This is a genomic window from Streptomyces sp. NPDC007917, assembly GCF_042959105.1.
Lineage (GTDB): Bacteria > Actinomycetota > Actinomycetes > Streptomycetales > Streptomycetaceae > Streptomyces.
This window is the reverse complement of sequence record NZ_JBIBKK010000002.1, coordinates 513428-571098: the sequence shown is the minus strand read 5'-3', so window position 1 is coordinate 571098 and position 57671 is coordinate 513428. Positions and strand designations below refer to the sequence as shown.

Here is a 57671-nt window from a genome sequence, read left to right as displayed (position 1 = left end):
GCCGCCGGCCAGCATCCGGCGCCTGCTGAGCAGCGGGGTGCGCACCTCGTCGTGCAGGCTGCGCCGCGCCGCGGTCACCTGCAGCTCGACCGCGCCGAGCCAGCCCGCGGTGGTGGCCGGACGCAGCCGGTCCTGCAGCTGGGCGACGGTCGGACGCCGGGCGGGGTCCTTGTCGAGGCAGGCGGCGACGATGCCGAGCAGGGCCTGCGGGACGCCGTCCAGCTCCGGTTCCTCGTGGGCGGCGCGGTAGAGCAGCGCGTGCGCCGCGCCGGTGCCGAAGGGCGGGGCGCCGGTGGCGGCGAAGGCGAGCACGGCGCCGAGCGCGAACACGTCGCCGGCGGGGGTGAGCTCGGCCCCCGTCGACTGTTCGGGCGACATGAAGCCGGGCGACCCGATGATCTGGCCTTCCGCGGTGAGCACGGTCCCGTCGACGGCCCTGCTGATGCCGAAGTCGATGACTCTGGGCCCGTCGGCGGTGAGCAGGATGTTGGACGGCTTGAGGTCGCGGTGGATGAGTCCCGCGCGGTGGATGGCGGCCAGCGCCTCGGCCAGGCCCGCGCCGAGCACGCGCAAGGTGGCCTCGGGCATGGGCCCGTGGGCCCTGATGGCGTCGGTGAGCGAGGGGCCGGGGATGTACGCGGTGGCGAGCCACGGCTGCGGTCCCTCGGGGTCGGCGTCGACGACGGGCGCGGTGAAGGCGCCGCCGACCGCGCGGGCGGCGTCCACCTCGGCCTTGAAGCGCCGCCGGAAGCCGGGATCGGCGGCCAGTTCGGGGCGTACCACCTTGACGGCGACGGCACGGCCGCTGCGCGACGCGGCCAGGTGGACGCGGCCCATGCCGCCCGCGCCGAGTTCCCGGATCACCCGGTACGGTCCGATGTGTGTGGTGGCGTCGCCCTGCGTGGTCATGGGGTGGGGCTCCGGAAGGCGTAGAGGGTGGTGTCGGACGCGGCGTAGACGGTCGTGCCGGAGGCCTGCACCGACCAGGACGTGTCGCTCTTGGCCTCGGCCCCGGAGGCCTGGTGCGCCCACAGCGGTTTGCCGTCCGAGGCGCGCAGGACGATGAAGCCCGGGGTGACGGCGCCGAACAGGGAGAGCGCCACCAGGGACCCGGTGACGGAGGGGCCCGGGTCGAGTGCGCCCGTGGGATTGAGGGTCAGCGGACTCGGGGTGTGCCACAGCTGGCCGCCGTCGCGCAGGCCGAGGGCGAAGACGGTGCCCTGGCCGTCCGCGACGTAGGCCCGGTCGCCGCGGACTGTGGTGGGGCTCAGATTCGTCGTCTCGTTGACGGCGGTCCACAGGTCGCCACCGTCGGCAGTGCTCAACGCGCGCACCTTGACGTGGGTGACCAGCAGCGCGTTGCCGTCGGTGGCCAGTTTCGGGTAGGCGCCGGGCTTGATGACGTCCCGGACCGTCCAGCGGACCTCGCCGGAACGCAGGTCGATTCTGTGGACGTTGCCGTTGTCCTGCAAAAAGCAGTGGCGCCCGTCGGCGATGGCCTGGAAGTCGGAGCCGTTCACCGTGCGGGACCAGAGCACCGACCCCTCGGCGAGGTCCACGGCGCACACGCTGTAGCCCTGATGGCCGCTGGTGCTGACGACGGCGACGGAGCCGGCGACGACAAGGACGTCCTGGACCTGGTCGGCGTACGACTGCGTGTCCTTCTGCTCGGTGACCGTGTGGGTGAACTTCAGGTCACCCTTGGCGTCCACACCGAGCAGATAGCCGCGCTCACCCGCCCAGGCTGTGCCGAACAGTGTCGAGCCCCGGACCGTGAGCCAGTCGGGCCCGCTGGAGGCGTCGGACGGTATGCGGGCCCTGGCCGTCCAGCGTTCCTTTCCGGTCGTGGTGTCGTAGGCGATGGCGGTCTGCTTGTCCCAGTGCACCAACGTGTTGCCGAGAAGGCGTAGTTGGCCGTTCTCCACCCGCCGCAGCGGGCTCGACCACCGCGGCTTCGGTCCCGCGGGCACCTTGGCCCGGGGCCGGACCGTGGTGCCCGCGCCACCGCCGCGGCCTGGGGTGCGGCCGGGCTCCGACCGCCGCCCGGCCACGACCGCGGCGCCCGCGGCCACCGCGGCGGCGCCACCGGCCACGGTGATCCGCACGAAGCGGCGGCGGCTCGGCCCGCTCGGGTCCGCCGTGATCAGCGGGGTCATGGGCATGGGGGGTGCGGCCACCAGCACGGCGGCGTGCGCCTCGCGTGTGGCGAGGTCGTCCCGCAGGCCCGGGGTGAGCAGCGCGGAAGGTTCGGCGGGGCCGAGCGCGGTCAGCACCGCGCCGGTGGGCGGCCTGCGGGTGGGGTCCTTGTCCAGGCAGGCCGCGACCAGCGGACGCAAGCCGTCGGGTACGCCGTCCAGCAGTGGCGGGGCGTGGACGGCCCGGTAGAGGATCTCGGCCGTGTTTCCGGCGCCGAAGGGGCCGCGGCCGGTGGCCGCGAAGACCAGGACGCAGCCGAGGGAGAAGACATCGGCCGCCGGTCCCGCCTCGCGGCTCGACACGATCTGCTCGGGGGCCATGAACCCCGGCGTCCCGATCACGGCGCCCGTCCGGGTGACCTGCGTCGCGTCCGCCGCCCGGCTGATGCCGAAGTCGATGACACGGGGCCCGTCCTCTGCCACGAGTACATTGCCGGGCCCCAGGTCGCGGTGGACGATTCCGGCGGCGTGGATCGCGAGCAGCGCCTCGGCGAGGCCGGTGCCCAGGGCCCGCAGGGCCGGCTCGGTCAACACGCCGAAGCGGTGCACGACATCATGCAGGGACGGCGCGGGGATGTACGCGGTGGCCAGCCAGGGCTGCGGGGCGTCGGCGTCCGCGTCGAGCACCGGAGGGGTGTAGAACCCGCTGACCCTCCGGGCGGCGCCGGCCTCGCGCCGGAAACGCCCGCGGAAGTCCGGCGTCTCGGCGTACTCGGGCCGGATGACCTTCAGGGCGACCAGGCGTGACCCAGGTGACCTGGCCAGGAAGACCCGGCCCATGCCGCCTTCGCCCAGGAGCTGGAAGACCTCGTAGGGGCCGATCCGGCCGGGGCTCGGCGGCTGCGGGACCGTCGTGTGCGACGGGAGGACTGCCGTGTGCGACGGGAAGACTTTCGTGTGCGGCCGCGGAACCGTGGGGTCGCCGCCGCCGTGCGCCGGTGTGTGCACCGTGATCGTGGACGCGGGTCAGCCCAGCGAACCGAGTACGTCGCGCGCGGCGGCGACGACGGCATCCTCGGCCTGCCGCTGGTTCCTGCCGGAGTCCTTGGTGTCGTAGGTGAGGCTCACCGTGAACTCGGCATTGCCCTCACGGACGATCACCTGGGCCTCCGCCAGGTCGAAGGGGTCCTTGTCCACACCGTGCACGACGTAGGCGTCCTCGCCGAGCCCGCTGAGCGACCGGGAGTCGGTGATCGTGCGCACCTTCTTCAAGGCCTCGAGGGCGCTCTTCTTGTGCACGTCGAACATGCCACTCGCCGACGGGCCGACCGTGAGGTTCACGTCCAGGCTCAGCTGGCCGCCGCCCGAGCCGAACGGCGTGTCCCAGCTCGGCATCCTGGTGATCATGGCTGCCATCGTGGCGTCGTCGAACTGCGACGGCTTGCACTCGGTCCCCGCGGCGATGCGCGCGATGGTGGACGCCTTGATCAGCCGGCACCCTTCGGGCACCTTGGTGAACGATTTCCCCGCCGCCGTCGGCGCCTTCGGCTCGGCGGCGCCGCCCGGAGCACCGGACCGCTTCCCCTCCGCGGCGCTCTCGCCGTCACCCCCCGACATGGCGATGACCAAACCGACGATCGCGGCCACGGCGAGGGCCGCACCGCCGCCGATCAGCCAGGGCCGCGTACCGCCGCCGCGCGGCCGCCCCGAGCCCGGGCCACTGCTGAGCGGCGACGTCGCTGGGACCGGCTGCGACCAGGCCGAAGGCGTGCCCGGCGACTGGGGCGGGACCGGAGGCGGTGCCTGGCCCGGCGGAGGCGGCAACTGCCCCGGGGCCTGCGCCGCAGGACCCCACCCCGGTCCTCCCTGAGGGAGCGTCTGGGCGGGGCCGGTCTCGCCGGAACCCTGCTGGGGGTCCGACTGCGGGGCATTGCTCACGGGGTAGCTCGCTTTCCGTTCTCGCCATCGGGGCCGGCAGGGCCCGTCCCGTCGACCGGGCCGGATCCAAGGCGCACCGGGGCCCGGCACAACTTGCAAAACCCTTTCGCGAGGCGATGCAATGCCGATGAAATCTCGCTGAAGCAAGGGACTTGGGGGCAGCGCGACCATGGGGAACTTCGAGGTCGGCACGGTTCCGGCGAATTCGGGAGCGGATCGGGCAGAAGCGACGGGACGGCTGCGGATCGACCTGCTCGGCCCGGTCCAAGCCCGCCGGGGCGGGGCACCGCTCGGCATCGGCCCCCTGCGGCGGCAGGCGGTGCTGGCCGCGCTGATCCTGCGTACGGAGACACTGGTCACCCACCAGCAACTGCTCGATGACGTATGGGGAACCGAGCCCCCGGGGACGGGCCGCCGGGTCCTGCCGAGCTACGTCTACCCGCTGCGCAAGGCACTGGACGTGCCCGGGGCCCGGCCTGCCGAGTCGTTGATCCGCGGCGAGCACGGCGGCTACCGCTTCGTGCCGGGCGGCGCGCGGACGGACATCGCCCAGCTGGCCGAACAGGCCGCCGGCGCCCGGCGCGCGAAGGCCGCGGGCGAACTCGCCACCGCCCTCGACCACTGCACCCGGGCCCTGCGGCTGTTCCGCGGCGAGCCGCTGCCCGGCCTGCCGGGACCGTTCGCGGACACCGAGCGGCAGCGTCTTGCCCAGCAGCGGCGCGCGCTCCACGAACAGCGGGTGGAGTGCCTGGTGCTCCTCGGCCGCTACCCGGAGGCCCTGGACGACCTCATGGCCGCGCCCGCGGCGGAGCCGTACGACGAGCCGCTCGCCGCCCTGCGGATGCGCGCGCTGTACGGCAGCGGCCGGCAGGCCGAGGCGCTCACCGCTTACCAGGAGACACGGGACCGGCTCCTGGCCGAACTGGGAGTGGAGCCCGGTGAGGAACTGCGCCGGGTACACCAGGGCGTCCTGCGCCGGGACGACCTGCTGCTGCTCGGCCGGGCGGCGCGGAAGCGCGCGTCCGCGTCCGAGCAACCCCCGGCGCGGCGCAACGAACTCCCCGGCGACACCGCCTGCCTCGTCGGCCGGGAGGCGGAACTCGCCCTGCTCACCGCGCCCGTGTCCGACGCGGCGGTGTCGGTGGCGGCCGTGGACGGCACGGCGGGCGTCGGCAAGACCGCGCTGGTGGTCCGCGCCGCCTGGACGCTCCGCGACCAGTACCCGGACGGCTGCCTGTTCGTGGACCTGCACGCGCACAGCGCCGCACACGAGAGCCTCCGCCCGCAGCGGGCACTGCACCGGCTGCTGCGCGCCGTCAAGGGCGCCGACGGCGATCTTCCGGACGACCTGGACGAGCTGGTCACGGCCTGGCGCGCGGCCACCAGCTCCCTGCGACTGCTGCTGGTCGTGGACGACGCCCGCAACGCGGAGCAGGTGCGCACCCTGCTGCCCGCCGGTCCGGGCAGCAGGGTGCTGGTGGCCAGCCGGCAGCGCCTGTCCGGACTCGACGCCGACCTGCGGCTCACCGCGGAGCCCCTCAGTACGGGCGAGGCGGTCACGCTGCTCACTCACCTCCTGGGTGAGGCGCGCGCCGAGCGGGAACCAGGGGCCGCGCATGAACTCGCCCGGCGCTGCGGCGGTCTGCCCCTGGCGCTGCGGATCACGGGGGCCCGGCTGCAGAACCGCCCGTCCTGGACGCTGGCCCACCTGGTGGACCGGATGTCGGACGACGCGCGCCGACTCGGCGAGCTGCGGGCCGATGACCGCAGCGTGGAGGCCGCCTTCCGGATGTCGTACGACCAGCTCGCGCCCGAACTGCGCCGCACCTTCCGCGCGTTGGGCCTGTCGCCGACCGCCGGATTCGACCCGCTCACCCCTGCCGTCATGCTGGGCCGTTCCCGTGAGGACACCGAGGATCTCCTGGAACGCCTGGTCGACGCGAGTCTGCTGCAGCAGCCGCAGCCCGGCCGCTACCGGCTGCACGACCTCGTACGGGATCACACACGCCGCCTCGCCGCCGCGGCACCCGAAGAGGCCGCCGCGGACCGTGCCGCCGTGCTGCACCTCTACACAGCCGCCGGCCGGATCGCCAGCGACTGGGGTCCCGAGGGCTTTCCGACCGGCCCGGACGTCTCCGGCTCGCCCTTCCCCGGCTGGCTGGACGCCGCCGCATGGCTGGACGCCGCGGGTGGTGAACTGGTCGACGTGGTGGCCTATGCCGCCGCCGGGGAACACGACCTGGCCTGCTGGATCGCCGAGAGCATGCTCGACCACCTGGTCCGCCAGGGCCGCTTCCACGAGTGCCGGGCGGCCCTGCAGATCGCGCTGCGCTGCGCGGACGTAGCCGCCGACCAGCGGATGCCCTCCTCGCTGCGGAACTGCATGGCCATCGCCGACATCTATCAGGGACGCTTCCGAGCGGGACACGCCTGGAGCGCCGACGCGCTGCGCCTCGCCCGCCGCCAGGGCGACCTGCGCGAGCAGGCCCGGGCGATCGCCGGTCTTGGCGCCACGGAGCGGGCGATGGGACGCACCGCTGAGGCGGTCGCCCACCTCAGCGAGGTGGTGGAGCTCGCGGCCCGACTCGACGACGACTGGCTGGCCGGGATGTCGACCTGCAACCTCGGCGCCATCTACGACCAACAGGGGCGGCACGAGGAGGCGCTCGCGTACTACGCCACCTCCCTTGCCTTCGCCGAGAAGATCGGCCGGCCCAGGATGATCAGCAAGACCCTGGGCTTCGCCGCCGAGGCCCACCTGGCGCTCGGGCGGCACGTGGAGGCCAGGAGCCTGCTGAGACGGGCGGCCGACCTGGCCCGGGAGGTCGCGGACCTGCAACTGCTCGCGGTGAGCCTGTCCCTGCTGGGTGCCGCGGAACACGGTCAGGGAGACCTGCGCCTGGCCGTCGCCCTCCACCACGAGGCCCTGTCCACGCTCACCGAGCACACCAGTACACCGCTGGAGGCGGAGGTCCGCCGCCGCCTCGGGAACACCTATGCGGCGGCGGGCCGTAGTGCCGAGGCACGGCAGCAGTTCCACATCGCCGACGCCCTGACCACCGCGTCACGCACCGATCGTTGACGGTGGCGAGCGGGGCCGTTACCGTGCCGCGTGATGGGAGCGCTCCCAAAGCCGCGACACAGGACAAGGCCGCGACACAGGACAGGGAGAACCCCCGGACCGAGGTGAGGGGCACCGAGACGGCGCAGAGCAACGCCGAACGCCAACGTTCAGGAGGAGGAACGATGACGTCACATCGGAGGGACTCCATGGTCACAGGGCCGCAACTCCCGAGCCGGAGGTCCGTTGTAGCGGCGATGAGTGCCCTGCCGGTCCTCGCGGCGACGCCGGCCGTGGGGGCGTCCGGGGCGCCATCCGCGGCGTCGGCTGCCGGTGTGACCGTCGACCCGTCGATGGAACGGCAGACGATCCGAGGCTTCGGCGGTATGAACCACACGCTCTGGATCAGCGACCTGACGCCTGCCCAGAGGGACACGGCATTCGGCAACGGCGAGGGGCAGCTGGGGTTTTCCGTGCTGAGGATTCCCGTCCACGAGAGCCAGGCGAACTGGAGCCGCGAGGTGGCGACGGCGAGGCGTGCGATCGAGCACGGGGCGACCGTCATCGCTTCGCCGTGGAATCCCCCCGCTCAGATGGTCGAGACCTTCGTCCACGGCAGTCAGACCAACGCGAAGCGGCTCCGATACGACATGTACGGCGCTTATGCGCAGCACCTGAACGACTTCTGCAAGTTCATGAGGGACAACGGGGTGAACCTGTACGCCATATCGGTGCAGAACGAGCCCGATTACGCCCATGACTGGACGTGGTGGACTTCCGGCGAGATGGTCAGGTTCCTGCGGGAGAACGCCGGCTCGATCAGCACCAAGGTCATCGCGCCGGAGTCCTTCCAGTATGTGAAGAGCTTCTCGGACCCGATCCTCAACGACCCAGGGGCACTCGCCAACCTGGACATTGTCGGGGCTCACCTCTACGGCACGCCGTACCAGAACTTTCCCTACCCCCTCTTCAAGGCAAAGGGCAGTGGCAAAGAACTCTGGATGACCGAGGTCTACTACCCCAACAGCAGCGATTCAGCGGACCTCTGGCCCCAAGCGCTCGACGTGGCGGAACACATCCACCATGCCCTGGTGGACGCCGAGTTCCAGGCATATGTGTGGTGGTACATCCGGCGTAGCTACGGTCCCATGAGGGAAGACGGGAAAATCAGCAAGCGCGGCGCCGCCATGGCACATTTCTCGAAGTTCGTCCGCCCGGGACATGTGCGGATCGACGCCACCTCGAATCCCCAGCCGAATGTCTACACTTCGGCGTACAAGGGAAGTGGCTCCAAGGTTGTCATCGTCGCCATCAACAAGGGCACCTCGGCGGTGAGTCAGTCGTTCACTCTGAAGAACAACACCTCGTCCGGAGTGTCGTCCTGGTTGACGGACGCAAGCAGGAGCCTCGCGGCCCAGGGCAGGATCAGCGTGTCGAACGGCTCCTTCACAGGCCGGCTTCCCGCTCGTAGCGCGACGACCTTCATGACCGAGTAAGGCCAACAGAACCGAGCAGGGGCCATTGCGGGCATGCTGACGGTCAATACGTCCTACGCTGACCACCATGCCGACCCGGGTGCCGATCAGCGACGAACTGCGTTCCGCCGTGGGCTGCCCCACGGAGGCCACGCTCCTGGACAGCAGCCCGCGCTCCCGGGTGTGGCGAGTCAAGCTGCGTGGTGGTGGCCGCGTGATCGTCAAACAGATCACCGACGGCGGCGGAACCGGGCCCGACGGGGATGCTCGCCATGCCCGGGAGGTCGCCGCGTTGCGGCTCGCCGCGCGGGCGACCCGGCCCGCCGTCGCGCCCGCGCTGCTCGGAACGGACCCGGCGTCCCGCGTGATGGTCCTGGAACACCTGGACGATCTCGGCGTGGCCGACGACTGGATGCCGGGCTACGCCGAGTCCCTCGCCCGACTGCACGCGCTCACCGGGCCGGCCGATACGGGCACGCTCCCCGCCTGGTCCGGACCGACGGCCGCCGACGCCGAGTCCTTCCTCACCCTCGCCAAGACGCTTGACGTCCCCGTCCCACCCGCAGTGTCAAACGAACTCGCCGGCCTGATCGACCGGCTCGACCCCGCGCCCCACCATGCGCTGCTGCACGGCGACCCCTGCCCCGGCAACGACCTGCGCACCGCCACCGGTGTCCGCTTCGTCGACTTCGAGCAGGCATCGCTGGGCAACGGCCTGGTCGAACTCGCCTACCTCCGCATCGGGTTCCCGACCTGCTGGTGTGCCATGTCGGTCACGGCCGCGCCACTCGCGGAAGCCGAGGACATCTACCGTGCCACCTGGCGGAGTCTCACCGGCACGGAGGTCCCCGGCGATCTCGCCGACGCCTGCGCCGGCTGGCTGATCCGTGGCGACGCACTCGTCGAACGCGCCCACCGCGGATCGGTCGACCACCTCGCACGCGTGCCGGCGGAGGACTTCGAGTGGGGCTACGTCTCCGCCCGGGAGCGCCTCGTCCACCGGCTCGACGTGGTCGCCGGCCTGACCCGCGACCACGACCATCTGCACGCACTCGGCCACCTCAGCGCGGCCCTGGCCGCACGCCTGCTGGAACGCTGGCCCACCCTGCGCCCACTGCCCGCGCAGGACACCCGACCTCGGTACTGACAGCCTGTGTGATCTCCGAGTGCCTTCGCGGATGGGGCGGTGTCTGCTGTCGCCGGGTCCTGTGTCATCGGGGGACACGGTCTACGATCAACGCTGCCTAGTGAGAACCACTTACCGCCGGGGGACTTGGGGCTGTGGACGACCGCGATCTGATACTCGCTGACCGCTACCGCCTGGTGCGCCCGCTGGGGCGCGGCGGGATGGGGGAGGTGTGGGAGGCGCGGGACGCCAGTCTACGGCGGCCGGTCGCGGTCAAGGTGATCTCGGTCCTCGCGGGTGGCGGCAGTCGGGCCGACGAGGCGCGCGCCCGGTTCCTGCGGGAGGCGCGGATCACCGCCGCGCTTCAGCATCCCCATATCGTGACCGTCCACGACCTCGGTGAGGCAACCACCGGCCAGGGCACGACGCCGTTCCTCGTGATGGAACTGCTCCGGGGCGAGGGCCTGGACGCCGTGGTCCGGCGCGGGCCTGCCGGCGAGGAGGATGTGGCGCGATGGGGGGCGCAGGTGTGCGACGCGCTGGGCGAGGCGCATGCGGCCGGCATCCTCCACCGCGACATCAAGCCCGCGAATCTGTTCGTCATGGCCTCGGGCAACCTGAAGGTGCTCGACTTCGGGATCGCCCGCGCCGCCGACGCCTCGGCCACCGGTGACCGGCTGACCCACACCGGGTTCATGGTGGGCACGGCCGCGTACATGGCACCGGAGCAGGCACGCGGGCGCCCCGAGCAGCGCAGCGACCTGTACTCCCTCGGGTGCGTACTGTTCGAACTGCTCACCGGGCGGCTGCCGTTCGATGCCCCGGACACCCTCGGGTATGTCACGGCGCACCTTCACGATCCGCCCCCCGCGCCGAGCAGCTTCGTGCCCGGCGTCTCCGCTCCGTGGGACCGCCTGGTCGGTCGGCTGCTGGCCAAGGACCCGCGCGAGCGATACGCATCGGCCGCCGTGCTCGCCGATGAGCTGCGGCGCTTCGGTGGTGCGCGGCAGGCCGTACCCGCGGTTCGCTACACCCCCACCGTCGCCGACCGGGAGGGGCACGGGGCCGGCTCACCGCCTCCGGCCGCCGCCGTGTCCGGCGATCTCGCGGCGGCATCCACCGTTCAGGCGCCTGCCGGGCCGTCCGGCGGAACAGGCATGAGCCGGCGCACCCTGCTCCTGGGGGGCGCGGGCGTCGCCGCGGTCGCGGTCGCCGGAGGGGCGGCGGCGATGTACCTGACCGGCGAGCCCAAGCGGGACCCGGTCGCCTGGTCGCAGAAGATCCCAGACATCGACCTGATCAACTCCGACGGTCCGGACGTCGTCCTGGCCGACGGCCGGTGTCATGTGGCCGCCGGTCACTACGACAAGGACACCGCCGCGCTCCACACCTTCGACCTTGCCACCGGTAAGCGTCTGTGGAAGGCGTCCCTCAACGTGGCCTGGTCCCGGGAAACACGCTTCGCGGTCGTCGGCGGGACGGTACTCGCCCTGACCCAGGACCCCGCTGAGAAAGGCGGACTGGTGCACGCCTTCGACGCTGCCACCGGCGAGCGCCGGTGGCAGCGGTCGGTCTCCTACGGCGCCATGAGGCTGGATGTGCACCGGCCCAGCGGCCTGCTGATCACCGCAGAGGACGGTTACGTGACCGGAGTCGATCCACGCACCGGCGCCTCGCGATGGGGGATCGACGCATCCTCCCCCTACCAATCCACAGCGATCCTGGCCGGCGACCTGATCCTCTGCAGCGGCGGAACCGCAGTACTCGGCAAGACGGGCAAGAAGCTGTGGACACGCTCCGGCTTCCAGCCGCAGGGAGACCTGGTGCAGCCCCTCGGTGAGGGCCTGCTCTGCTACGAGGACGGCAAGACAGACCCCGTCGACCTCGTCTGCCGCAAGGCGGACACGGGTGAGGTGATGTGGCGGAGCCCGTTCCAGAACACCAAGCCGGACACCCTCGTCTCCGGGGCCTTCCAGCCGCTCGACGAGCTGGTGTCGGACACCACGGTCTTCCTTCCGCTGGCCGCGGGGTCCCGCCGGAAACCGACCGCGTTGAACGCACTCACCGGCGAGCAGACCTGGACCTACGGCAGTACGTACCAAGAGGTTGGCCTGAAGGAACAGGGGACGACGAGCGTGGCAGGCGGGTTCGTCCTGCCCACGGGATCGGGACCGGTGTGCCTGGCCGCCGACGACGGCACAAAACGGTGGCAGGCCGATACTCAGCGAGTGCAGACCACCGGCACATACGCCCTGCTCTCCGAGACAGGGCAGGCACGAGTGTTCCAGCAGTGGACCAGCGTGAGGATCGTCGAAGTGGAGCACGGCCGCACGCTCTGGACAGGCCAGTTCGACAGCACGGCCACGAGCGAGCCTGCCGCGAGCGGCGACTCGATCGTGTTCCTCGACGGCGGCGGCACACTGTGGGCAGTGCGCGTGTGACCTTTTGGGCCCGGCGGGAAAGCGGCCACCGCCGCTGGCTGACCTGTGAGTTCGGGCCGGGGGCCACGCATCGCGCATCCGGGGCCGCGGCGTGATCGCCGTGCGCCCTGTGTCATGGCGCGGCGTCGCACGAGCTGTCGCCGGACCGGGCGATGCCGCCGGCGCGGTGCGGCCCTGGCGCGTTGAGCCCGTAGTGGTCGCCGATCATCCGCAGTGTGAAGCACGCGACGGCCGCCCCCAGCGCGGCGGGCACACCGTAGACACCGGTGCGTTCGCACGCGACGGTGATCCCGGCCCCCAGCAGCGCGGGGATCGCGTACAGGTCCGCGTACAGCACCGTCGGCAAGCGCAACACCAGCACGTCGCGCAACGTGCCGCCGCCGACGCCGGTCACCACGCCGAGCAGCACCGCCTGCGGCGCGCCGATGTGATACTCCAGCGCGGTGGTCGCGCCGGTGACCGCGAACAGACTGAGGCCGGCCGCGTCGAACACCGTGATCAGCGTCCGATAGCGCTCCAGGTGGCGCCACAGCAGGAACGTGACCATGCCGCCGGCCACCGCGACCGCCAGGTACCGCCAGTCGCTGAACGTCGCCGGGGGCAGCGCGCCGGCGAGCACGTCCCGGAGCACACCGCCGCCCAGGGCGGTCACCATGGCGAGCGCGAGCACGCCGACGATGTCCAGACGTGCCACTCGCGTCGCCGTGAGCGCGCCGTTCAACGCGAACGCGAAGGTGCCCAGCAGGTCGAGTACCAGGTGCAACACTCCATAGCCATGCATCGTCGACCCTTCACACATCCCGCCGTCGCTCGCCTTGACGCCCTCGGCACTGTCTCACCAGGTCACAGTGCGCGCACCGCGTTGACCCGAACGGCCTACACGCGATGCGCGCCCCGTCGCTCCGCTGGCACCCTGGACCCCGGTGGGACCAATGGCGAGCGAGTGACATCTGATGGGGGGTGCAAGCGGAGGGTAAGGCGGTGACAACACGTGACTGCGACACGGATCGAGGCGCGGTGGTGCTGATCGCCGGACGGAGCTGGGACGGACTCGCGGACCGGCCCTCCGGGCACACCGAGGTGGCGGTGCGCGACGGTCGGATCGCCGAGGTCGGGCCGACTGTCGACCGAGCCGGCGCCGAGGTGGTCGAACTCGGCGATCGCATGCTGCTGCCGGGACTGATCGACTGCCACATCCACACCACCGTCGATCCCAGCCGGCTCCTGCGGGCCTTCGTGTCCGACGGGTCCGCGGCGATTGCGCTGCGCGCCTTGCCGGTATTGCGTGACCTGCTCCACCGTGGCTTCACCACGGTCCGCGACCTGGCCACCTTCGCCGCCGAGCCGGTCACGCTGTACCTGCGCAACGCCATCGCCTGTGGTCACATCGTGGGTCCACGGATGATCGTCGCGCCGTACCTGATCTCCGCGCGGGGCGCGCACGGCGACGCCTCGACGTTGCTCGCGTCACACTTCAACCGTGAGATCGGCGCGCTGGCAGACGGCGCGGACGAGATCATGCGCAGGGTGCGCGAGAACATCCGTGCCGGCGCCGACTGGATCAAGTTCGGAGCCACCGGCGGCTTCGCCACTCCCGCCGACGATCCCACACAGACCACCTACACGCAGGAGGAGATGAACGCGCTGGTCGCCACGGCCCGCGACCTGGGCATCCCCTGCACGCCGCATGCCTACGGCGACGAGGGCGTCTCACGTGCCGTCACCGCCGGAGTTCGCTCGATCGAGCACGGCAACCTCGCTTCGGCATCGACACTGACCCAGATGGCAGAGCGAGGCGTGTTCCTCGTGCCGACCCAGTTCATGATCCTCGACGCGCTCGACCACCTCGACGACGACAGCTACTGGGAGGGCAAGGAGCCGGCGGAACGCGTGAAGTTCACCCGCTACGCCGACCAGCTCCATCGGTCGGCGCGCCACGTGGCCGCGAGCAACGTGCGCATCGCGTTCGGCACCGACGCCGGCATGTTTCCCCACGGCGAAAACTGGCGCGAGTTTCCGGCGATGGTCAAGACCGGTATCGCCACCGTGCGGGCGCTTCGCGCTGCCACCAGCGTCGCCGCCGACCTGCTCGACCGGCCCGACCTCGGACGCCTCCAGCCCGGCGCGACCGCCGACCTGGTCGCACTGCCCGCCGACCCCTTCGACGACATCACGGCCGTTGCGGGCATCGACTTCGTCATGCGGGGCGGCGCCGTGCACCGCACTCCCATCCGGTGACAGCAGACCTCTGACCACGCGGGGCATCGCGGGCAGGTGTCCTCGGCCGTCAGGGCCGTCAGGGCCGTCAGGAAGGCGGCCAGCTTCGCAGGGCCATGTCGGCCACCTGCTGCAGGTCGTCACGCGTAGCGCCGCTGGCGGCTTGGACGGCGATGCCGTTGGCCACGGTCATGAGGTAGCGGGCCAGCAGTCCGGGATCGGTGCCGGGGGGCAGGTCTCCATTGTCGACGGCTTCCTGGAACCGGTCGCGGAGAAGGGAAATGCCCTCATTGCGCCAGACGATGAGGGCATCGCGGGCGCCGCGTCCCGGGTCGCCGGCGGCGAGGGATCCTTGGACGCCCAGGCACCCGGTGGGGCAGCCGGGGCGCGTGGTGGCCCGAACGGAGCCGCCCAGGAACGCGGTGGCCACCTGCCGGGCGGTCGGCTCCCGCAAGGCCCGGGCCGCGTACGAGGCAGGGCCTTCCGTGTAACGCTCGAGGGCTTTGCGGAACAGGTCCTCTTTGTTGCCGAAGGCCGCGTACATGCTGGTGCGGGTGATGCCCATGGCCTTGGTCAAGTCGGTGAGGCTGGCGCCTTCGTAGCCCTGTGCCCAGAAGACCCGCATGGCGCGCTCCAGGGCCTCGTCGGTGTCGAAACCCCTCGGTCGGCCGATTGGCGCCTTCTGCCGCGTCTCCATGCCATCGATCATACCTCTTCCGCACCGGTCGGTACAGATGTGCTACGTTCGCTTTCGGTACCAATCGGTACTGAAATCTGAGGAGGTCATCAACATGGGACAGCTTGAAGGCAAGACCGCCGTCATCACCGGGGGCAGTACCGGGATCGGCCTGGCAACCGCCATCCGGCTGGCAGCCGAGGGCGCGCACGTGTTCATCACCGGCCGGCGCAAGGCCGCGCTGGACAAGGCCGTGGAGACCATCGGCCCGGCGAGAGCCACCGCGGTGGTGGGTGACATCTCCAACCTGAACGACCTGGATCGCCTGTACGACGCGGTCCGCGCCCGGGGCCGGGGCCTGGACGTGGTCTTCGCGAACGCGGCGAGCGCCTCGTTCGCGACACTGGAGCAGATCACCGAGCAGCACTTCGACCAGACCTTCGGTGTCAACGTGCGCGGCACGCTGTTCACCGTGCAGAAGGCGCTGCCTCTGCTCAACGACGGCGCATCGGTGATCCTGAACTCCTCGGTCCGCGCCGGTGACGGTGTCGCGGCGTTCGGCACGTATGCGGCCTCCAAGGCGGCAATCCGGTCCTTCGCCCGGACGTGGGCCAACGAGCTCAAGGACCGGAACGTCCGGGTCAACGCGATCTCCCCAGGCACCATTGACACTCCTGGACTCGACGCTGTCGTCAGTACGGGGGACACGCCCGTCACCAAGGCACAGTTCGCCGCGGCCAGCCCACTCGGCCGGATCGGGCACCCGGACGAGGTCGCCAACGTGGTGGCTTTCCTCGCCTCCGAGCAAAGCAGCTTCATCGTCGGAGCCAACCTGTACGTCGACGGCGGCGAGACCCAGGTCTGACCCGCGCGGGCGACGTCCGTCGCGCGATCACCAGCGGCGCCAACAAGGCCGCCGTAGGCGGTGACGAACTGCATCCACACGGACGCGGCTTCCTCGAACGACAGGCGCTGGGGGTGGGCGACGACCGCGCCGGCGGGCGCGAGGACCTCGGGTCCACCGGTCTCATGGAAACGGACAGCGCGGTTCATATCTCACTCCTTTGATGCACGGGGTCGAGAGAGGGCCTGTCTCCGGAGGCGGGCGCACGCCGTGCCCTCCGGACGGCCCGCTCGCCCTGCGGTGGGGCGGACGGCGGCAGGCCTTGGGACGGGAGTGTCGGTGCGGGGGCCGGGGGTGTGTCAGGCCGCGTCGTGACTGACGGTGACGACGATCTTGCCGACCTGGCCGTTGGCTTCCAGGTAGCGGTGGGCCTCGGCGATCTCGGTGAGATCGAACGTGCGGTCCACGACCGGGGCGAAGGAGCCCGAGGCGAGGCCCGCGTTGACGACCAGGAAACCGCCCGGGGCGATGCCCTGGGCGAGGGTCTCGACGCCGGGGCCCGCGATCGGGTCGAAGGCCAGGCGCACGCCCTCGCCGCCCGTGATCTCCTTGGTCCGGGCGGGCGGGTCCTCCTCGTCGGTGACGATGACGTCGGCCGCGCCGGCGTCCAGGGGGCGCTGCTTCTTGCCCGGGCCGCGGGTGGTGGCGATCGGGATCCCGCCGACGTGGCCGGGGATCTGGATCGCGGCCAGGCCGACGCTGCTGGAGGCCGCGGTGATCAGGACGTAGTCGGGGAAGACGGGTTGGTAGAAGTACGCGCCGTCCCGGTACATGATCTCGGCCCGGTTCAGGCCGATCGCGTCGACACGCGTACGCACCTCGCCCGCGCCCGGAGCGCGGTCCTCGACCTCACGGAGGGAGAGGCCCCTCAGGCCTCCGGCGCCTCCGTGGCGGAGGAGGCCGCGATGACCGCCGAGAGCAGTCCGGGGAACCGCTCCTCCATCTCATCGCTGCGCAGCGTGTTCATCTTCGCCGTGCCCACGTAGTACTGGCGAATCACACCCGCCTCGCGCAGGACGTTGAAGTGATGTGTGAGCGTCGACAGCGACACCGGCGCATCGAACGTGCCGCAGCTCAGATCCTCATCCGCCCGAACCAACTGCGACACCACCAGCCGGCGCACGGGGTCCACCAGCGCCTCCAGAACCTGCTGGAGGGAAACCTGGGCCAGGTCGGGGTGGTCCACGGTCCGGGCGGCAGCGCGAGGACGAGCCACAGTGACTCCTTGAAAACAGCGTCGGTGCAGTTACCCCATAGTACGACTGTCATCGAAGCAAGCATTCATCGCAGATACGCGAAGGACGCTTCGACTCGCCACGTCGTACTCCATGAGGTCGTACTCCATGAGGGTGGCTACCGGCTCTCGCCCGTCCGCGCCGACTCGCACGGACCGGCGCCCCCACCGGGCCCGACGCCGTTTCACACACCTGCCTGCGCTTCGCGCACCAGGTTCAGAAAGGCGGTGAGATTGGGGACGGCGGAGATGCTCGCGGTGGCCCAGGTGCCGCGCCGCCCTCGCTCGGTCACCTTCACGAGGCCGCGTTCCAAGGTGACTTGTTCGACCTGGGCCCAGGGGAGCCGTTTGTGCTTGCGGCCGGTCCCTGTGGTGAGCGCACTCGGCTCCAGGACGTAGGCGCCGAAGGCCACAGCCTGGCCTTGGCGCAGGGTCGCGTACATTCCGGGGAGTTGCGCTGCGGCGATCTTCGGGTCGACGAGTTGGCGGAAATCGTCGACGATATTGCGTTCCGTCCGGGTGGAGTGGCCCTGGAATCGGTGATTGCGGCCATCGTTGAGGCTGACCCAACAGGTGGTGGTTGTGCCGCGGTAGCTCTGGTTGACGTATCGCTTGACCATGTCCTGGATGAAGCTGGCCACCTCGTCGTAGCGGAAGTGGAAGGGGGCCGGGTCGTCGGCGAGGCCGACGACGCTGCCGTGCTCGTAGACGGTGATCACCAGCTGTTTGTTCCGCCAGGCCTGGAGCCGGGAACCGCCGCTCATGGCGTGCACAAGCCCGCCCATGGCGCGGTTCGATGCGATGCCCGAGAAGGAGGCGGGCACTGGTATGCCGTCGCTCCGCTGCACGTCGTCTCCCACCTGAAGCCGCTCGACGCGGCTCCGCTCCCGTGTTTGGGCAGGCCGACATCAGCCCGCACCGTACACCAGACCGTGTGTCCCCTTCCCGCTCGTCGAGTTCCCCAGTCTTCCAGGTGGGCGTGGCGGCTCACGGACCACATCGGCGTGGGCGGTGGTCTGGTGACTGGTTCGGTAACGGCCCGGGGTCGTTCCGATGATGTTGGTGAACGCTGAGATGAAGCTGCTGGGGTTGGCCCATCCGCAGGCGTAGGCGGTCTGGGTGGTGTCGTGGCCGTCGGCGAGGAGCACGAGCGCGTGGTGGATGCGGAGCTGCGTGCGCCACTCGTAGAAGGTCATGCCGAGTTCGTTGCGGAACAGTCGGCTGAGGGTGCGCGTGCTGGCTCCGATCGTCTTCCCGAGTTCGGCCAGCGTGGCGTTGTCCGCCGGCGTCTCGTACAGCATCCGGGCGATGGCTCGCAGCCGGTCGTCCCGTGGCTCCGGCAGGTGCAGTGGCTGTTCGTGTGCTTCGCGGAGTTCATCGACGAGGACGCGAAGGAGGCGAGATCGGGCGGAGCGGCTGTAGCCAGGTGCGGCGTCGCCGTAGTTGCGGGGGCCGGTCAGGGCGAGCAGGACCTCGCGGACGAGGCCGGAGGCCAGGAACACGGCGGGATGGTCCGGTACGAGCCGGGCGAGGGACGGCGCGAGGAAGACGATCCGCATGTCGGTGTCGCCGTGGGCGCGGTGATGGTGCGTGAACCCGGCGGGGGTCCAGGCGACCCGGTTGGCGGGAACGATCGACGTGCCGCGCTTGGAGTGAACGGTCAAGACGCCGCTGGCCGCGTAGACCAGGTGTCCCCGTGCGTGCGACCGCACTGCGCTTGTTCCGCCGGATGGCCAGAGGTGGCGCCCGCCGGACGGCCACACATGTGACGTCACACCGGCGTTCAGGGAAGGTTGGCGGCGAACGGGCATCAGTTGGCATCCTATCGTTAGCCGGCCATGCCCTGATCCGGTGACACTGCCTCCATGCGGAGTGGTCCTCAGCCGCGCGAAGCGCCCGACCGCACCACATGGCATCGAGGCGGCGTGCCTCGATGCCGCGGCTCGAGAGAAGGAGAAACGCATGGCGACGTTCGTCCTGGTGCCCGGCGGTTGGCACGGCTCCTGGTCGTTTGAGGCGGTGGTTCCGCTGTTGGAGCGCGCCGGTCATGCCGTTCACGCCCTGACCCTGACCGGTCTGCGGCCGGACGACGACAACGCGACGGTCGCGACCGCCAACCTCGACACGCACGCCGACGACGTGTTGCGGCTCCTCGATCGCGCCCACATCACCAGCGCGACGCTGGTCGGCCACAGCTACGGCGGGATGGTGATCGCCGCCGCCGCCGATCGCGCTGACGGCCGGGTCTCGCGACTGGTGCATCTCGACGCCTACGTACCGCTCGATGGCGAGTCGTGCTGGTCGTCGACGACCGAGCGCTACCGGGAAGCGTTCGTTGCCGGCGCTGCGGCCACTGGCTATGCCGTCCGACCGCCGGCCGGGGGTGATCCCCGCCGCCGTCCCCATCCCCTCGCCTCGTTCCTGCAAACGATCCGGCTCACAGGCACGCTCGCCCAGGTTCCCCGTCGCGAGTTCATCTACTGCTCGGGATGGGAGGACCGGACGCCGTTCGCCGACCTCCGCACCCGGCTCCGAGCCGATCCCGAATGGCAGGTCCACGACCTCCCAACCGGCCACGACGCAATGCATGAGGCTCCGGAGGCGGTCGCCGCACTACTGCTCGGCGAACGCGTCGCGGACGCGTCGACGCACAGACGACAGGCCTGCCATTGACGGCCGCACAAGCGCGGTTCCGGAACATGCCCTGGTCATCCGTGTGGACGACTCCGGCGCGTGCGGGTGGCCACGGGATGCCATGGTGACGGTATGGCCAGGGAGGACGTGGCGATGCCGCATGAATTGAAGCCGCTTCTCCGCGCAGGGGATCGCCTCGTGGAACCCCGGCCGTCGGCCATCACCGTCGAAGCAGGGGGCAGCCGTGCCCGTTCGATGCCACCGGTTGCGTGCGGCAGCCCGTGAGGCGGCGCCCGCTGTGCTGGGGTTCGCCATCGTGCGGGCCGTCGGGGTGGCGGTGCTCCTGTACTGGGGCCACCGGCGTGGAGATCCAGCACTGGGAAGGTTGGCGACGATATGGGACGCCGAGCGGTACGGGAATATCGCGGCGAACGGATACGACCGCGGCCTGGCCGTACTCGCGACCAGTGCGCAGGTGGGGAACGCTTACTCCGACCTGGCGTTCTTCCCGCTGTATCCGGCCCTGATCCGGCTCGTGCACGCCCTGACGTGGCTGCCCGTCCCGTATGCCGCTCTTCTGGTCTCCTGGCTGGCGTCCCTGACCGCGGCCTGGGGGATTTTCGCCGTCGCCGCCTGGCGCTACGGCAAGCACATCGGAGTGCCGGCCGCGGTGCTCTGGGGAGCGCTGCCGCATGCCGTGGTGGAGAGCATGGCCTACACGGAGGCACTGTTCACAGCCTTGGCCGCCTGGTCGCTGTACGCGGCGCTGACCCAGCGCTGGGTATGGGCCGGCGTCCTGTGCGCGCTGGCGGGGCTGACCCGGCCCAGTGCGGTGGCTCTGGTGGTCGCGATCGACGGGGCGGCAGCCGTCGCCTTGGTGCGAATCCGCAGATGTCCGGCCCGGCGGCCGGGGATGGCATGGTGGCGGCCCTGTGCGGGGGCGGTGATCGCCCCGCTGGGCTGGCTGGGGTTCGTCACATGGGTGGGCACCCAGCTCGGCCGCTGGGACGGTTACTTCGACGTCCAGAAACTGTGGGGTGCCCGATTCGACTGGGGGGTCACCACAGTCCGCCAGCAGCTGGTCCGGGTCTTCCTTCACACCACATCTGTGCCGTTCGCCTCGGTGGTCGTGGCGCTCGTGCTGTGCGCCGCCATAGCCCTCGCGGCCGTGGCGGTGACGCACGGCCAGCCGCTGCCGCTCGTCGTGTACAGCGTGGGCCTGCTGGTGATCGCTGTCGGGGACTCGGCGTTCTTCGGCGTCCGGGCCCGATTCCTCCTGCCCGCCTTCCCCCTGCTGCTGCCGCTTGCGATCGGGCTGGCACGCGTGCGCTCCGGCTGCGTGCGTGTCCTCCTGCTGGGCTCGACGACCACCCTGTCCGCGTTCTACGGCGCTTACCTGGTCTTCGCCGTCGGTCACGCACCGTAGCAGGGAGCCACCCAGCGGCGAGATCACCGCGCGGGCGGCCAGGCGCCGGTCGCCGACAGCAGTGGCGGCCGCCTCGTCGGCGGCGCGCTCCATCGCAGCTCGCTGTGAACCCGCTCAACGCGCACCTCGCTGCTGGCCGCCTTCGGCGTACTGGGCGTCAGCGCGGTGATGTTCGCCGAGACGGGACTGCTGATCGGCTGCTTCCTGCCGGGCGACTCCCTGTTGTTCACGGCGGGCCTGCTGTGCACGGGCACGGGGGAGTATGGCGTACGGCTGTCCCTGGGGCCCCTGCCGGCCGCCGTGGCGTTTGGTGCGCTGGCGGGTGCGCAGTGCGGTTATCTGATCGGGCGCCGGGCCGGCGGTGCCCTGCTCGCTCGCGGCGGCGACCGCCGTGGCGCTGCTGTTCGTCTCACGCCGCCTGGGAGCGGTCGCGGCCGTGGCCGCGCTCGCCATGGCGGCCTCCCGGGTCTGGGTCGGCGTGCACTATCCGCACGACGTCGCGGTCGGCGTGCTCGTGGGCGGGCTCGTGGCCTTCGCTGCGATGATCCTTGCGCGGCGGTGGGCGCAGACGCTTGCCCGTCGCCTGAGCGCCACTGTGCTGCGTCCGCTCCTGGCCGCCCCGTGAACCGCAGGGGCGCCGCAGGGCCAGAAAGAAACCCCGCATTGCTACGAACGGTGCCCGGCCGCTTACAAGACGCGACATCATGACTCCTGTGGAACGGGGAGAATACGGCCGAGGGCCGAAGCGCGTGGGCATGTGGTACCTGTTACTGCTGGTGCTGGGGGCCGTTGGGGCGGTGACGCTGGCCCGGTACTTCGCGTTGGGCACAGCCGCGACAACGGCCGCGTTGCTGCCCACCCTGGCGCCCGCTTACCTGGCCTGGAAGGCCTTTCAGCACGACCGGGCCGACGCGACCGCGCTCGATCTCGAGACGGCTGCCGACCAGCTGGCACAAGCAGTGGCCAAGCAGTGGGACGATGAGGCCGCCGTCCGCCGGATGAACGACCCGTACCCGCTGCCGGTCGCTTGGCGCCCCGCCGACGCGGACCTGGTGGAGCCCTGGGCCCTGCTGGCCGAACTGGCCCGCGCCTGGCCCGGCGGCCCACCGGATGACCCGGCCCACTGGCCCGCGGACGCCGCGGGTCTGGCGGGCGCTGACAGGCAGATCGGCGAGGTGTTCACGCGGCGGGTGCCCACCCGCCGCCTGGTGGTCCTCGGCGAGCCCGGCTCCGGCAAGACCATGCTGCTCATCCGCCTGCTCCAGGACCTGATCGAACAGCGGACAGGCGGCGGGCCCGTGCCGGTGCTGTTCTCCCTCGCCTCCTGGAACCCCGTCCACCAGCCCCTCCAGGACTGGCTGGCCGAGCAACTGCGGCGCAGCTACCCAGGTCTCCGCGCCCCCGCGACCGCTGCCGGGACGGCGGCTGGGGGCAGCCAGGTCGATCTGGCCCGGGCACTGCTGGACGCCCGGCGGATCCTGCCGATCCTGGACGGCTTCGATGAACTGCCGCCCGCCTTGCACCAGATGTCACTCGACGCCCTCAACCGGGCCCTGTCCGCCCGCCAGCCCGTGGTGGTGGCCAGCCGCGCCGCCCCCTACCGAGACGCCCTCACCCGCCCTGACAGCATGGTGCGGCTCAACGGTGCCACCGGCATTCACCTGCTCCCACTGGCCCCTGAGCAGGCGGCCGCCTATCTGCGCCGCGACGCCGGCGGCCCGCACACCCCGTCCGCCGCCCGGTGGAACACCGTGACCACGCACCTGGGCACCGAGACACCCGTCGGACAGGCCCTGAGCACCCCCCTCGGCCTGTTCCTCGCCCGCACCATCTACAACCCCCGCCCCCACACCCGGCCAGGATCCGGCGCTGTGCCTCACCCGGACGAACTGTGCGACACCGCCGCCTTCCCCACCCGCGCCGCCCTCGACACCCACTTGTTCAACGCCTTCATCCCCGCCGCCTACACCCACCACCACCCCTACCCGCCCCGCTGGTCCGCGCCCCAGGCCCACCGCACCCTGGTACTCCTGGCCCGGCACCTGCAGGCCCACCACGACGGCAACCCCGACCTGGCATGGTGGGAACTCCACCATGCCCTCCCTCCTCACACCCCCCGCCGCACAGTCGGGCTCGTATTCGGGCTGGCGGCCGGGCTCGCGGTCGGGCTCGCCGTCAGGCCTGCGGTGGGGCTCGCGGCCGGACTCGCGGTCGGACTCGCAGCCCGGAGCATGTACCCGGGGGCGCCGAGCACCCGGCTGCGCTGGTCATCCAGCCCCCTCGCGCGCAGGCTCGCGGCCGGCCTCGCCGTCGGGCCGGCGGCCGGATGCGCGGTCGGCCTCGCGGCCGGGCGCACGGCCGGACTCGTGTTCGGGATCGCGGGCGGACTGGTGCTCGGGCTGGAGGCCCGGAGCATGTACCCCGGGGCGCCGAGCACACAGCTGCGCTGGTCATCCGACCTCCTCGCGCGCAGGCTCGCGTTCGGGTTGACGGTCGGGCTCGTGGCCGCCCTGGTGGCCGGGCCCGCAGTGGGGTTCGCGTTCGGACTCGCGGGCGCACTCGCGGGCGCACTCAAGGGAGACAAGCCCGACCTGGCCACCATGGTCGGTCCGACCACGCTGCTCACGCAGGATCGCCGCACCTTTCTCACCATCGGGCTCCTTTCCGGGCTCGTGGTCGGGCTCATGGTCGAGCTCGTGGTCAAGCTCGCGGTCGGTCTCGCGGGCGGACTGGCGTTCGGGCTCGCGTTCGGGCTCGCGGCCGGGCTGGCGGAGACAGCGGCGTGGGTGTACTTCGCGGTGACCGCGGTCCATCTGGCGGTGCGGCGCCGAGCCCCCTGGAATCTCATGGCGTTCCTCCGCGATGCGCACGAGCAGCGTGGTGTTCTGCGGCAGGTAGGGGCGGTGTACCAGTTCCGCCACCTCGACCTGCAACGCCACCTCGCTCAGCAGCCCTGGCCGCCCGCCACCTGACCCGCGGTCTGGGCCGGCTTGACCTTGACGCTGGGTCAACCCTCCATCCTTCTCGCAGGAGCTTCCTCGGAGTCGACCGGAACAGCTCCGCGAAGGAGGCAGATGACCATGATGACCCAACCGATCGCCGGTCCGGCGATTCGTGTGCAGGGCCTCGAGAAGTCGTACGGGACGCTCAAGGTGCTGCGCGGCGTGGACTTCGACGTGGCGCGGGGCAGCATCTTCGCCCTGCTCGGCTCGAACGGGTCGGGCAAGACCACGACCGTGAGGATCCTCGCCACGCTCCTGAAGGCCGACGCGGGCACAGCCGGTGTCAACGGCTTCGACGTCGCTGCGCAACCGGCGAACGTGCGGGAGTCCTTCAGCCTCACCGGGCAGTTCGCGGCCGTCGACGAGATCCTCAGCGGTCGGGAGAACCTCGTACTCGTCGCCAGGCTGCGCCACCTCAAGGACCCGGGCGCGATCGCGGACGACCTGCTGAGGCGTTTCTCGCTGATTGACGCGGGCGCGCGGAAGGTGTCCACGTATTCGGGCGGGATGCGCCGCAGGCTGGACATCGCGATGAGCCTCATCGGGAATCCGCCGGTGATCTTCCTGGACGAGCCGACGACCGGTCTCGACCCCGAGGGGCGCATCGAGGTGTGGCAGACGGTCAAGCAGCTCGCCGGGCACGGCACGACGGTGCTGCTCACCACGCAGTACCTCGACGAAGCCGAACAGCTCGCCGACCGGATCGCGATCCTCCACCAGGGTCGGATCATCGCGAACGGCACCCTCGCCGAGCTCAAGCAGCTCCTCCCGCCCGCCACGGTCGAGTACGTCGAGAAGCAGCCGACGCTGGAGGAGATCTTCCTCGCGATCATCGGCGGCGACGACAAGAGCGGCGACGACAAGAGCCACGCCACCGGCACGAACAACTAGGGAACAAGGATGACCACGTACTTCTTCGGCGACACCGCCGTGCTCACGGGACGGACCCTGCGCCACGTCACACGCAGCGTGGACACCGTCATGACGACCGTCATCACGCCGATCGCCATGATGCTGATGTTCGTCTACGTGTTCGGCGGCGCGATCGACACCGGGTCGGGTTCGTACGTGAACTACATGCTGCCCGGCATCCTGCTCATCACGATCGCGTCGGGCATCTCCTACACCGCGTACCGGCTCTTCACCGACATGAAGAGCGGGATCTTCGAGCGGTTCCAGTCCATGCCGATCGCACGGTCGGGCGTGCTGTGGGCACATGTCATCACCTCTGTGGTCGCCAACCTGATCTCGCTCGTGATCGTCGTGGGTGTCGCTGTGCTCATGGGTTTCCGCTCGGGGGCAGGAGTGCTGGAATGGCTCGCCGTCGCCGGCATCCTGCTCCTGTTCACCCTGGCGCTGACCTGGATCGCCGTGATCCCCGGACTCTCCGCGGCGTCGGTCGAGGGCGCGGGCGCGTTCGCCTACCCGCTCATCTTCCTGCCGTTCGTCAGCTCGGCGTTCGTGCCCACGCAGACCATGCCCGGCCCGGTGCGCGCCTTCGCCGAGAACCAGCCGGTGACGTCCATCGTCAACACGATCCGCCACCTGTTCGCCCAACAGCCGGTCGGCGACGACATCTGGACCGCCCTCGCCTGGTGCGTCGGCATCCTCGTCGTGGCGTACGTCTGCGCGATGGCCGCCTACCGCCGGAAGATCGCCTGAGGCAGGCTGAGACCCATGCTCACCATCAGCCAGCTAGCGGCGTACGCCGGGGTGACGGTGCGGGCGGTACGCCACTACCACAAGATCGGGCTGCTGCCGGAGCCCGAACGCGACCAGTCCGGATACCGGACCTACGGCGCTGCCGCGGTGGTGCGACTGATCCAGATCCATACCCTGGCCGATGCCGGCGTGCCACTGGCCCGGGTGCAGGAACTCCTCGACGCCGGCCCGGAGGAGTTCGCCGACGGCGTCCAGGAGATCGACAAGGAACTGCGCGCCAGGATCCGGCGGTTGCAAGGCACCCGCAAACGGCTCGCCCGGCTCGCCGCCGGAGAGCACCTGGCGCTCCCGCAGAGCGTCGCGGACTACCTCGACCGGCTGCGCGGTCTCGGCGTCAAGGAGCGGTACATCGAGATGGAGCGGGATGCCTGGATCATGATCGCCTCCCAGGTGCCGCACCTGATCGACTCCGTGATCGCCGCGAAGCACGAGCAGCTGGACGACCCCGACATGGTGAAGCTCTACAGCCTGATCAACGAGACACTCGACCGGCCGGCCGACGATCCGCGGATCATTGAGATCGCCGACATCCTGGAGCGCCTGAGGATTCGCGCGGTGGAGGCCGGCGAGGTGGGTGCCGACGGCTTCGACGACCAGTTCGTCGACCTGCTGGACTCAAACATGGTCGAGTCCTCGCCGGGCGCCGTGCGGCTCCTGGCGATCCTGGAGGAGCGGGGCTGGAAGGGCTGGACCCGCATCGAGCGAGTGCCTGCCGACAGATTCAAAGGCACTTGACGCACGGATGGCGCTCGTTCTGAACGGCATCAGTTGCAGGTGGCCGTGATCCGTGGCTCCAGCACCGAAAAGCGATCCAGAACCAAGATTCGCGGAGTGTCGCAGCGGGCAGGTCTCGGGGGCGCGGCATCGCGGCAGCGGCGGGTGACATGACGTCGGTCCCGGCGGGAGGGGGAGGTGCATCGCAGTGGTCTGCGACGGTGTGCGGGCGCTCTGTCGGTCACGGCAGAGCGCCGCGGGTCGACCGGGCGCGGTGGGCGTGTGACCGGCCGGTCGGCGCCCGCGGTGCTGCCCCCGGCGCTGCGCGTGTGGCTCGGGCGGATCGCGGCCCTCGCCGCTCTGGTGGTGGTCGTGTTCGGGGTGCTGTACGCCGGCCACAGCGAGCCCGGCGGGGTGGACAGGTGGATCATCCAGCCGACGGCGGACAGTGTGCGGCCGCCGTGGCGGCGCGTCGCTCTGGCCCTGGACTTCCTGGGACAGCCCGCCGGAGCCGCGATGCTGGTCGTGGCCGCGGTGGCGGGCTGCCTGCTGCTACGGCGTCCTCGCGCGGCGGTGTTCATGGCCGCAGGCCCCTCCCTGGCCGTGGGGACGACGACGCTGCTCAAGCACCTGGTGGGACGCACCATCCACGGCGACGGCAACCTGTCCTACCCGAGCGGGCACACCGCCTTCCTCACCGCGCTCGCCCTCGTGGTGGCGCTGCTCGCGGCCGGCCGGCTCGGCCTCGGCAGGGCGGCCGGCGCGTCACTCGTGCTCGCCGCGGCGCTGGTCGCCGGCGCCGCCATGGGCTGGGCGCAGGTCGCCCTGAGCGCGCACTACCCGACCGACGTCCTCGGCGGCTGGTGCACCGCGCTGGCGGTGATACCGGCGACCGCGTGGCTGGTCGACCGGCTGGCTGACCGGCTGGCCGACCGGATGGCCGACGCCGGTCGGCGGGAGCAGCGCTGACGTCACGTCACGCCCGTCCCTGCACGTCACGTCACGCCAAGCGGCGGAACACGGGCTTCACCGGTCGTCCCGCCAGCCACGGGGTGGGGTCGGCGGCCTCCAATGCCTTCCGGTACACCGCACATGCCTGGGCCACCACGTCGACGGTGTGATCGATGTCGGCGTCGCCGAGCGCGCTGCTCACCACGAACGACGGGGCCAGCACCCCGCCCGCGAGGAGCCGGCGCAGGAACAGGGTGCGGTACCGCTGCGACGGCTGCCGGTTCTCGTCGAGGGTGGCGAAGACCAGGTTGCTGGCCCGGCCCCGGACGACGATGTGGTCGCCGACGCCCATGGCGGCCGCGGCGTCGCGGACACCGGCGGCCAACCGCTCGCCGAGGGCGTGCAGCCGCGCGGTGACGCCCTCTTCGGCGTAGGCGGTGAGCACGGCCATCGCGGCTGCCAGGGAGTGCGTTTCCGCACCGTGCGTGGTGGACAGCAGGAACACCCGGTCGCCGGAGTGACGCAGCCCGCCCAGCTCCATCAGATCGCGGCGCCCGGCCAGCGCGGAGACGGCGAATCCGTTGCCCAGCGCCTTGCCGAACGTGGAGAGGTCGGGGACGACGCCGTACAGGCCCTGGGCGCCCGCCTCGGACCAGCGGAAGCCGGTGATCATCTCATCGAAGATCAGTACGCAGCCGTGCCGGTCGGCCAGCTCGCGCAGCCCGGCGAGGTACCCGGGCGGCGGCTCGGTGTGGGTGGCGGGTTCGAGGATCAGACAGGCGACCTCGTTCTGATACCGGGTGAGCAGCTCCTCCGTGGCGGCCAGGTCCCCGTAAGGGAACGCCACGGTCAGCTCGTTGGTCGCCGCCGGAACCCCGGCGGACATCGGCGTGGTGCCGATGAACCAGTCGTCGACGGAGAAGAACGGATGGTCGGCGCAGATGGCCACCCGCGGGCGCCCGGTGGCGGCGCGGGCGAGGCGCACCGCGGCGGTGGTGGCGTCCGAGCCGTTCTTGGCGAACTTCACCATCTCGGCGGTCGGCACCGTGGCCAGGAAGCGTTCCGCGGCTTCGACCTCCACGATGGACGGCCGGACGAAGTTGCTGCCGCGGTCGATTTCCCGCCGCACCGCCTCGTTCACGCGGGGGTGGGCGTGGCCGAGGCTGACCGACCGCAGGCCGGAGCCGTACTCGATGTAGCGGTTGCCGTCGATGTCCCACACGTGGGCACCGCGGCCGTGGCTGATGACCGGGGCCAGGTTCTCGGGGTACTGGTCGTCGCCCTTGGCGTAGGTGTGCGTGCCGCCGGGGATCAGGGCGTGCAGCCGCTCGTTCGCCATCCGTGACCGGGGGAGGAGGAGTCCTCCGGCGTCTTCAGCCTCTTCGGGGTTCACGCCGCCCTCAACTCTCCTTTCGCCGCAGGACCTCGGCGAGGCTCGGCGCCTCCTGGTCCCGCTGGGACATCGATGTGACCGGCAACGGCCAGGGTATGGCGAGCTCCGGGTCGTCGAAGGCAATTGTCACGTCCTCGGCCGGATCGTGCGGGCGGTCGATCCGGTACGAGACGTCGGCGGTCTCGGTCAGGGCCTGGAAGCCGTGCGCGCACCCCGCCGGGATGTACACGGTCATCTGCGTCTCGTCGGACAGCTCGAAGAAGGCCCGGCCCAGGTAGGTCGGCGAGTCCGTCCGCAGGTCCACGACGACGTCGAAGATCCTCCCGTACGAGCACCGCACCAGCTTGGCCTCGCCGGCGCCGGAGCGCAGATGCATGCCGCGCAGCACGCCCCCGACCGAGCGGGACAGGCTGTCCTGGACGAAGGCGTCCGGATCGAGGCCCACCGAGCGGACCACGTCTGCGTCGAACGTGCGGCAGAAGAAGCCGCGCTCGTCGGCGTGCGGCGTCGGCTCGAACAGGTACGCGCCGGCGATCGCCGGGACTTCGGTCGCTTTCATTCCGGCCGCGTTCATGGAGCCTCCCGCAGGGCGTGGGCGTGGTCGGCCGCCGGGAACAGGGCCGTGGTCAGGGCGGTGAACTGGTGCTCAAGGCGCCGGGCGGCGGCCAGGTTCCGCTCGGTGAGGGTCCGCCGCAGCTCGGCCGACCGCTTCTCCAGCGCCCGGAACTGCTCGAGCAGCCGGTCGGCGTCGACCTCGCGCGCCGGGTGGCAGTACGCGGCAAGGCCCATCTGGGCCATGAGCGCGTCGCTCTTCGCCGCATAGCTGAGGGCGAGCACCGGCGTGCCGGTCTTCAGGGCGCAGATCAGGTTGTGGTATCGGACCGCCACCACGGTGTCGGCAGCCGCCATCTCCTTCATCAGGTCCGCCAGTGAGGCCGGCTCGGCAGCGGTGACCAGCGGCGAGTCCACCGCGTCGAGGATCGCGGCGACCACCGACGCATCGCAGTCGTCGCCGGTGAGCAACCGGACCGGCCTGCCCTCCTCGACCAGCGTGCGGACGAACCGGATCGTCCCGTCGAGGTAGCGCCGGTATATCTCCTCGGCCCGGGCGCGGTCGTCATTGCCGCCGTGGAAGTCCATGACGCCGACGCAGACCGGGCCCGGCGGGCCCGAGTCCGCGGATGCGCCCGCCTGCGGCGTCGGTAGGGAGAAGGCGAGGTCCGGGTAGACCTCGTCGCGCGCGGTGTCCACGCCCATCGCCCGCATCGCGTCGCGGGACTGGGCGTCCCGGTACGACCGGTACGCGGCCAGCCGCGCCGACCAGCGCACCAGGGCCCGGGTCGGCCGGTTGCCGATCTCGGCGGCGCCGACGCTGACCAGCGCGATCCGGGTGCGCAGCAGCCGGCCACTCGCGCAGAGCAGGAACAGCGAGTACGGGAAGCCCCACGGCCGCAGCGGCAGCGTGGCCTCCAGGACGCCCATGCCCGGCACGATCACCACGTCGTGCCGGCGCACCCAGGAGGCGGTGCGGAAGACGTCGACGAGTTTGCCCAGACCCTTCGCCACGATCGCGCCCGCACGTGACGCGGTCCGGTACTCCGCGCGGTTCCAGTGCAGCCGTGTGGCGGGGATCCCGAACCGGGCCTCCACGGCCTCGGGTCCGCCGCACAGCGCGTCCACGACCGCTTCCGGGTGCTGAGCGCGTAGGTACCCGAGTACGGCCTCGAGCGAGCCGTCGTTGCCGAGGTTGCCGGAGCCGAGCAGGCCGAACACCCCGACGCGCACCGGGGCCTTGTCTGCTGCCGTCATGCCTGCCTCCCTTCACGACCTTCACGACCTTCACGACTCTCACGGCCGGCGACGAGGGCGTCGACGGAGACGGTGAGCTTGGCCGGGTCGACCGGGGCGCGGTCCTCGACCCGCTCGCCGGCGCCCGGCCGGGCCCGGCTGGCCATCCACGCGGCCAGGTGGCGGTAGCACGCGCGCCGGTCCGCCGAGGACAACGGCGCCCGCCGGATCGCGGCGACGAAGCCCCAGACGTACTCGGCGAGCAGCCGGGGTGTCGGGTGCAGCGGGCCCGCCCGGCGCGGGTCCAGGTTGACGCACCGGGAGCGCTTGCTGGGGTTCGCCCGCTCGGCGCGGGTGGGGTGGTCGCGGCGGAAGTACAGCAGCTCCGGCACCTGGTGGAAGGGCCCGTGCAGGCCGATCTCGGCGACGAACGTGCGGTCCGCGTGGTGGTAGCTGTCCATCGGTTTCACCCGGCGCAGTACGTCGGCGCGTATCACCCCGTAGAAGTCGTCGCCGCCGGGCTCGAACAGCATGCTGCGGAAGCGCTCCGGCGGGTGCGGCGAGGCGGTGGCGAGCCCGTACTCGTACGGGACCTTCACCTGGCCGTCGCCGTCGATGACCGCCTGGTCGGCGTGCGCGAGGATCACGTCCGGCCGCTCGTCCAGCGCCTCCACGCAAGCCCGCAGCAGGTCCCGGCCGTAAAGGTCGTCGTGCGAGGCCCATTTGAACAGCTCGCCGCGGCACTCGGCGAACACATGGTTGTGGTTCGGTGTGGCGCCGATGTTCCTCGGCAGCCGGATGTACCGGATCCGCGAGTCCTTCTCGGCGTACCGGCGGCAGATGTCCCGGGTCCCGTCGGTCGAGGCGTTGTCGGAGATGACCAGCTCGAAGTCCTCGTAGGTCTGGCCGAGCAGGGCGTCGAGCGACTCGGCCAGGTACTCCTCGCCGTTGTACACGGGCAGGCCGATGCTCAGCCGGGGTCGGTCGGTCATGGCGTCCTCACTTCGGGGATGGGTTCGTGGTGGTGCTCGCGCGGGGCGGACCGCAGGTGCAGCCACCACACGGCCGAGGCGCTCCACGTCGCGGCGGCGACGCCCCAGGCCGAGCCGGCCGTGCCGGCCACGGCCGCCCCGCCGAGCCCACCGCCGACGTAGAAGGTGGAGGCGATCAGCTGGCAGCGCAGGCTGCGCCGGGCCGCGGCGAGCGCGCGCAGCCCGGCCGCCGCGCCGGTGCCGAGGCCGGCGCCCGCGACGCTGAGCGTGACCGGCACGATGAGCTGCGAGGCGGAGTGCCAGACGCCGCCCAGCACCAGCTCGCCGAGCCGGTCCGGCATCAGCAGCAGCGCCGCGCCCCAGAGCAGCGCGGCGACGGCCTGCCCGCCGCCCAGCAGGAGGCAGAACGCGCCGAGGCGGTGCGGGGCCCGTCGCAGCACCCGTGCCGCCTCCGGGACGGTGACCAGCGACAGCCCCATCAGCACCGCGAGAAACGGGCCGAGCAGGAGCTCGGCGCCCCGGACCGCACCCACCGAGCCGACCCCGACGATCGCGCCGAGCCCGTACGCCCGCAGCTGGCTCGCGCCGCTGAGGGCGACGTTCTCGACCAGGTACCGGTAGCCGAGGTCGCGCTGCTCGCGAAGCCACCCCCGCGCGTGGGACATCCGGGGCCGGATGCCGGACTGGAGGCAGCCGTACCCCGCGGCCACCGCGGCGGACCCGCCCCAGGCGAGCACAAAAGCGGCCACGCTGCCCACGCGGGCCGCCACGACCATGGCCGGGACGAGCGCGACGCACCACACGAGGTCGTTGACGAACGCCTTGTGCCCGGTGCCGGCGGCGAAGAACGCGAACCGCCAGCCGTCCTGCAGCAGCAGCCCCGGCAGCATGACGCCCAGGCACACGAACGCGGGCCCCACGCGGCCGCCGAGAGCGAGGCCGACCACCAGGCACGCCGCGCCGAGGGCGGCACCGAGGCCGAGCGCGGTACCCGACGACCGGGCCACCGCCGCGCGCCAGGACGCGACCGGCACGCCGCTGAAGCGCACCACGAGCGGGTCCGTGGCCAGCCCGCGGGAGACGTTGAGCATCACGCCGTAGGTCACCCAGGCCAGGCTGAAGGCACCGAACGCGGCCAGCCCCAGCGAGCGGGCCACGTAGATGCCCACCACGAAGTTGCTCATGCTGGAGGCCGCCTGGTCGGCCAGTCCCCAGGACAGCCGGCCGACGAGGGCCCGCCGGGTGGAGCCGGCCGGTGGCGCCGTTGTCCGCGGATTGTCCCCCTCGTCGGTCATCGGAGTCATGCCTTGATCAGCCCGGCGCCGTGCAGGGCGCCGGCCGCGGCGGCGACGGTGTCGAACGGCAACCCTGACCGCTCGGCGACGTCCAGCAGACTGTGCTCGCCGTCGGAGAGGCTGAGCACCCAGAGCATGGCCATCTGGGCCTGCTTGGTGTCGCTGCGGCCGCCGAGCGCGTCGTACAACCCACGCCGGCCCAACTGCGGTTCGCCGTAAGGGCTGAGGTTGAGGTACCGCCGGTTGCGGTCGAGGACGGCGAACGCCTCGCGGCAGAGGGCGAGCGTGTCCGCCATCGCCTCCGGGGAGACGAAGTCCAGGTTGTCGGCCGAGGTGTGGTACTCGGGGTAGCCCGCGTACGGGGTCCGGCTGAGCGAGCCCACGCCGAGATCGAACCCGGGCGAGCAGAACTGCCGCTCGTCATAGCCGTACGGCGTGAACTGGGCGACGCGGTGCGGGCGTTCGGACGCGGCCAGCACGTGCCGCATCACTCGGTCGATCTCCGCGTCGCCGCGCCTGCTCTGCTTGTACGTCAGTTGGCCCGGGTCGCCGGCGCAGGCCAGCACCAGCCCGTGCTTGACCCGGTCGATCCGCTCCGCGTTGCGGGCCAGCCAGGTGATCGCCCCGATGGTGCCGGGCGCGAAGATGAACCGGTAGGTGTAGTACGGCGTCTGCTCGGCCAGCGCCCGGGCCAGGAAGGTCGCCACCGCGATGCCGGCCAGGTTGTCGTTGGCCAGCGACGGGTGGCAGACATGGCAGGAGACGATCACCTCGTCGGGGACCTGGCCGGGGACCACGTGCTCGGCGTAGGTGAGGTGGCCGTCCGCGAGCGTGGAGTCGACGCGCACCTCGTACTCGCCGTCCGGCAGCGCGTCCAAGGTCTCCTGCGCCAGGCAGAACCCCCATTCCGGCTTGTAGTAACTGGTGCGGTACGGCACCCAACCCGGGTGTTCCGGCAGGGTGTGCAGGTGTCCGCGCAGCTCGGCCAGCGGCATGGTCGCCGACACCGGCACGCTGTAGCCGAGCACGTGCAGGCTGGACGCGGCGAAGTCGACGACCCGCTTGCCCGCGGCGTCGGCGATGTACGCGTCCCGGATGTTCCACTCCTGCGGCACCGTCCAGTCGAGCACCTGCGTCCCGGTCGGCACCTCGTGCACCCGCAGCGGAACGTACTCGCCGACGATCTGCAGGGTGGCGCGCACACCGTCGCCGGTGATGCTCCGGCACAGCGGGTACAACCGCTCCACCAGCGCGTACATCTCTTCGCCGGCCGCGGTCACCGGCTGTTCGTCGGCCGTGGTCATCGGCTGTCCGCCGGTCGCGGTCATCGGCGCCACCGCAGGGTGTCGTCGACCGCGCCTGCCTCGGACGCCGCGCGCAGCACGGCAAGCCGGGTGAAGCGCCGCTCGAAGTCCTCCCGGGTCAGCCCGTGTTTCCGGTAGGCGTCGGCGAGTTCGAGCGCGCCCTGCTTCACCGTCCACTCGCAGTCGAAGCCGGGCACCGCGGCGCGGAACCGGGAGAAGTCCACCCGGTACGACCGCGGATCGGCACCGGTCTCCCCGGTGATCACCACCTTCGCGCCGGACACCGCCTCGGCGACCTGCCCGGCGATCTCGGCGACCGTGACGTTGTTGATCTCGCTGCCGATGTTGAACGCCCGGTCGTGCACCGCTTCCCGCGGCGCGGTCAGCGCGGCCGTGAAGGCCCGTGCGATGTCGGCGGCGTGCACCAGCGGGCGCCAGGGGGTGCCGTCGGAGAGCACCAGCACCTCGCCGGACAGCAGCGCGTGGCCCACCAGGTTGTTCAGCACGATGTCGGCGCGCAGCCGGGGGGAGTAGCCGAAGGCGGTGGCGTTGCGCATGTACACCGGGGTGAAGTCGCCGTCGGACAGGGCGTGCAGGTCGTCCTCCACCCGCACCTTGGACTCCGCGTACGGCGTCACCGGGCGCAGCGGGGCGTCCTCCGCCACCAGGTCGTCACCGCCGGCGGCGCCGTACACCGAGCACGTCGACGCGTACAGGAAGCGCCGCACGCCGGCGTCGCGGGCCAGCCGGGCCAGCCGTACGGAGGCGTGGTGGTTGATGTCGTAGGTGAGGTCCGGCGCCAGCGATCCCAGCGGGTCGTTGGAGAGCGCGGCCAGGTGGATCACGGCGTCCACCCCGGCCACGTGCTCGGCCGTGACGTCGCGCAGGTCCACCCGGTGTCCCTGCGGGTCCGCGGGCTGCGGGCCCAGCACACAGTCGGCGAACAGGCCGGAGTCAAGGCCGACGACCTCGTGCCCGGCGGCCGTGAGGATCGGGGCCATCACGGTGCCCAGGTAGCCCTGGTGTCCGGTCAGCAGTACGCGCAAGGTTCATTCCCCCAGGTCGAGAGTGAGTTTGGTGACGGCGAACGCTTCGGCGTAGCGCGCGTGGCATTCGATGCCGCGGATGCGTGCGAGGCCGAGGAACGCCTCGCGGTCGTACCAGGGCCGGTGCCGCTGCGAGGGGTAGTGCTCCTGCAGCAGCCGCACCTTCTCTTCGGCGGTCTCCGGCGACAGCGGCTGGTACGCCACCGGACGGCCGAGATCGCCGTCCCACTTGACGATCTCGTAGCCGAGCACCAGGTGGTCGCGGAAGGCGGTGGTCATCAGCTTCGCCAGGCCGCGGTGGTCCTGGTGCGCGTCATCGGTGCGCGGGGCCAGCACCAGATCGGGCTCGGTCCCCGCGCGCAGCTCCTCGACCGCGGCCTTGGCCTCCTCCCAGTGCGCGGGCAGCCGGCCGTCCGGCAGCTTGTGCACGGTCAGCCGCAGGTCGGCGCCCGGGCAGAAGGCGGCGAGCGCGGCCCGCTCCTCCTGCTCCCGCTCGCCGCCTCCGCCGGAGAGCACCAGCGCGTCGACGCGGATGCCCGGCCGCGCGAGACACAGCGTCAGCAGCGTGCCGCCCGCGCCGATGGCGATGTCGTCGCAGTGCGCGCCCACCGCGACGATCCGGTCCAGGCGCCCGGCCCCGAGCCGGATCACGCCCGCGCTCCGGCGCCGTTCCTGCTGCCGGGCGCGCTCGCCCCCGCGCCGTCCCGTTCCCACACGGCCCACGGGCGGTCGCCCCGGGCGTAGGCGGCGTCGAGCGCGGCCCGCTCCTTCACGGTGTCGGTCGGCTTCCAGAAGCCGCGGTGCTGGTGCGCCACCAACCGGCCCCGCTTGGCCAGTTGGGCGCATCCGTCGGCGACCAGGTCCCCGTTCTCCGGTATGTGGTCGAAGACTTCCTGGCGGAGCACGAAGTAGCCGCCGTTCTCCCACAGCGGCAGGTCGCTCACCGCGGTAATGCCCCCCACCAGGCCGTCCTCGCCCAGGTCCACGCAGTGGAACGAGGACTGCGGCGGCACCACCATCATCGACGCACCGGCGTCGCGCCGCGCGAACCGGTCGATCATCTCGTCCAGCGGGGCGTCGGTGAGCACGTCGGCGTAGTTGGCGAGGAACATGTCGTCGCCGTCCAGGTGGTGCCGCACCCGGCGCAGCCGCTCCCCGATCGGTGACTCGATGCCGGTCTGCGCGAACGTGATCGTCCAGTCGGAGATGTCGGTGGACAGCAGCTCGGTCCGCCCGCCCCGCAGCACGAAGTCGTTGGACGTCGTCTCCTCGTAGTCGAGGAAGAACTTCTTGATGTGGTGGGCCCCGTAGCCGAGGCACAGGATGAACTCCCGGTGCCCGAAGTGCGCGTAGTAGCGCATGACGTGCCAGATCAGCGGCCTGGGGCCGACCATCGCCATCGGCTTGGGCACGTCGTCCGCGGCACCGCTGCGCATCCGCATCCCGTAGCCGCCGCAGAACAGAACGACCTTCATGCTGTGACCTCTTTCAAGACGCGACGTCGACAATGCTCAGTTCCGGGATGGGAAAGACCAGCCGGCCGCCCCAGTCGTGCACGAAGGACAGCTGCTCGACCAGCTCGGCCCGCAGGTTCCACGGGAGGACGAGGACGTAGTCCGGTCTGTCGGCGGCTATCCGCTCGGGCGGCAGGATCGGGATGCGGGTGCCCGGGGTGAACCTGCCGTGCTTGTAGGGGTTGCGGTCGACCGTGTACGGGAGCAGGTCGGGCCGGATGCCGCAGTGGTTGAGCAGGGTGTTGCCCTTGCCCGGGGCGCCGTAGCCGACGACCGTCTCGCCGCGCTCGGCCGCCTCGATGAGGAACCGCAGCAGGTCCCGGCGCACCTTGGCCACCCGGGCGGAGAACTCGGTGTACCCGGACAGCTCCTGCAGCCCGGCGGCCTTCTCCCGGTCCAGCACGTCGGCCACCTGGCGACTCGGCTCGCCGGCCACCTCGGTGGGCCGGGCCCACAGCCGGATGGAGCCGCCGTGCGTGGGCAGCAGCTCGACGTCGACGAGCGCGAGCCCGCCGCTCGCCAGCGCCCGGGTCGCGGACGCGACCGTGTAGTACTGGAAGTGCTCGTGGTAGATCGTGTCGTACTGGTTCTCCTCGATCAGGGTCAGCAGGTGCTGCACCTCGATGGAGACCCAGCCGTCGTCGGCGACGAGGGCGCGCAGCCCCCGGGTGAACCCGACCACGTCGGGGATGTGCGCGTACACGTTGTTGGCCACGACCAGGTCCGCCGGGCCGTGCCCGGCGCGGACGGCCGCGCCCGTGTCCGGGCTCAGGAACTCGGTGAGCGTGGGCACACCGGCGTCCCGTGCCGCGGCGCCGACGTTCACCGACGGCTCGATGCCGAGGCAGCGAATCCCTCGGTCCACCACGTGCTTCAGCAGGTACCCGTCGTTGCTCGCGACCTCGACCACGAAGGCGTCGGGGTGAAGACCCACCCGCTGGACGGCGTCGGCGACGAACATCCGCGCGTGCTCGACCCAGGAGGTCGAGTAGGAGGAGAAGTACGCGTACTCCTTGAACGTCTCCTCCGGCGTGATCAGCGGAGGGATCTGCGCCAGCCAGCAGTCGGTGCAGACCCGCAGGTGCAGCGGGTACGCCGGTTCCGGCTCGTCCAGTTGGTCCGCGGCGAGAAAACTCTCACACGGCGGGGTCGCCCCCAGATCGACGACGCTCGCCAGCGCCGCCGAGCCGCAGAGTCGGCATCGTGTCATTTACTGCCCCCCATTGATTCCCCCCATTGATTCGTTACCGACCCGCGATCGCGGTGCGGTACTCGTCCACCAGGCGCTCAAGGCCGACGGCCGGGCTGAAGCCCTGCTCGTAACGGCGCCGGGCCGCCTGGCCCATTTCCCGGTTGCGGTCCGGCTCCGCCGTGATCCGGCGCAGGCAGGACGCCAGCGAGGCGACCTCGCCCGGCCGGTGCAGCAGCCCGGTCACCCCTTCCTCGACGAGTTCGGCGAAGGCGCCGTGGCCGGCGGCGACGGCCGGGACCCCCGCCGCCATCGCCTCCGCGACCACCAGGCCGAACGTCTCCAGGGACATCGAAGGAGCCACCACGGCGACCGATCGCGCGATGGCCTGCCGGCACTGAGCCGGGTCGTACAGGCCGACGTACCGCACGTCGTCCCGGCCCGCAGCCCAGGCGGTCACCTCGGGTTCCAGTGGCCCCGCGCCGGCGATCACGAGCGGCACCCCCACACCGCCGCTCGCTGTGATCCCGTCCCACGCGGCCATGAGCAGCCGCATGCCCTTGGCCTCCGTGAGCCGGCCGAGAAAGAGCAGATGCTCGCCGGCGCCCGCGCGGCGGTCGCCCGGGTCGGGCACGAAGTTGTGCTTCACCGCCAGCCGCTCGGCCGGCATGCCGGACCGCACCAGGATGTCGCGCTGCGCCGCGGAGATGCAGAAGAACCGCTCCACGCCGGACCACCATCGCCGCCGGTTGACCGACAGGCTGACCGCGAGCGGCACCGTCGCGAGCCGGGAGTTCCGGTAGCAGCCGTGCCGGACGGCGGGCAGCGACACCGCCGAACCGACGCACTCGGTGCACGCCCGGCCGTCCCGGTGCAGCGTGCCGGGCGGGCAGACCTGCGTGTAGTTGTGCAGCGTGGCGACGACGGGCACGCCCGCGTCGGCGCAGGCGGCAAGCACCGCGGGGGACAGGAGCGGGAAGACGTTGTGGACATGCACCACGTCCGGCCGCTCGGTGCGGAGCCGGGCGGCGAGCTCCGTGCGGACCGCCGGGTTCCACGGTACGAGGAGCGGCACCGCGGCCTTGCCGAGCAGGGACCGGGCGGCGATGTCGTCGCTGCGCCGCTCGAACACCTCGACCCGGTGGCCGGCCGCGCGCAGCAGCCCCACCTCCTCGTCGACGACCCTGTTCTCCCCGCTCGGCTGCGCCGAGGAGTAGCGGTTGTGCACCACAAGGACGTGCATGCTCAGGTCACCTTCCGGTCCCGGGCCCAGCGCGGGACACGTCGTCGAGGGGGAGCGGGCGTCGAGAGGGGCCTGGCCGCGGCAGGTGCCGGTGCAGGCGCCACGAGGAGCGAGGCGGCCAGGGCCAGATGCAGCAGGTACGGCGAGGCGTCGCCGAGACCGGCCTCGGTGTACGACGAGATCGCGACATAGCTGATCAGGAAGATCGCGCAGGCCCTCGGCAGCGACGGCGGCCGCAGCAGCGCGACGCCGCCCAGCACGATGATGATCGCCGCCACGATGATGATGCCAAGCAGACCCTGCTCGTTGTAGACGGCCAGCCAGCTGTTGTCGATCGGCAGCCCGCCGAACGACTTGTCGCCCAGGCCCGTGCCGAACACCTTCTCCCCGGTCGTCCGGGGCGCTGACAGCAGGGCGTCCCAGACCTTGGCCCGGCCGGTGAGGTTGGAGAAGTTCTCCTTGCTCTGTCCGCGCAGGAACCACGCCCGCAGCGCGGAGGCGAACGCCACCGCCGCCACCGTGGCGCACAGCACCGTCCACGCGAAGAACCGGCGGGCGGCGGCGCTGGTCAGGATGAGCGAGCCGATCGCCAGCACCAGCCCGATGAGCAGACCGACCGTGGCCGTCCGGGTGTGGGTCAACGCGAGCAGGACGAGTGTCGGCACGATGACCAGCGCCGCACTGGCCCCGGTGGTCCTGCGGCCCAGCAGGAGCAGCACGGTGAGCCCGATGATCACCGCGGAGTACTGTCCGATCTGCGGCGGGGTGAGCGGCCACAACGCGCCGACCAGCCGACCGCCGTAGTACTCGGGCATGGCCGTGCCCGGTGAGATGGCCAGGCCGGCGGCCACCGACCCGAGCGCCGCGAAGTACATCCGGATGTGGTGGCGGACGAACGTCAGACTGCCGTCCCACCAGCGGCTGAGCAGCCACAGCGTGCCGGCGAAGAGAGCCAGCCGGGTGCAGCGGAACAGCGCGCCGGGCGCGACTCCCAGCTGCACGCTGGAGATCACGCTCGGCACCAGCAGCAGGGTGAGCAGGAACACGAAGGCGCTGGCCCGGACGCGCAGTTGGAGATTGAGCACGAGCGCCAGCGTGAACGCGGCGACCAGCGCGCCCATGGTGGCCATCTGGATGAGGGAGCGGGGCAGCGTGACGATGGTCTTCGCCCCGGCGGAGCCGAGCGTGTTGAGGCCCAGCAACGCCCAGACGATCCAGACGGCCTTCGGCGTGCCGGCAGCGCGCGGTTCGGCACCGGGCCGTGTACCCACCGCGTCCGGTCCGCCCGGCGGCCCACCGCGCATCAGGTCCCCGGCCATCTCAACCACCGGCCCGTGGGGCGAAGGTGCTGCCCGCGTCCTGCAGGTACGACGTGCCCTGCCACTGCCCGGGGTCGAGCTTTCGTCCCGGGTCGCCCGCGACGAAGCTCCACGGTCCGCGGTAGACGTTGTCGTGCCAGCGGTTGTGCTGCTGGTGGGTGATCGCCTCGGCCACCCGCTTGCCCTTGTACGGCGACCAGTCAGGATAGGTGCCGTAGTTGGCCAGCACCGCCATGCGGCCGCACTCCGCCGTGCACTTGACGACGGACGTGTCCAGCACGAAGCGGTTGCCGTGGATGTCCACCCGCTGGGTCTTCCACCGGCAGTCGGCGTACAGCGGTGCGGTGGCGATCGCGGGCCGCGCGCAGCGGGCGGTGTCCTTCACCAGCAACGTGCAGTAGCCGGTCGAGGTGTTGGCCGGGCTGTTGCAGAACCGGTCGGCGTTCTCCCACAGGGTGATCCCGTTCCAGTTGTTCTCCAGCACGTTCCGGTAGATCTCGATCTTGTCCGTGCGGGCCGGGATCCGTGGTTCGCCGCCGGCCTCGGACACGTAGACGGTCGCGTACGGGAAGTCGTCGCCGCGGGCGGCGGACCTGCGGCCCTCGACCCAGTTGTTCCGCCGGATCGTGTTGTTCCGGATGACCGCGTTGTAGCTGGTCTCGTACATCAGCGCGGCACCGTCGTTGGCCTCCAGCACGTTGCCCTCGATGCGGAAGTCGTTGTTGTTGTTGTCCGCCCACAACCCGGCTCCGCGGTTGTCGTGCACCCAGTTGCCGCGGATGTCGGCGCCGTTGACGGCCCAGAACTTGATGCCTCCGGTGCAGCCGCAGCCCGGCCGCCGCCGCTCCCAGTCGTCGGTGTTGTTGCCCACGATCTCGTTGCCCTCGACCACCAGGCCCCTGATGGAGTCGCCGGTCTTGTAGGCGTTCATTCCGTACTGCCCGTTGTCGCGCAGGCAGCTGGCGCGGACCTGCTGGCGGGCGCCGGCCATCAGCCCCGCGCCGGAGTTGTACTGGATCTTCGCGTGGTCGATCACCCAGTCGTCGGCCATGTCGTGGTTGACCACGCCCTCGTTGTTGGGCGCGACGAAACGCTGCACGGTCAGGTGGCTGATGGTGACGTCGCGGGCGGTACCGCTGAACGCGTACTGGTTGATCTTCCGGCCGTCGAGCACCGCGCCCGGCGCGCCGAGGTAGCGGTCCCCCTTCTTGGGCATGACCTGGGCATAGCGGTCCGGTTCGAGCCTGTGCTTGCCCGGTCGAAGCCAGAACGTGGTGTTCGGGGGGCTGCTCTTGGTCTTCGCGGCCAGGTCACCGACCACCGCGGGGTCGACCGTCACCGCGCCCGGCGGCGCCTTCGCCGGCCCGGCCGCGGGCTCGGCGCACACCCGGGCCACGGGCGTGGCGGGCGCACCGGACGTGGCGGGCGCACCGGTCGGCTCCGCTGGGGTGTCCGACGTGCCCGTACAGCCGGTCGCCGCCAGCAGGGCCACCACCAGCGGTGCCGCCGGTAACGCCCAGTGCCGCCTCCTGATCACCACGCGCCCCCCTAGCCGCGGAACCTGAGTACGGTGGTGAACCCCTGCGCGCCGTCGGCGAGGCCGGTGCCGACCAGCGTGGTGGAGGGTTCCTTGCGCCCGAAGCCCGCGGAGTACCAGCCCAGCGGCGGGTCACTCTCGCCGCGGTGCGCCTGCCAGGACAGCTGCCCGGGCAGGTCGAGTTCCGCGGAGCGGACCTCGCCGTCCCGGGTCCAGGTGAGCTGTGCCCGGTCTCCCACCAGGTCCGCGGTGATCGCCGGGCCGAGGTGGAACGCCAGGCGCACGGGCCCGCGATCGCCGCGGACCTCGTCGACCACCCGCAGCTCCTTGGCCGCGGCCGTCAGCTCCACCCGGCGGCGGTGCACGGCGCGCTGGTAGCCGTCGTGCTCGGCGCACCAGCGGGCCGTCCCCCCGCCGGAGGCGTCGGGCGTGTCCGCGACCAGGACGCGGCTGCGGGCGTGCCGGGTCCACAGGAACGGGCCGCCGGAGACGGACTGGTCAGCGCCGTCCCATTGCAGGGTGTTGTGGCCGAGGGTCGACCGGAAGTACTGCCGCCACGCGGGCTGCCCGTGGTAGCAGAACGTCCCCGGGTCGGCGAGCACGTCGACCCCGTCGTGGCGGACCTCCACGGACAGCGCGTCCGCGTGGGCGTGCGCGGCGATGGACAGGAACCCGTGCGGACCGCCGTCGCAGCGGCACCAGATCTCCTCCGGACCGCGCAGGATGGTCATCCCCGCGTCGGCGAAGTGGGCCGGCCGGGCGGCCGGGCGGATCACGGCCGGTGCGGTTTCGTCTCTCGAGTACGGCCGGACGAGCGCGGCCAGCAGCGGGGTGCGCACATCGGTGCCGGTCACCGCCGGCCACCAGCCGAGCCGGCCGAACACGGCGTCCCCGGTGGCCAGCAGTGAGGCCCAGCGGTCGGTGTCCGCGCCGTCCACGACCAGACCGTGCCCGTCGTCCGCGTCCCCCTGGCGCGGCGGCCGTAGCCGGTTGTCCACGATGGCCGCGAGCGCGTCGGTCATCCGCAGCAGCACCAGCCGGATCGACGCGGGGACCGGCACCCCGGCGGCATCCGCCTCGGCCACCGCGGCCAGGCCGAGTTCGAGCACCAGTCCGTGGTACTCGGTGGCCAGCTCGCGGTTGAGGCCGGAGTGGAAGGTGTTGCTCCGCAGGTGCCGCTCCAGCGACCGCAGCGCACCGGCCCGCCAGTGCGCCGAGGCGGGGAACCAGTCGAACGCGCAGGCCGCGGCGAACTGCCCGGCGGCCTCGGCGATGATGTGGTTGTTCGCCGAGGACCCCCGGCTGGGGAAGGCGGCCAGCCAGCGCTGATGGTGCCAGATCTGGTTGCGCGCCACCGGGTTGCCCTCGAACAGCTCGGCCGCGCCCGGCCAGCCGTCGAGCAGCCGGCGGATCCACACCCAGGACAGCAGCCGGATACCCAGCTCGATGCCGCTGACCCAGTGCACCCCGCGCAGCGGCGCGTTGGCCGCCCACCACAACCGCAGGTGCTCGGCCACCCGCTCGGCGTACCGCTCGTTCCCGGTGATCGCGTAGGCGGCGGCGAGCTGGGTGAGGTACTGGTGCCGGGACAGCTCCCAGATCTGCTTGATGTCCCCGACCGCGTCCTCGTTCCGGTACGGCACGTCGAAGGCGTAGCCCCAGGGAGCCCGGCGCCCGGTCTTCGGGTCGTACCACCAGTCCGGGTCGACCAGGTCGTCGCGGACCACCCCGAAGTACTCGGCGTGCCCGGCCATCAGCCGGTCCGCCTCGGCGACGAGGCGTTTCGCGGCGTCCGGCGACACCGCGGCGATCGCCCCGGCGGGCAGCACCGCGGTGAACCGGGCGCCGGTCACGCTCGGGCAGTCCGGCCGTGCCGACCGCCACCGCCGCCTGCGCACCGCGTCGACCGCGCGACCGCCGACCTCCCGCGGTCCCATCCGGGACAGCCGCCGCAGGTACCAGCCCGGACTCCCCGAGCTCACCGTCATCGCGTCCTCGCCAACGTCACCGGCACGCCGCCCGCCAGGCCGGTCTGCACGGCGAGGGTGGCCGCCGTGGTGGCGACCAGCGACTCCAGCGGCACCGGCATCGGCCCGCCGGTCCGTACGGCCTTGACGAACGCGGCCAGCTCGGCGGACTGGCCCTTGTCCCGGGCCTTGGGCAGCCGCGAACTGACCCACCGCTTACGGCCGGCCCCCTTGTCCACAAACAGCGAGGCACGGACGAAGTCGTCGAACCGCAGCACCTTGCCGTCCGCGACCAGGTCCAGCGTCTCCTTGGGGAAGCCGGCCGCGCCGGTGGTGACGTAGCTGATGGTGGCGGTGGAATCGTCCGGGTAGCGCAGCACGACCTGAATGTCATCGCTGCCCTCGTTGCCGGACGCGGCGACCGCGTACACGGAGACCGGGTCCGCATCGAGCAGCCAGCTCGCCGTGTCGATGAAGTGCCCGCCCTCGCCGGTGAACCGTGAGCCCTCGCTGCCTTGTCGGAGGTACCAGCTGCCGTGCTCCAGCCGGCCGGCGTTGACCAGGTAGCGGAGGTTCGCCGGACCGGTCCGGGCGCCGAACCGCTTCCTGGCCTCCTGCAGCAGCGGCGCGAACCGGCGGTTGAAGCCCACCTGCAGCCGGTCGTTGCCGGACTCCTCCACCGCAGCGAGCACACCGGCCAGTTCGTCCTCGGTGAGGGCCAGGGGCTTCTCCACGAACACCGTCTTGCCGGCCAGCAGTGCCTTTCGGGTCAGTTCGGCGTGCGAGCTGTGCCGGGTGACCACGAACACCGCGTCGATGGACTTGTCGCCGAGCACGGCGTCGAGATCCGTGGTCGCCTCGGCGAAGCCGAACTTCCGCTGCGCGTTGGCCGCGGACAGCGCCGTCGTGGTGACGACCGTCGCCAACTCGACACCGTCGCGCCGCGTCAGGTGCGGCAGCAGCATCGACGTCGCGTAGTTTCCCGCGCCGACGAACGCCAGCCGCACCGGCGTCCCGGCGGCCCGGTCCGGGACGGAAGCTCCGCCGCCGCCTCGCCTCACCGCGGGCACGGCCACCGCCGGGGCCACCGCTTCCACGGCCCGGCCGGGTTGGCCGGGGTAGCGGAACAGCACGGCCACGGCCTTCAGGTCGCCGTCCTTCAGGCGCTGGTACGTCTCGACGGCGTCGTCGAAGTCGGCGACGTGGGAGACCAGCGGCTCCACATCGACGCTGCCACGGGCCAGGAGATCGAGGAAACACGCCAGGTTGCGGCGCTCCGTCCAGCGCACATAGCCGATCGGGTAGTCGCGCCCCTCCAGCTCGTACTCCGGGTCGTAGCGCCCGGGGCCGTAGCTGCGGGAGAACCGGACGTCGAGCTCCTTCTCGTAGTACGCGTTCCACGGCAGGTCAAGGCGGCACTTGCCGATGTCGACGACCCGGCCGCGGTCCCGGCTCAGCCGGGCGGCCAGCTCGACGGGCTGGTTGCTGCCGCCACCGGCCGCCAGGTACACCTGGTCCACGCCCAGGCCTCCGGTGAGCTCGGCGACGGCGGCCTCCACGGCCGCGGAGGCGGGGTCGCCGCAGGCCGCGGCCCCCAGGCGCTCGGCGAGCTCGCAGCGCACCGGGTCGGGGTCGGCGCCGACGACGCGGACTCCCGAGGCGGCGAGCAGCTGCACCACCAGCTGCCCGATCAGCCCGAGGCCGATGACCAGCGCCACTTCACCGAGCTGCGGCTCGCCGCGGCGGACGCCCTGCAACGCGATCGACCCGACGGTGCCGAAGGCCGCGTGCTGCGGCGCGAGGCCGTCCGGCACCCGGGCGTAGAGGTTCTTCGGCACCCAGTTCAGCTCGGCGTGCAGCGCGTGCTCGTTGCCCGCGCAGGCCACGAGATCACCGACCGCCACGTCGTCGATCCCGGCGCCGACCTGCTCGACCACCCCGCACAGCGAGTAGCCGAGCGGCGAGTAGGAGTCCAGCTTGCCCATCACCTTGCGGTAGGTGGCGGGCACCCCGTTGGTGGCCACGCTCTGCATGACCTTGGCCACCTGGTCCGGGCGGGAGCGGGCCTTGCCCAGCATCGACATGCCGGCCTCGGACACCTTCATGAGCTCGGTCCCGGTGGAGATCAGCGAGTAGGCGCTGCGGACCAGCACACCCCCCGGCTTGCACCCCGGCACCGGCACGTCGAGCAGCGCCAGCTCACCGCTCTTGTAGTTCTGCACAACCTGTTTCACCCGAAGTCCTCTTGTCTCTACGCCGTCAAGGGGGAGTTCTGGCCGGGCCCGGAGGTCGCGCCGCGGTACCAGTACTCGAGGGTCAGCACATGCCACAGATGTTTGGAGAAGTCCCGCTGCCCGGCGGCGTCCTCGGCGACGAGCCGCTGGAGCGCGTCGCGGCGCAGGAACCCGGAGTTGACGAGCACACCGTCGTTGACCACCTCGCGCACCAGCGGCGCCAGGTCCCGGCTCATCCAGGCGCGCAGCGGGGCGCTGAACAGACCCTTGGGCCGGTACACGATCTCCCGGGGCAGGACCGAGCCGGCCGCCTCCTTGAGGACGGCCTTGCCCTGCCGACCGACGATCTTGCGATCGCCGGGCACGGCGAACGCCGCCCTGACCACCTCGACGTCCACGTACGGCACCCGCACCTCGGTCGACGCGGCCATGCTCGACCGGTCCGTGTAGGTGAGGTTCAGACCCGGCAGGAACATCCGGGCGTCGCCCAGGCACATGCGGTTGACGAAGTCGTCGAGGTCGTTGTCCTGGTAGACGTCCGCGTGCTCGGTCAGCACGTCCTCGACCGTCTGGGCCAGGTCCGGGTCGATCAGGGCGAGCAGCTCGTCCTGGTCGTACATGGTGTAGCTGCGCCGGAACGCGGTCTCCTCCGGCAGATCGGCGAAGGAGAGGAACCGCTTCGCGAAGCGCACCGACCGGTACCCCCGGCGGGCCGAGGCGACCGGCAGCCGGTCCACGGTCGCCGACAGGCCGCGCCGCAGGGGGCGCGGGACGCGCTGGTAGCGCAGCGCCAGCAGGTTGGCCAGGTGCTTGCGGTAACCGGCGAACAGCTCGTCGGCGCCCATCCCCGAGAGCATCACCTTGACCCCGGCCTCCCGGGCGGCCGAGCAGATCAGGAAGGTGTTGATCGCGGCGGGGTCGCCGATCGGCTCGTCCAGGTGGTACGTCATCTGCGGCAGCAGGTCGAGCACGTTCGGAGCGATCTCGATCTCGTGCAGGTCGACGCCGAACCGCTCGGCCACCTGCCGGGCGTAGCGCAGGTCGTCCGGCATCGCCTCGAACCTGGCGTCCTCGGCGCGGAACCCGATCGTGTAGGCGGAGATCCCGGGCTGGTGGCGGGCCGCCAGCGCGGTCAGATAGCTGGAGTCGAGACCGCCGGAGAGGAAGGTCGCCACGGGCACGTCGGAGAGCAGGTGGCGCCGGGTCGACTCCTCGACGATGGCGGCCAGGTCCGGCTGCTCGCCGCTTTGGGCCCGCTCCCGGCCCTCGGCGGCGACGTCCTTCAGGTGCCAGAACCGGCCGCGCTCCACCCGGCCGTCGGGCCCGCACCGCAGCCAGCTCCCCGGCGGCAGCTTCTCCGCCTCGCGGAACGCGCAGCGCGAGTCCGGCACCCAGTAGTACAGCAGCGAGGCCACCAGCGCCGCGTGGTCCACCTCCAGCGACCCGCCGGTGGTGGCGGCGAGCGCCTTGAGCTCGGAGGCGAACACCAGGCCCGCGCCGCGCCGGAGCAGGAACAGCGGCTTGATGCCGAGCTGGTCGCGGGCGAGCACCAGGTCGCCGGTGCGCTCGTCGAAGATCCCGAACGCGAACATGCCGCGCAGCCGGGGCAGGCAGTCCGTGCCCCAGCGCCGCCATGCCTCGAGCAGCACCTCGGTGTCGGACGTACCGCGGAAGCGCACCCCGGCGGCCCGCAACTCGGCGCGCAGCTCGGGCGCGTTGTACAGCTCGCCGTTGTACGTGAGGGCGAGGCCGTCCGAGACCATCGGCTGGGCGCCGGTCTCGGACAGGTCGACGATGGCCAGTCGGCGGTGCCCGAGCTGCACTTCGCCATCACCGACGGGGTGGCCGTACCGGCCCGCCCCGTCCGGACCGCGGTGGGCGAGGGTCTCGGTGAGCCGGTCGGTCACGGCCTTCCCGTCCGGCCACCGGTAAGTGCCTGCGATGCCACACATGTCCTACCGTGCCTCCTGGTCGATGTCCGGGACGCGTGCGGCCTTCATCGGCAGCCGCTCCGTCCGCGGCTGGCCCGTCCCGTTCTGCCGGGCCAGCCGCTCGCTGTGGCCCCGCAGTGCGATGTGCAGTCCGTCCCACAGCGTGCCGTCGGTCCGGTCACGCGGATCGGGGTCGATCAGCACCACGCCGATCACCGGAATGTGCTGGTCCGCGAGCTGCCGCGCCACGGTGTGCAGCCATGTGGCGCTGCCGTGTCCGGCACGTACGACCAGCACGGTCTGGCTCCCGAGGTACTGGAGGTCGGTCCACGCCGTACCGGGCGCGACCGAGCCGACGCCGAGCCGGCGCCCCTGGTGCGGCGCGGCCGCGGCACGCTCGCCGCTGACCACGGCCGGGTCTCCCGGCTTCTGGGGGAGGTTGGACAGCTGCGGTCCCGGCAGACCGTCGACGACGACCACCGGCCCCTCCTCCGCCAGCGCCCTGGCGACGTTCAGGGCGATCACGCTCGTGCTGCGCGCACAGCCCAGTTCCAGCAGCGACACCGGTTCCGCGGAGCCGCGCACGGTGCGGGCCAGGGTCGTGGTGAGCCGTTCGCTCGCCGCGCGGCTCCGTCGGCGCTGCCACGGCCCGGCCGTCCTGCGGGGCGCGCGCAGCTCCGCGATGACCGAGGCGCCCAGGTTCACCGCGATCTCCCGGCGCAGCACGGGGCGGTCCGCCACCACCGCGCCGACCGCGGCCAGCGCGAGTCCGAGGAACAGCCCGAGGGCGAGCCCGATCGCGGCGTTGGTGGCGGCGGCCTTGGGCAGGGAGTGCGGCACCATGCGCGGGGCGTCCACGATCTGGGTGCCGGCGATGAGCCGCGGCGTGCCGACCCGCGCCTCTTCGGCTCGCTGGTCGAAATCGGCGATCCGCGAGTTGAGCTCGGCCCGGCGGGCGAAGAGCGACTCCATGCTCGCCGACGTCTTCGGGTCGCTCTCCGGCGACCGGTCTCCGATCTCCTTGTTGACCTTGGCGAGTTCGCCCCGCATGCGGTCCCGCTGGGCAAGCAGCCCGTCGGCCTCGGCCTTCGCGGCCTCCCGCATCCGCCTCACATGGTCCGCGATGAACGCGTCGGCCAGCGCCTTGGCCCGGGCCAGCGCTTTCGCGTCGCTGTCAGCCGTCACCGTGATCTGCAGCAGATTGTTGGTCAGACCCGCGCCCCGGTAGTCCTGCATGAAGTCCTCCGGGTCCTCTTGGGACTTGAGGATCCGCAGCGCCCTGTCCGCGATCCGCGTGGTCTGCAGCAGCTCGACGTCGGTGCGGATCAGCGTTCCCATGTCGTTCGGCTGGTCCTCCTGGTGCGCGACCAGCAGCTTGGTCATCGCCGTCGGAGGCGGCGGCAGCAGGACCGCCACCGCGGCGCCGATCAGCAGCCCCAGGAGCGCCAGGGAGGACCAGAGGCGGCGGCGCCTGCGCACCGCCACCACCAGCGCCCGCAGGTCGATCAGGGGAGCGGCGGCCTGTGGCTCCGAAGTCCCGCTCGTCGTCACGCCGCACCGCCCCTCGCCTCGTCGCCGACCGCGACCGTCGGCGTGGCGTGCCGCGGAGGCTGGTCGGCGGTACGCGTCGAACCGGCCCGGACCGCGTCGGCGACGACGACGCCGACGACCTGGTGCCCCGCGTCCGCACACGCCTCGGCGATGCCCGCGAGCTCCCCCGTGGTCCAGTTGCCCGTGCTGAGCACGACCAGGGCCCCGGACTCGGTGTCGCGGTCCGGCACCAGCGGCCGGGACACCGGAACCCCCACCACGCGCAGCAGCAGGTCGCCCTCGGCCTCGGTGGCGAGCTGCCCGGCGGCCCGGCGGGCGATCCCGTCGCCGTCCGGTACGACGACCAGCAGCCGCCGGGGGCCCGGCACCTTCTGCCGGAGGCGGGCGCATACCCGCCGGTAGCGGACCCGCCTGCTGGCCTCGTCGCCGGACGTTCGCGGGGTCGGTACGTCCCACCGAGAGTCCATGCCGAGCAGCCGGCGGAACCGGGCCCGCGGACCACGGTCCTCCGGCCGGTGCTCAGACCGTTCTCCGGGCACGTCGACGGTGCCCAGCAGCGCCGAGCCCAGCGCCGCGGCGATCTCCGGTCCGGCGCGCGGCCTGCGGTTCACCCGCGCGGCGGTGAGATGGCCGATGACCGCGAGCAGGAAGAACAACACCGCCCCGCCGGCGATGAGCTGCGTCCTCGTCGGCGGTGCCTCGCCGGTCGGCCGGGCCGCCGACCCCATGACGACCATGCTGGCCTTGTTGGCCGCCGGGTCGGCCTCCTCCAGCTTCTTCATGGCCTCCTGCAGCGCGGTGCGCAGCTTCTCCAGCTCGGTGCGGGCCTGCACGCTCTCCACGGTCTGCCCCGAAGCGGCCGCGTTGGCCAGTTCGGTGATGCGGCGGTTGGTCTGCGCCACCTTCTGCCGCAGTGCCTCGGGCCCCGCCGCCGCGTCGGGGTCGGTGTCGACGCCGTTGATCCGCGCGGCGAACGTGACGAACTGGTGGGCCAGTTGGTCGGAGAGCCGCTGCGCCCGCTCCGGTGTGTCAGCCGTGCCCGAGACCTTGATGATGTTCCCGTCGGCGGCCTTGGCGCTCACCCGGTCCCGCAGCTCGCTGCCGCCGACCCCGCTCCAGCCGAGCGCGGCGGCCACGCGGTCGACCACCACCGAACTGGTCGCGATCTCCGCCTGGGTCAGCAGCTCGCGCTCCTCCCACTGCCCCGGCAGCAGTACCGACACCGACGCCGTGTAGCGCGGCGGGAACAGCACTGAGGCGCCGTAGCCGAACAGCGCGCCCACCACGGCGAGGAGGGTGAGAAGCCGCCAGCGCCGACGGATAATCCGCCCGATCGTGACCAGGCGTATCGTGTCATCGCTCAACGGCGCGGCTTCCTCCCTGCCCGGTCCGGGTCGCCCGCCGACGCCGAAGTGTGGTCACGGCAGGCGGCGGCGTAGGCGGCGAGCAGGGATCTCTGGGAGTTCCGCCAGGAGAGCGGCCCGCTGATCCGCTCCTGGCCGATCTTGCCCATCCGGGCCCGCTGCTCCGGATCGTCAAGGAGCAGCGCGATGAGCCCCGCGAACTCGGCCTCGTCGTTGGCGGGCGCGTAGACGGCGGCGTCACCGGCGGAGACTCGCGCCTCCTTCAGGTCGAACGAGACGATCGGCCGGCCCATCGCCATGTACTCCAGGACCTTGTTCATGGTCGACACGTCGTTGAGCGGATTACGCGGGTCGGGGGAGAGGCACACGTCCGCGGTGGACAGGTAGCGCACCAGGTCGGCGTCCGGGATGCGCCCGGTGAACTGCACCTGCTCCGAGAGCCCGAGCCGCCGGGACAGCTCCACCATCGCGTCGAAGGCGTCGCCGCCGCCGACGAACACCGCATGCCAGTCGGTCCGCCCGAGTTCGTCGCGCAGCTTCGCGAGGGCCCGCAAGGCGTAGTCGACGCCGTCCTGCGGGCCCATGACGCCCAGATAACACAGCAGATGAGGCTTTCCGCGCTTCAACTCCGGCTCGGGAGGCACCGGTTGGAACCGGTCGACGGCGGGTGCGCTGCGCACCACGAAGACGTCCTCCGGCCGCCGGCCGCCACGGCGCACCGCGACGTCCCGGTAGCTCTCGTTCGTGGCGAGCACGACGTCCGCGGCCCGGTAGGTCCGCCGCTCCAGCGCGCACACGGCGCGGTAGAGCAGATCCTTGCCGCGGTCGAACCGGGAGAGATACAGCTCGGGCACCAGGTCGTGCTGGTCGAAGACGAACCGCGCGCCGCGCCGCTTCAGCCACAGGGCCGGCAGGAACAGCAGGTCGGGCGGGTTGCAGGCGTGGACCACGTCGACCGGGCCGACCTTCCGGGCCAGCCGGGCCGTATGCCACAACGCCGATCCGTACTCCCGCAGGTAGCCGGCCGGCCCTCCGGTGGCCGCGCGCAACGGGTAGCGGTGGATCCGCACCCCGTCGATCTCCGCCTCCGGCTCCGTGTCCCGCTTCGTCCCCTGGGGACAGATGACGTGCACCTTCCAGCCCGCGTCGCGCAGCGTCGTGCACTCCTGCCACACGCGCCGGTCGAACGGCACCGACAGGTTCTCCACCAGGATCAGCGCGCGCCGGTTCGGCCGGCCGCCGCTGACCGTTTCACCCAACGATGTGTCACCAAGCAAGGCCCATGTACCCCGGTTCGGCCCGGCGCGCCTCGGCGTCGGGAAGGCGGACGAGGTCGACGATCACCGGGCCGTCGCCATGCGGCAAGGCCGACAGCACGGCTGGATCCCTGGTCCCGACCAGGCACACCTCGGCGTGCTCGAGCACCTCGTCGACGGAGTCCGCGAGCAGCTGCGCGAGGTGCGGCAGCCGGTTCTCGATGTACTCGCGGTTCGCGCCGATCAGCCGGGACAGGCTCACGTTGGCGTCGTGGATCCGCAGGTCGTACCCCTTGCCGAAGAGCCTTTCGGCCAGCTCGACGAGCGGGCTCTCGCGGAGGTCGTCGGTGCCGGGTTTGAAGGACAGCCCGAACAGGCCGACCCGGCGCTTGCCGGTGCGCTCGACCAGGTCCACAGCGCGCTGCAGATGGTCGGAGTTGGAAGACAGCACGTGGGACAGGATGGGCACCGAGACGTCGGCCCGCCGCGCCGCGTGGACCAGGCTGCGCAGGTCCTTGGGCAGGCAGGAGCCACCGAAGGCGAAGCCGGGCCGCAGGTAGGCGGGGCTGATGTTCAGCTTGCGGTCGGCCAGGAACACGTCCATCACCTGGTGCGAGTCCACCCCGAGCGCCTGGCACACCGCGCCCAGCTCGTTCGCGAAGCCGATCTTGAGGCCGTGGAACGCGTTGTCCGCGTATTTGATCGCCTCGGCCGTCGGAACCGGCACCCGGAACACCTCGCCGGGCAAGCCGTCGTACAGCGCCGTCACCGCATCGCCGCTCGCCGGGTCGAGCTCGCCGATGACGGTCTTGGGCGGGTCGAAGAAGTCCCGCACGCTCGTGCCCTCGCGCAGGAACTCCGGGTTGACCGCGACCCCGATGTCCACCCCGGCCGTGCCGCCGACGTACTTCTCCAGGATCGGCACCAGCAGGTTCAGGCAGGTGCCGGGGAGCATGGTGCTGCGGAACACGACGGTGTGCCGCCGCCCACCGCGCCCACCGCGGTCCGTCAGCGCGGCGCCGATCTGCTCGGTGACCCGCTCCAGGTACGTGGTGCACAGGCTGCCGTTGGGCTCCGACGGCGTGCCCACGCAGACCAGCGACACCTCACTTCCCATGATCGCCTCGCGGACGTCGCCGGTGGCGCGTAACGCCCCGGTCCGCACGACCTCGGCGATGAGCTCGCCGATCCGCTCCTCGACCACCGGGGCCTTGCCGGCGTTGACCAGGTCGACCTTCACCTGGTTCACGTCCACCCCGATGACCTCGTGACCCATGCTGGCCAGGCACGCGGCCGACACGCAGCCCACGTAGCCGAGCCCGAAAACACTGACTCTCATGACTCGTTCCTCCCCCCAGGCAGGCCCTTGCGGCCTGCGGTCCGAGCGCCGGCGGGACATCCCCCCTCCGGCGCCCCGCACATCAGTAGGCCCCCTGCCCCTGGACCACCGCACGCAGCGTCTTCCACAAGATCACTGTGTCCAGGGCGAGCGACCAGTCCTCCACGTACCGCAGGTCCAGCCGGACCGCCTCCTCCCACGGCAGGTCGCTGCGTCCGCTGATCTGCCACAGGCCGGTGAGCCCGGGCTTGACCAGCAGCCGCCGCCGGATGTCCGGGTCGTACGCAGCGGACTCCTCCGGTAACGGAGGCCGCGGGCCGACGAGCGACATCGATCCGGTGAGCACGTTGAAGAGCTGTGGGAGCTCGTCGATCGAGTACCGGCGCAGCACTGCTCCCACCCGGGTCACCCGCGGGTCCCGGCGGAGCTTGAACAGCAGCCCTGCGCCCTCGTTGCGGTCGGCCAGCTCGGCACGCGCTCTGTCAGCCCCGGCGACCATGGTGCGGAACTTGAGAATGGTGAACTCGCGGCCGTCCTTGCCGACCCTGCGCTGGCGGTAGAACACCCCACCCCGACTGTCCACCAGCACGAGCAGCCCGACGAACACCATCAGCGGCGCGAACAGCATCAGCAGGATCGCTGCGCCCATCCGGTCGACGACCCCTTTGACCGCTCGGCGGCCCCCGGTGAAGGTCGGCATGCTGACCCGCAGCAGCGGGATCCCGAGCACCGCGTCGACGTGCAGCCGCGGGCCGGCCACCTCCATCAGCACCGGGGCCACGACCATCTCGGCGTCGCTGCCTTCGAGGTTCCAGGCCAGCCGCTGCAGCCGGTCCGGTGACCAGTGCGGGTCCGGTGTGACCGCGACGACACGGTAGCCGTCGTGGTGGACGTGCTTGGCGACGTCCGCCAGCCGGCCGACCACCGGCACTCCGTCCAGTTGGTCACCGTCGAGTCCGAGACCATCCGTCGTGCACACCGCGTCCACCCGCCAGCCGAGGTGCGGGTACTTGCGGGTCCGGGTGATCAGGTCGCGCACGGTGGCCAGGCTCCCGGCAGCGAGCACCGGTCGCAGACACCGTCCTTCCTTCCGCTGTTTGTGCAGCGAGAGGCGCAGCAGATACCGCGCGCTCATGGTGACGAGCGCGATCGCGGGGATCGCGACGAAGATCCAGAGCTTGATGTTGCGCGAGGTGAGGGCGATCCCGCCGAGCGCCAGTACGACGGTCGCCATGAACAGCGAGCGTCCGAGCCGGCGGAATTCCTCAGCGCCCTGGCCGAGCACGGCCGGAGCCCACGACCGGCTCACCGCAAGCGCGCCCAGCACCAGCAGTTCGGTGCCGAATGCGAGAATTCCCCACTTCTCGTGCCAGTTGGCAGCGTCCCGAGCCCCGAAGAAGTTGCCGATCGCCGCCACCACGACGGCGGTGGCCACGGTATCGCTGGTGATCACGGTACGGCGGTACCGCTGCTCCCAGTCACTCGCGGGCCGACTGATCGCCCCGTTCGCCAGACGCCCGCGCTCCGACGGAAACGGGCTGACTAATCCCCCTTGCAGCACAGAACCCCCCAGGTCCCCAGTGGTTTCGACGTGTTCGCCTCACACTGTTGCTCCCCCTCGGGAGGCCCCCGCCTCCCGTACTGTCCCTCCCCTCGGGAGGCCCCCGCCCCCCGTGCTGTCCCTCGCTCCGGGAGGCCCCCGCCTCCCGCGCCGCGCTGTTCCTCCCCGCGGGAGGCCCCCGCCTCCCGCGCTCGGGCTCCAAGAATTGATCACCCCCACGTCTGGCGCCGGGGACGCCACTGCTGGCGTTCCGTAGCGCCGGACCTATAGATCATTATTGGTCGCCTCGTGATGAACAGCTGAAGCACGGTCAATCTAGACCATCGGGGCCGGTGTGTAGAGGGGATGTGTGTAAATTGTGAGCAAGCTTTGGGACCGGATCCACCGATCGGCGACCGCCTCTCAAGGGCCGCAAAAAATAGTGTGCCAAGGGGCCCGGAGCAGTCGCCATGACAGCTCCGGGCCCCGGGCCCGCCGCTCCGGTCGGCCGGAGCGGCGGCTCTCAGCCGCGCTGGGCGGCGTCGTGGACGGCTCGTCCCTCGGCCGCATGGGTCGGGACGGTGGCCGAGGAACAGTCAATCAGAGATGGACGCTCACCCATCCGGAGCAGTCGATGATCTCTTTGGTGCTGTATTCACCTATGCAGGCCCTCATCATCGTGCTCCCGGTCTCCGGTAGATCTACGGTGAAAATCTTCCCCCAGTTGCAGCCCTCGACGTTCCAGTGCTTCCCTCCCCCCTGGATCTCTCCCACCGCCGAGAGCCCATCGCACTCCAGGTCTTCGACCGTGAGTTTGTCTCCGGTGGTGTTGAAGGTCGCTTTCGCATAGGCGTTCATCGGGTTGCCCCTGTACAGGGTGGCGGAATAGGACGCCGCTTGCGCGGTTGTCTGGAAAGCGATGAGGCTGACCGCAAAAGAGGCCGCGGATAACAGGCCGGCTTTGATGCGCATGCTCATGTGATTCTCCCAGCAGGTCGATTCTGCGTTTCCTGGGGTTCCTGAAAGGAGAATGCCAGCCCTATCGGAGCCGGTCCATGACCATCAGTGCGCGGTTGAGTTGACGATGAGTGCTCATCGCAGGCCCCTGGCTGCCCGTTGCCCCTTCAGGTCGCCACGGCACTCTCCCGGCGTCATGCCGTATGCCCTGCGGAACGCCCGCGTGAAGTGTTCGACGTGCACAAACCCCCAGCGCAGGGCTATGACGCGGATGGGGACGCCGAGAAGCGCCGGGTCGGCGAGGTCCCGGCGGCAGCGCTCCAGGCGCTCCGCGCGGATCCAGGTGGAGACGGTCAGGCCCTGATCCCGGAAGAGCCGGTGGAGATGGCTGAGGGAGATGTGGTGCACGGCGGCTATGGCGCGCGGTGTCAACTCCGGGTCGTGCAAGTGCTGCTGGATGAACGCCCGAACACGCAAGGCCAGAGTCTGCTGATGGGTCTCGGGGGGTAGCAGGTCATCGGCGTCAAGCACATGCGCGAACAGCGCGGAGGCCAGATCGGCCACTACCGTCCCCAGTCTCGGACCCTCCGAAGGCGCGTGCTGGTCGGCGTTCGAGATGAGGTGCGTGACGGTGTTCCTCAGCAGCAGTCCGGTTCCCTCGCGCCCTGACAGGGTCCGTCCGACAACCCGCTCGGCCTTTCCCGAAGGCAGCGACAGCAGCGCCTTCGGCAACTCGATCCCGACAGAGTTGATGGAGTGAGGGCCGGTCGAGAGCTCGAACGGGCGGGAGGAATCCAGGACGAGCACATCGTAGGGACGGTACGGGACAGTTCGGCGGTTCGCTGCGACGATGCCTGTTCCGCTCAAAAGCAGCATGAGGCGGTACGTCTGCGGGTCGGACCGCCTCACCAACTCCGGGGTGCGCCGGAAGACCAGTGGCTGAACGAACGACGCGGGTATGACGGAGACCGCTCCAAGGCCTAAATGCCGCTGCTCCGCCTGGAATTCGTCCGGGTCGTGGGTGACCAATTCCATCGGCACATGAGTTTTCGCCATGTGTTCACGCCAGCGGTCGAAGCGGTCCGCGACGGGCACGTCCTCGGTCCGGAACACCGTCTCGATCATCCGCTACTCCATCGCCATCCCGACCGACCGACCCATCGCGGCACCAACGTGAGCCCCTACCGTATCTTGGCGAAAGGGCGCAAACCGTGCTTGTCGGCGAATGGCCACCGCCACGCCGCGGGCCTGGCGAG

General features: G+C 71.4%; 45 protein-coding genes and 3 pseudogenes (1 of these 48 cut by a window edge). 16 read left to right on the top strand and 32 right to left on the bottom strand.

The genetic code is table 11. The annotated features are described in order from the left end of the window. The 3 genes in view from ACFZDL_RS05345 to ACFZDL_RS05335 are tightly spaced (at most 18 nt apart) and all read right to left on the bottom strand, a layout consistent with a single transcriptional unit that may run on beyond the window. Positions 1–909: the start of a PQQ-binding-like beta-propeller repeat protein gene (locus ACFZDL_RS05345; protein ID WP_353592040.1), read on the bottom strand. 1203 nt of this gene lie to the left of the window's left edge; 909 of the gene's 2112 nt are visible here — the first part of the coding sequence; it begins with the start codon at positions 907–909; its stop codon lies beyond the left edge, outside the window. After that, positions 906–3143 carry a PQQ-binding-like beta-propeller repeat protein gene (locus ACFZDL_RS05340; protein WP_353592039.1) on the bottom strand — a complete coding sequence of 746 codons (2238 nt, stop codon included), beginning with the start codon at positions 3141–3143 and terminating at the stop codon, positions 906–908. The genes ACFZDL_RS05345 and ACFZDL_RS05340 overlap by 4 nt, the downstream gene beginning before the upstream one ends. A gap of 18 nt (positions 3144–3161) precedes the next feature. Then, complete coding sequence (locus ACFZDL_RS05335) at positions 3162–3542, bottom strand: hypothetical protein (RefSeq protein ID WP_353592038.1); 381 nt, start codon at positions 3540–3542, stop codon at positions 3162–3164. On the opposite strand from ACFZDL_RS05335, the gene ACFZDL_RS05330 reads away from it, so the two are divergent. The 5 genes from ACFZDL_RS05330 (at position 3541) to ACFZDL_RS05310 (ending at position 12176) form a co-directional block, all read left to right on the top strand. Then, complete coding sequence (locus ACFZDL_RS05330) at positions 3541–4005, top strand: hypothetical protein (protein ID WP_353592037.1); 465 nt, start codon at positions 3541–3543, stop codon at positions 4003–4005. The genes ACFZDL_RS05335 and ACFZDL_RS05330 overlap by 2 nt on opposite strands. 237 nt (positions 4006–4242) lie before the next feature. Continuing rightward, positions 4243–7155, top strand: coding sequence for a BTAD domain-containing putative transcriptional regulator (locus ACFZDL_RS05325; RefSeq protein WP_353592036.1), 2913 nt, complete (start codon positions 4243–4245; stop codon positions 7153–7155). 236 nt (positions 7156–7391) lie between these two features. Further along, positions 7392–8630 carry a glycoside hydrolase family 30 beta sandwich domain-containing protein gene (locus ACFZDL_RS05320; RefSeq protein WP_353592035.1) on the top strand — a complete coding sequence of 413 codons (1239 nt, stop codon included), beginning with the start codon at positions 7392–7394 and terminating at the stop codon, positions 8628–8630. A gap of 67 nt (positions 8631–8697) precedes the next feature. Then, entirely contained in the window at positions 8698–9756 is a 1059-nt protein-coding gene (locus ACFZDL_RS05315) for a phosphotransferase (RefSeq protein WP_353592034.1), read from the top strand. 134 nt (positions 9757–9890) lie between these two features. Continuing rightward, positions 9891–12176, top strand: a complete 2286-nt coding sequence (locus ACFZDL_RS05310; protein ID WP_353592033.1) for a protein kinase — start codon at positions 9891–9893, stop codon at positions 12174–12176. Positions 12177–12288: 112 nt separating this feature from the next. Here ACFZDL_RS05310 and ACFZDL_RS05305 read toward each other — a convergent pair whose 3' ends face one another. Further along, positions 12289–12957 (bottom strand): TRIC cation channel family protein, encoded by a 669-nt coding sequence (locus ACFZDL_RS05305; protein WP_353592032.1) that lies wholly within the window; start codon positions 12955–12957, stop codon positions 12289–12291. A 236-nt stretch (positions 12958–13193) separates the two neighbouring features. On the opposite strand from ACFZDL_RS05305, the gene ACFZDL_RS05300 reads away from it, so the two are divergent. Next, positions 13194–14414, top strand: coding sequence for an amidohydrolase family protein (locus ACFZDL_RS05300; RefSeq protein WP_353592031.1), 1221 nt, complete (start codon positions 13194–13196; stop codon positions 14412–14414). Positions 14415–14481: 67 nt separating this feature from the next. Here the strand turns inward: ACFZDL_RS05300 and ACFZDL_RS05295 are convergent, their stop codons facing one another. Then, positions 14482–15090, bottom strand: coding sequence for a TetR/AcrR family transcriptional regulator (locus tag ACFZDL_RS05295; protein ID WP_353592030.1), 609 nt, complete (start codon positions 15088–15090; stop codon positions 14482–14484). Positions 15091–15184: 94 nt separating this feature from the next. Between ACFZDL_RS05295 and ACFZDL_RS05290 the strand changes: the two genes are divergently transcribed. Beyond that, positions 15185–15934, top strand: coding sequence for an SDR family oxidoreductase (locus tag ACFZDL_RS05290; protein ID WP_353592029.1), 750 nt, complete (start codon positions 15185–15187; stop codon positions 15932–15934). 338 nt (positions 15935–16272) lie between these two features. On the opposite strand, the gene ACFZDL_RS05285 is transcribed toward ACFZDL_RS05290, so the two are convergent. The 4 genes from ACFZDL_RS05285 to ACFZDL_RS05270 form a co-directional block, all read right to left on the bottom strand. Beyond that, positions 16273–16791 (bottom strand): zinc-binding dehydrogenase, encoded by a 519-nt coding sequence (locus ACFZDL_RS05285; RefSeq protein WP_353592028.1) that lies wholly within the window; start codon positions 16789–16791, stop codon positions 16273–16275. A 50-nt stretch (positions 16792–16841) separates the two neighbouring features. Beyond that, on the bottom strand, positions 16842–17189 hold the full coding sequence (locus ACFZDL_RS05280) for a helix-turn-helix domain-containing protein (RefSeq protein ID WP_353592027.1): 348 nt from the start codon (positions 17187–17189) through the stop codon (positions 16842–16844). A 203-nt stretch (positions 17190–17392) separates the two neighbouring features. Next, positions 17393–18055: a DUF6585 family protein gene (locus ACFZDL_RS05275; protein ID WP_353592026.1), complete on the bottom strand. Its 663-nt coding sequence runs from the start codon at positions 18053–18055 to the stop codon at positions 17393–17395. 60 nt (positions 18056–18115) lie between these two features. Continuing rightward, complete coding sequence (locus ACFZDL_RS05270) at positions 18116–18919, bottom strand: helix-turn-helix transcriptional regulator (protein ID WP_353592025.1); 804 nt, start codon at positions 18917–18919, stop codon at positions 18116–18118. A 250-nt stretch (positions 18920–19169) separates the two neighbouring features. Between ACFZDL_RS05270 and ACFZDL_RS05265 the strand changes: the two genes are divergently transcribed. From ACFZDL_RS05265 to ACFZDL_RS05225, 9 genes and pseudogenes are all read left to right on the top strand, one after another. After that, positions 19170–19880, top strand: coding sequence for an alpha/beta fold hydrolase (locus ACFZDL_RS05265; protein WP_353592024.1), 711 nt, complete (start codon positions 19170–19172; stop codon positions 19878–19880). Between the two features lie 346 nt (positions 19881–20226). Further along, positions 20227–21267 carry a hypothetical protein gene (locus tag ACFZDL_RS05260; protein WP_353592023.1) on the top strand — a complete coding sequence of 347 codons (1041 nt, stop codon included), beginning with the start codon at positions 20227–20229 and terminating at the stop codon, positions 21265–21267. 104 nt (positions 21268–21371) lie between these two features. Further along, positions 21372–21660: pseudogene (locus ACFZDL_RS05255) on the top strand (DedA family protein); the annotation flags it as partial. Then, positions 21641–21892, top strand: a pseudogene (locus ACFZDL_RS05250) (phosphatase PAP2 family protein); the annotation flags it as partial. The pseudogenes ACFZDL_RS05255 and ACFZDL_RS05250, both read left to right, overlap by 20 nt. A 130-nt stretch (positions 21893–22022) precedes the next feature. After that, entirely contained in the window at positions 22023–24239 is a 2217-nt protein-coding gene (locus ACFZDL_RS05245) for an NACHT domain-containing protein (protein WP_353592022.1), read from the top strand. A 108-nt stretch (positions 24240–24347) separates the two neighbouring features. After that, positions 24348–25160, top strand: a complete 813-nt coding sequence (locus tag ACFZDL_RS05240) for an ATP-binding cassette domain-containing protein (RefSeq protein WP_353592021.1) — start codon at positions 24348–24350, stop codon at positions 25158–25160. Between the two features lie 9 nt (positions 25161–25169). After that, positions 25170–25931, top strand: a complete 762-nt coding sequence (locus ACFZDL_RS05235; protein ID WP_353592020.1) for an ABC transporter permease — start codon at positions 25170–25172, stop codon at positions 25929–25931. Between the two features lie 15 nt (positions 25932–25946). Further along, positions 25947–26726 (top strand): MerR family transcriptional regulator, encoded by a 780-nt coding sequence (locus tag ACFZDL_RS05230; RefSeq protein WP_353592019.1) that lies wholly within the window; start codon positions 25947–25949, stop codon positions 26724–26726. A gap of 261 nt (positions 26727–26987) precedes the next feature. Continuing rightward, positions 26988–27674 (top strand): phosphatase PAP2 family protein, encoded by a 687-nt coding sequence (locus tag ACFZDL_RS05225; protein WP_353592018.1) that lies wholly within the window; start codon positions 26988–26990, stop codon positions 27672–27674. 31 nt (positions 27675–27705) lie between these two features. Here ACFZDL_RS05225 and ACFZDL_RS05220 read toward each other — a convergent pair whose 3' ends face one another. The 23 genes and pseudogenes from ACFZDL_RS05220 to ACFZDL_RS05110 all read right to left on the bottom strand — a co-directional run bounded on the left by ACFZDL_RS05220 (position 27706) and on the right by ACFZDL_RS05110 (position 57540). Next, positions 27706–29049, bottom strand: coding sequence for a glutamate-1-semialdehyde 2,1-aminomutase (locus ACFZDL_RS05220; RefSeq protein WP_353592017.1), 1344 nt, complete (start codon positions 29047–29049; stop codon positions 27706–27708). Between the two features lie 7 nt (positions 29050–29056). Further along, on the bottom strand, positions 29057–29608 hold the full coding sequence (locus ACFZDL_RS05215; RefSeq protein WP_353592149.1) for a dTDP-4-dehydrorhamnose 3,5-epimerase: 552 nt from the start codon (positions 29606–29608) through the stop codon (positions 29057–29059). Positions 29609–29619: 11 nt separating this feature from the next. After that, complete coding sequence (locus ACFZDL_RS05210; RefSeq protein WP_353592016.1) at positions 29620–30858, bottom strand: polysaccharide pyruvyl transferase family protein; 1239 nt, start codon at positions 30856–30858, stop codon at positions 29620–29622. Then, the gene (locus ACFZDL_RS05205) at positions 30855–31829 is read right to left on the bottom strand and encodes a glycosyltransferase family 2 protein (protein WP_353592015.1); all 975 of its coding nucleotides are present in this window, start codon (positions 31827–31829) and stop codon (positions 30855–30857) included. The genes ACFZDL_RS05210 and ACFZDL_RS05205 overlap by 4 nt, the downstream gene beginning before the upstream one ends. Next, positions 31826–33133 (bottom strand): hypothetical protein, encoded by a 1308-nt coding sequence (locus tag ACFZDL_RS05200; protein ID WP_353592014.1) that lies wholly within the window; start codon positions 33131–33133, stop codon positions 31826–31828. The genes ACFZDL_RS05205 and ACFZDL_RS05200 overlap by 4 nt, the downstream gene beginning before the upstream one ends. Continuing rightward, positions 33130–34428, bottom strand: a complete 1299-nt coding sequence (locus ACFZDL_RS05195) for a DUF4910 domain-containing protein (protein ID WP_353592148.1) — start codon at positions 34426–34428, stop codon at positions 33130–33132. Before ACFZDL_RS05195 ends, ACFZDL_RS05200 begins: the two co-directional genes overlap by 4 nt. 20 nt (positions 34429–34448) lie before the next feature. Continuing rightward, positions 34449–35474: an SDR family oxidoreductase gene (locus tag ACFZDL_RS05190; protein WP_353592013.1), complete on the bottom strand. Its 1026-nt coding sequence runs from the start codon at positions 35472–35474 to the stop codon at positions 34449–34451. A 3-nt stretch (positions 35475–35477) separates the two neighbouring features. Continuing rightward, positions 35478–36125 (bottom strand): PIG-L family deacetylase, encoded by a 648-nt coding sequence (locus ACFZDL_RS05185; protein WP_353592012.1) that lies wholly within the window; start codon positions 36123–36125, stop codon positions 35478–35480. Beyond that, entirely contained in the window at positions 36122–36949 is an 828-nt protein-coding gene (locus ACFZDL_RS05180; RefSeq protein ID WP_353592011.1) for a glucose-1-phosphate cytidylyltransferase, read from the bottom strand. The genes ACFZDL_RS05185 and ACFZDL_RS05180 overlap by 4 nt, the downstream gene beginning before the upstream one ends. Positions 36950–36962: 13 nt before the next feature. Further along, on the bottom strand, positions 36963–38198 hold the full coding sequence (locus ACFZDL_RS05175; RefSeq protein ID WP_353592010.1) for a class I SAM-dependent methyltransferase: 1236 nt from the start codon (positions 38196–38198) through the stop codon (positions 36963–36965). Next, positions 38199–39420, bottom strand: a pseudogene (locus ACFZDL_RS05170) (glycosyltransferase). Positions 39421–39422: 2 nt separating this feature from the next. Further along, entirely contained in the window at positions 39423–40739 is a 1317-nt protein-coding gene (locus ACFZDL_RS05165; RefSeq protein ID WP_353592008.1) for an O-antigen ligase domain-containing protein, read from the bottom strand. A gap of 1 nt (position 40740) precedes the next feature. Beyond that, complete coding sequence (locus tag ACFZDL_RS05160) at positions 40741–42279, bottom strand: right-handed parallel beta-helix repeat-containing protein (protein ID WP_353592007.1); 1539 nt, start codon at positions 42277–42279, stop codon at positions 40741–40743. Positions 42280–42287: 8 nt separating this feature from the next. Continuing rightward, a complete protein-coding gene (locus ACFZDL_RS05155) occupies positions 42288–44264 on the bottom strand; it encodes an alginate lyase family protein (protein ID WP_353592006.1) in 1977 nt (658 codons plus the stop codon). After that, on the bottom strand, positions 44261–46477 hold the full coding sequence (locus ACFZDL_RS05150; RefSeq protein ID WP_353592005.1) for a bi-domain-containing oxidoreductase: 2217 nt from the start codon (positions 46475–46477) through the stop codon (positions 44261–44263). The genes ACFZDL_RS05155 and ACFZDL_RS05150 overlap by 4 nt, the downstream gene beginning before the upstream one ends. 17 nt (positions 46478–46494) lie before the next feature. Then, the gene (gene asnB, locus ACFZDL_RS05145; protein ID WP_353592004.1) at positions 46495–48429 is read right to left on the bottom strand and encodes an asparagine synthase (glutamine-hydrolyzing); all 1935 of its coding nucleotides are present in this window, start codon (positions 48427–48429) and stop codon (positions 46495–46497) included. Positions 48430–48432: 3 nt separating this feature from the next. Next, positions 48433–49959 carry a Wzz/FepE/Etk N-terminal domain-containing protein gene (locus tag ACFZDL_RS05140; RefSeq protein ID WP_353592003.1) on the bottom strand — a complete coding sequence of 509 codons (1527 nt, stop codon included), beginning with the start codon at positions 49957–49959 and terminating at the stop codon, positions 48433–48435. After that, complete coding sequence (locus ACFZDL_RS05135) at positions 49956–51323, bottom strand: Wzz/FepE/Etk N-terminal domain-containing protein (protein WP_353592002.1); 1368 nt, start codon at positions 51321–51323, stop codon at positions 49956–49958. Before ACFZDL_RS05135 ends, ACFZDL_RS05140 begins: the two co-directional genes overlap by 4 nt. After that, positions 51320–52600 (bottom strand): glycosyltransferase family 4 protein, encoded by a 1281-nt coding sequence (locus ACFZDL_RS05130; RefSeq protein WP_353592001.1) that lies wholly within the window; start codon positions 52598–52600, stop codon positions 51320–51322. Before ACFZDL_RS05130 ends, ACFZDL_RS05135 begins: the two co-directional genes overlap by 4 nt. After that, positions 52590–53918 (bottom strand): nucleotide sugar dehydrogenase, encoded by a 1329-nt coding sequence (locus ACFZDL_RS05125; protein WP_353592000.1) that lies wholly within the window; start codon positions 53916–53918, stop codon positions 52590–52592. The genes ACFZDL_RS05130 and ACFZDL_RS05125 overlap by 11 nt, the downstream gene beginning before the upstream one ends. An 82-nt stretch (positions 53919–54000) precedes the next feature. Further along, positions 54001–55479 carry a sugar transferase gene (locus tag ACFZDL_RS05120; protein ID WP_353591999.1) on the bottom strand — a complete coding sequence of 493 codons (1479 nt, stop codon included), beginning with the start codon at positions 55477–55479 and terminating at the stop codon, positions 54001–54003. Between the two features lie 579 nt (positions 55480–56058). Beyond that, complete coding sequence (locus ACFZDL_RS05115; RefSeq protein WP_353591998.1) at positions 56059–56436, bottom strand: hypothetical protein; 378 nt, start codon at positions 56434–56436, stop codon at positions 56059–56061. Between the two features lie 114 nt (positions 56437–56550). Next, entirely contained in the window at positions 56551–57540 is a 990-nt protein-coding gene (locus ACFZDL_RS05110; RefSeq protein WP_353591997.1) for a helix-turn-helix domain-containing protein, read from the bottom strand. Between the last annotated feature and the right edge of the window lie 131 nt (positions 57541–57671).

What these genes read in the sequence shown, in the direction of transcription:
- ACFZDL_RS05330 (WP_353592037.1), top strand. Translation starts at nt 3,541, where the DNA reads ATGGCTGCCATCGTGGCGTCGTCGAACTGCGACGGCTTGCACTCGGTC.
- ACFZDL_RS05335 (WP_353592038.1), bottom strand. Translation starts at nt 3,542, where the DNA reads ATGATCACCAGGATGCCGAGCTGGGACACGCCGTTCGGCTCGGGCGGC.
- ACFZDL_RS05325 (WP_353592036.1), top strand. Translation starts at nt 4,243, where the DNA reads ATGGGGAACTTCGAGGTCGGCACGGTTCCGGCGAATTCGGGAGCGGAT.
- ACFZDL_RS05320 (WP_353592035.1), top strand. Translation starts at nt 7,392, where the DNA reads ATGAGTGCCCTGCCGGTCCTCGCGGCGACGCCGGCCGTGGGGGCGTCC.
- ACFZDL_RS05315 (WP_353592034.1), top strand. Translation starts at nt 8,698, where the DNA reads ATGCCGACCCGGGTGCCGATCAGCGACGAACTGCGTTCCGCCGTGGGC.
- ACFZDL_RS05305 (WP_353592032.1), bottom strand. Translation starts at nt 12,957, where the DNA reads ATGCATGGCTATGGAGTGTTGCACCTGGTACTCGACCTGCTGGGCACC.
- ACFZDL_RS05295 (WP_353592030.1), bottom strand. Translation starts at nt 15,090, where the DNA reads ATGGAGACGCGGCAGAAGGCGCCAATCGGCCGACCGAGGGGTTTCGAC.
- ACFZDL_RS05290 (WP_353592029.1), top strand. Translation starts at nt 15,185, where the DNA reads ATGGGACAGCTTGAAGGCAAGACCGCCGTCATCACCGGGGGCAGTACC.
- ACFZDL_RS05265 (WP_353592024.1), top strand. Translation starts at nt 19,170, where the DNA reads ATGGCGACGTTCGTCCTGGTGCCCGGCGGTTGGCACGGCTCCTGGTCG.
- ACFZDL_RS05245 (WP_353592022.1), top strand. Translation starts at nt 22,023, where the DNA reads ATGTGGTACCTGTTACTGCTGGTGCTGGGGGCCGTTGGGGCGGTGACG.
- ACFZDL_RS05240 (WP_353592021.1), top strand. Translation starts at nt 24,348, where the DNA reads ATGATGACCCAACCGATCGCCGGTCCGGCGATTCGTGTGCAGGGCCTC.
- ACFZDL_RS05235 (WP_353592020.1), top strand. Translation starts at nt 25,170, where the DNA reads ATGACCACGTACTTCTTCGGCGACACCGCCGTGCTCACGGGACGGACC.
- ACFZDL_RS05230 (WP_353592019.1), top strand. Translation starts at nt 25,947, where the DNA reads ATGCTCACCATCAGCCAGCTAGCGGCGTACGCCGGGGTGACGGTGCGG.
- ACFZDL_RS05215 (WP_353592149.1), bottom strand. Translation starts at nt 29,608, where the DNA reads ATGAAAGCGACCGAAGTCCCGGCGATCGCCGGCGCGTACCTGTTCGAG.
- ACFZDL_RS05210 (WP_353592016.1), bottom strand. Translation starts at nt 30,858, where the DNA reads ATGACGGCAGCAGACAAGGCCCCGGTGCGCGTCGGGGTGTTCGGCCTG.
- ACFZDL_RS05205 (WP_353592015.1), bottom strand. Translation starts at nt 31,829, where the DNA reads ATGACCGACCGACCCCGGCTGAGCATCGGCCTGCCCGTGTACAACGGC.
- ACFZDL_RS05200 (WP_353592014.1), bottom strand. Translation starts at nt 33,133, where the DNA reads ATGACTCCGATGACCGACGAGGGGGACAATCCGCGGACAACGGCGCCA.
- ACFZDL_RS05195 (WP_353592148.1), bottom strand. Translation starts at nt 34,428, where the DNA reads ATGACCACGGCCGACGAACAGCCGGTGACCGCGGCCGGCGAAGAGATG.
- ACFZDL_RS05180 (WP_353592011.1), bottom strand. Translation starts at nt 36,949, where the DNA reads ATGAAGGTCGTTCTGTTCTGCGGCGGCTACGGGATGCGGATGCGCAGC.
- ACFZDL_RS05175 (WP_353592010.1), bottom strand. Translation starts at nt 38,198, where the DNA reads ATGACACGATGCCGACTCTGCGGCTCGGCGGCGCTGGCGAGCGTCGTC.
- ACFZDL_RS05165 (WP_353592008.1), bottom strand. Translation starts at nt 40,739, where the DNA reads ATGGCCGGGGACCTGATGCGCGGTGGGCCGCCGGGCGGACCGGACGCG.
- ACFZDL_RS05155 (WP_353592006.1), bottom strand. Translation starts at nt 44,264, where the DNA reads ATGACGGTGAGCTCGGGGAGTCCGGGCTGGTACCTGCGGCGGCTGTCC.
- asnB (WP_353592004.1), bottom strand. Translation starts at nt 48,429, where the DNA reads ATGTGTGGCATCGCAGGCACTTACCGGTGGCCGGACGGGAAGGCCGTG.
- ACFZDL_RS05125 (WP_353592000.1), bottom strand. Translation starts at nt 53,918, where the DNA reads ATGAGAGTCAGTGTTTTCGGGCTCGGCTACGTGGGCTGCGTGTCGGCC.
- ACFZDL_RS05115 (WP_353591998.1), bottom strand. Translation starts at nt 56,436, where the DNA reads ATGAGCATGCGCATCAAAGCCGGCCTGTTATCCGCGGCCTCTTTTGCG.
- ACFZDL_RS05110 (WP_353591997.1), bottom strand. Translation starts at nt 57,540, where the DNA reads ATGATCGAGACGGTGTTCCGGACCGAGGACGTGCCCGTCGCGGACCGC.